At 46.0% G+C, this 48,883-nt stretch carries 53 protein-coding genes and 1 tRNA gene; 27 read left to right on the forward strand and 27 right to left on the reverse strand.

Annotated features, from left to right (window positions below):
- Positions 1-97: 97 nt before the first annotated feature.
- The 3 genes from QUA78_RS19225 to QUA78_RS19235 all read left to right on the forward strand — a co-directional run bounded on the left by QUA78_RS19225 (position 98) and on the right by QUA78_RS19235 (position 2,159).
- A complete protein-coding gene (locus QUA78_RS19225) occupies positions 98-1,420 on the forward strand; it encodes a dihydroorotase (RefSeq protein WP_333307258.1) in 1,323 nt (440 codons plus the stop codon).
- Between the two features lie 61 nt (positions 1,421-1,481).
- Positions 1,482-1,823 (forward strand): DUF433 domain-containing protein, encoded by a 342-nt coding sequence (locus QUA78_RS19230; protein ID WP_333307260.1) that lies wholly within the window; start codon positions 1,482-1,484, stop codon positions 1,821-1,823.
- Positions 1,824-1,826: 3 nt separating this feature from the next.
- A complete protein-coding gene (locus tag QUA78_RS19235; RefSeq protein ID WP_333307262.1) occupies positions 1,827-2,159 on the forward strand; it encodes a DUF5615 family PIN-like protein in 333 nt (110 codons plus the stop codon).
- Between the two features lie 149 nt (positions 2,160-2,308).
- Here QUA78_RS19235 and tsaE read toward each other — a convergent pair whose 3' ends face one another.
- Positions 2,309-2,758, reverse strand: coding sequence for a tRNA (adenosine(37)-N6)-threonylcarbamoyltransferase complex ATPase subunit type 1 TsaE (gene tsaE, locus QUA78_RS19240; protein ID WP_333398970.1), 450 nt, complete (start codon positions 2,756-2,758; stop codon positions 2,309-2,311).
- A gap of 240 nt (positions 2,759-2,998) precedes the next feature.
- Positions 2,999-4,399, reverse strand: coding sequence for a gluconeogenesis factor YvcK family protein (locus tag QUA78_RS19245; protein WP_333398971.1), 1,401 nt, complete (start codon positions 4,397-4,399; stop codon positions 2,999-3,001).
- 164 nt (positions 4,400-4,563) lie between these two features.
- On the opposite strand from QUA78_RS19245, the gene QUA78_RS19250 reads away from it, so the two are divergent.
- The 5 genes from QUA78_RS19250 to QUA78_RS19270 all read left to right on the forward strand — a co-directional run bounded on the left by QUA78_RS19250 (position 4,564) and on the right by QUA78_RS19270 (position 9,121).
- The gene (locus tag QUA78_RS19250) at positions 4,564-5,346 is read left to right on the forward strand and encodes an ATP-binding cassette domain-containing protein (RefSeq protein WP_333306738.1); all 783 of its coding nucleotides are present in this window, start codon (positions 4,564-4,566) and stop codon (positions 5,344-5,346) included.
- Positions 5,347-5,415: 69 nt separating this feature from the next.
- Positions 5,416-5,796: a four helix bundle protein gene (locus tag QUA78_RS19255; protein ID WP_333306740.1), complete on the forward strand. Its 381-nt coding sequence runs from the start codon at positions 5,416-5,418 to the stop codon at positions 5,794-5,796.
- Between the two features lie 111 nt (positions 5,797-5,907).
- Positions 5,908-7,431, forward strand: coding sequence for an MlaD family protein (locus QUA78_RS19260; protein ID WP_333306742.1), 1,524 nt, complete (start codon positions 5,908-5,910; stop codon positions 7,429-7,431).
- A 231-nt stretch (positions 7,432-7,662) separates the two neighbouring features.
- On the forward strand, positions 7,663-8,418 hold the full coding sequence (locus tag QUA78_RS19265) for a Uma2 family endonuclease (RefSeq protein ID WP_333306744.1): 756 nt from the start codon (positions 7,663-7,665) through the stop codon (positions 8,416-8,418).
- Positions 8,419-8,533: 115 nt separating this feature from the next.
- Positions 8,534-9,121 carry a Uma2 family endonuclease gene (locus QUA78_RS19270; RefSeq protein WP_333398972.1) on the forward strand — a complete coding sequence of 196 codons (588 nt, stop codon included), beginning with the start codon at positions 8,534-8,536 and terminating at the stop codon, positions 9,119-9,121.
- Between the two features lie 142 nt (positions 9,122-9,263).
- Here QUA78_RS19270 and QUA78_RS19275 read toward each other — a convergent pair whose 3' ends face one another.
- Both QUA78_RS19275 and QUA78_RS19280 read right to left on the reverse strand, forming a co-directional pair.
- Complete coding sequence (locus QUA78_RS19275; protein WP_333304280.1) at positions 9,264-9,698, reverse strand: hypothetical protein; 435 nt, start codon at positions 9,696-9,698, stop codon at positions 9,264-9,266.
- Positions 9,691-9,918, reverse strand: coding sequence for a hypothetical protein (locus QUA78_RS19280; RefSeq protein WP_333056238.1), 228 nt, complete (start codon positions 9,916-9,918; stop codon positions 9,691-9,693). Before QUA78_RS19280 ends, QUA78_RS19275 begins: the two co-directional genes overlap by 8 nt.
- 294 nt (positions 9,919-10,212) lie before the next feature.
- Between QUA78_RS19280 and QUA78_RS19285 the strand changes: the two genes are divergently transcribed.
- Both QUA78_RS19285 and QUA78_RS19290 read left to right on the forward strand, forming a co-directional pair.
- Positions 10,213-10,620: a tetratricopeptide repeat protein gene (locus QUA78_RS19285; protein WP_333304281.1), complete on the forward strand. Its 408-nt coding sequence runs from the start codon at positions 10,213-10,215 to the stop codon at positions 10,618-10,620.
- A 99-nt stretch (positions 10,621-10,719) separates the two neighbouring features.
- A complete protein-coding gene (locus QUA78_RS19290; RefSeq protein ID WP_333398973.1) occupies positions 10,720-12,966 on the forward strand; it encodes a methyltransferase domain-containing protein in 2,247 nt (748 codons plus the stop codon).
- Positions 12,967-13,023: 57 nt separating this feature from the next.
- Here QUA78_RS19290 and QUA78_RS19295 read toward each other — a convergent pair whose 3' ends face one another.
- The 4 genes from QUA78_RS19295 to QUA78_RS19310 all read right to left on the reverse strand — a co-directional run bounded on the left by QUA78_RS19295 (position 13,024) and on the right by QUA78_RS19310 (position 17,529).
- Positions 13,024-15,258: an O-linked N-acetylglucosamine transferase family protein gene (locus QUA78_RS19295; RefSeq protein ID WP_333304283.1), complete on the reverse strand. Its 2,235-nt coding sequence runs from the start codon at positions 15,256-15,258 to the stop codon at positions 13,024-13,026.
- 103 nt (positions 15,259-15,361) lie between these two features.
- Positions 15,362-15,880: a type IV pilin-like G/H family protein gene (locus QUA78_RS19300; protein WP_333304284.1), complete on the reverse strand. Its 519-nt coding sequence runs from the start codon at positions 15,878-15,880 to the stop codon at positions 15,362-15,364.
- Positions 15,881-15,994: 114 nt separating this feature from the next.
- A complete protein-coding gene (locus QUA78_RS19305; protein WP_333304285.1) occupies positions 15,995-17,311 on the reverse strand; it encodes a class I SAM-dependent methyltransferase in 1,317 nt (438 codons plus the stop codon).
- Positions 17,312-17,337: 26 nt separating this feature from the next.
- Entirely contained in the window at positions 17,338-17,529 is a 192-nt protein-coding gene (locus tag QUA78_RS19310) for a hypothetical protein (protein ID WP_333304286.1), read from the reverse strand.
- Positions 17,530-17,769: 240 nt separating this feature from the next.
- Here QUA78_RS19310 and QUA78_RS19315 point away from each other — a divergent pair, with 240 nt between their 5' ends.
- The 6 genes from QUA78_RS19315 to QUA78_RS19340 all read left to right on the forward strand — a co-directional run bounded on the left by QUA78_RS19315 (position 17,770) and on the right by QUA78_RS19340 (position 24,666).
- Complete coding sequence (locus tag QUA78_RS19315) at positions 17,770-18,387, forward strand: Uma2 family endonuclease (RefSeq protein ID WP_333304287.1); 618 nt, start codon at positions 17,770-17,772, stop codon at positions 18,385-18,387.
- Between the two features lie 172 nt (positions 18,388-18,559).
- Complete coding sequence (locus QUA78_RS19320; protein WP_333304288.1) at positions 18,560-19,732, forward strand: AI-2E family transporter; 1,173 nt, start codon at positions 18,560-18,562, stop codon at positions 19,730-19,732.
- A gap of 777 nt (positions 19,733-20,509) precedes the next feature.
- Positions 20,510-21,685: a homocysteine biosynthesis protein gene (locus QUA78_RS19325; protein WP_333036886.1), complete on the forward strand. Its 1,176-nt coding sequence runs from the start codon at positions 20,510-20,512 to the stop codon at positions 21,683-21,685.
- 61 nt (positions 21,686-21,746) lie between these two features.
- Positions 21,747-22,817 (forward strand): DUF262 domain-containing protein, encoded by a 1,071-nt coding sequence (locus QUA78_RS19330; RefSeq protein WP_333304289.1) that lies wholly within the window; start codon positions 21,747-21,749, stop codon positions 22,815-22,817.
- Between the two features lie 2 nt (positions 22,818-22,819).
- Positions 22,820-23,545 carry an MAE_28990/MAE_18760 family HEPN-like nuclease gene (locus QUA78_RS19335; protein ID WP_333304290.1) on the forward strand — a complete coding sequence of 242 codons (726 nt, stop codon included), beginning with the start codon at positions 22,820-22,822 and terminating at the stop codon, positions 23,543-23,545.
- A gap of 8 nt (positions 23,546-23,553) precedes the next feature.
- Positions 23,554-24,666 carry a DNA cytosine methyltransferase gene (locus tag QUA78_RS19340; protein ID WP_333304291.1) on the forward strand — a complete coding sequence of 371 codons (1,113 nt, stop codon included), beginning with the start codon at positions 23,554-23,556 and terminating at the stop codon, positions 24,664-24,666.
- A 59-nt stretch (positions 24,667-24,725) separates the two neighbouring features.
- On the opposite strand, the gene QUA78_RS19345 is transcribed toward QUA78_RS19340, so the two are convergent.
- Complete coding sequence (locus QUA78_RS19345) at positions 24,726-25,973, reverse strand: hypothetical protein (RefSeq protein WP_333304292.1); 1,248 nt, start codon at positions 25,971-25,973, stop codon at positions 24,726-24,728.
- A gap of 582 nt (positions 25,974-26,555) precedes the next feature.
- On the opposite strand from QUA78_RS19345, the gene QUA78_RS19350 reads away from it, so the two are divergent.
- Together QUA78_RS19350 and QUA78_RS19355 are read left to right on the forward strand one after the other, a co-directional pair.
- Positions 26,556-27,464 (forward strand): tetratricopeptide repeat protein, encoded by a 909-nt coding sequence (locus QUA78_RS19350; protein WP_333398974.1) that lies wholly within the window; start codon positions 26,556-26,558, stop codon positions 27,462-27,464.
- Between the two features lie 257 nt (positions 27,465-27,721).
- Positions 27,722-28,591, forward strand: coding sequence for a Uma2 family endonuclease (locus QUA78_RS19355; RefSeq protein WP_333398975.1), 870 nt, complete (start codon positions 27,722-27,724; stop codon positions 28,589-28,591).
- 37 nt (positions 28,592-28,628) lie between these two features.
- Here the strand turns inward: QUA78_RS19355 and QUA78_RS19360 are convergent, their stop codons facing one another.
- The 6 genes from QUA78_RS19360 to QUA78_RS19385 form a co-directional block, all read right to left on the reverse strand.
- Positions 28,629-28,910 (reverse strand): type II toxin-antitoxin system mRNA interferase toxin, RelE/StbE family, encoded by a 282-nt coding sequence (locus tag QUA78_RS19360; RefSeq protein WP_333357201.1) that lies wholly within the window; start codon positions 28,908-28,910, stop codon positions 28,629-28,631.
- On the reverse strand, positions 28,907-29,134 hold the full coding sequence (locus QUA78_RS19365; RefSeq protein WP_333304043.1) for a hypothetical protein: 228 nt from the start codon (positions 29,132-29,134) through the stop codon (positions 28,907-28,909). Before QUA78_RS19365 ends, QUA78_RS19360 begins: the two co-directional genes overlap by 4 nt.
- A 3-nt stretch (positions 29,135-29,137) precedes the next feature.
- Positions 29,138-29,476 carry a helix-turn-helix transcriptional regulator gene (locus QUA78_RS19370; protein ID WP_333304042.1) on the reverse strand — a complete coding sequence of 113 codons (339 nt, stop codon included), beginning with the start codon at positions 29,474-29,476 and terminating at the stop codon, positions 29,138-29,140.
- 1,004 nt (positions 29,477-30,480) lie between these two features.
- On the reverse strand, positions 30,481-32,208 hold the full coding sequence (locus QUA78_RS19375; RefSeq protein ID WP_333304041.1) for a succinate dehydrogenase/fumarate reductase flavoprotein subunit: 1,728 nt from the start codon (positions 32,206-32,208) through the stop codon (positions 30,481-30,483).
- 129 nt (positions 32,209-32,337) lie between these two features.
- Positions 32,338-32,652, reverse strand: a complete 315-nt coding sequence (locus tag QUA78_RS19380) for a hypothetical protein (RefSeq protein ID WP_333304040.1) — start codon at positions 32,650-32,652, stop codon at positions 32,338-32,340.
- Entirely contained in the window at positions 32,649-32,966 is a 318-nt protein-coding gene (locus tag QUA78_RS19385) for a hypothetical protein (RefSeq protein ID WP_333304039.1), read from the reverse strand. The genes QUA78_RS19380 and QUA78_RS19385 overlap by 4 nt, the downstream gene beginning before the upstream one ends.
- Positions 32,967-33,070: 104 nt before the next feature.
- On the opposite strand from QUA78_RS19385, the gene QUA78_RS19390 reads away from it, so the two are divergent.
- Positions 33,071-33,796 (forward strand): lysophospholipid acyltransferase family protein, encoded by a 726-nt coding sequence (locus QUA78_RS19390; protein WP_333304038.1) that lies wholly within the window; start codon positions 33,071-33,073, stop codon positions 33,794-33,796.
- A 106-nt stretch (positions 33,797-33,902) separates the two neighbouring features.
- Positions 33,903-34,724, forward strand: a complete 822-nt coding sequence (locus QUA78_RS19395) for an alpha/beta hydrolase (RefSeq protein ID WP_333304037.1) — start codon at positions 33,903-33,905, stop codon at positions 34,722-34,724.
- Positions 34,725-34,966: 242 nt separating this feature from the next.
- Here the strand turns inward: QUA78_RS19395 and QUA78_RS19400 are convergent, their stop codons facing one another.
- The 8 genes from QUA78_RS19400 to nadA form a co-directional block, all read right to left on the reverse strand.
- On the reverse strand, positions 34,967-35,683 hold the full coding sequence (locus QUA78_RS19400) for a DUF2996 domain-containing protein (RefSeq protein WP_333304036.1): 717 nt from the start codon (positions 35,681-35,683) through the stop codon (positions 34,967-34,969).
- 179 nt (positions 35,684-35,862) lie between these two features.
- Positions 35,863-36,750: a hypothetical protein gene (locus tag QUA78_RS19405; RefSeq protein WP_333304035.1), complete on the reverse strand. Its 888-nt coding sequence runs from the start codon at positions 36,748-36,750 to the stop codon at positions 35,863-35,865.
- A 138-nt stretch (positions 36,751-36,888) separates the two neighbouring features.
- Positions 36,889-37,443 carry a hypothetical protein gene (locus QUA78_RS19410; RefSeq protein ID WP_333304034.1) on the reverse strand — a complete coding sequence of 185 codons (555 nt, stop codon included), beginning with the start codon at positions 37,441-37,443 and terminating at the stop codon, positions 36,889-36,891.
- Between the two features lie 338 nt (positions 37,444-37,781).
- Positions 37,782-37,898 carry a photosystem I reaction center subunit VIII gene (locus QUA78_RS19415; RefSeq protein WP_333304033.1) on the reverse strand — a complete coding sequence of 39 codons (117 nt, stop codon included), beginning with the start codon at positions 37,896-37,898 and terminating at the stop codon, positions 37,782-37,784.
- A 57-nt stretch (positions 37,899-37,955) separates the two neighbouring features.
- Positions 37,956-38,465, reverse strand: coding sequence for a photosystem I reaction center protein subunit XI (locus QUA78_RS19420; RefSeq protein WP_333304032.1), 510 nt, complete (start codon positions 38,463-38,465; stop codon positions 37,956-37,958).
- A 113-nt stretch (positions 38,466-38,578) separates the two neighbouring features.
- Positions 38,579-39,295 (reverse strand): TIGR04283 family arsenosugar biosynthesis glycosyltransferase, encoded by a 717-nt coding sequence (locus tag QUA78_RS19425; RefSeq protein WP_333304031.1) that lies wholly within the window; start codon positions 39,293-39,295, stop codon positions 38,579-38,581.
- Between the two features lie 322 nt (positions 39,296-39,617).
- Complete coding sequence (locus QUA78_RS19430) at positions 39,618-40,235, reverse strand: TIGR04282 family arsenosugar biosynthesis glycosyltransferase (protein ID WP_333304030.1); 618 nt, start codon at positions 40,233-40,235, stop codon at positions 39,618-39,620.
- Between the two features lie 171 nt (positions 40,236-40,406).
- Positions 40,407-41,375: a quinolinate synthase NadA gene (gene nadA, locus QUA78_RS19435; RefSeq protein WP_172191045.1), complete on the reverse strand. Its 969-nt coding sequence runs from the start codon at positions 41,373-41,375 to the stop codon at positions 40,407-40,409.
- Positions 41,376-41,586: 211 nt separating this feature from the next.
- Here nadA and QUA78_RS19440 point away from each other — a divergent pair, with 211 nt between their 5' ends.
- Both QUA78_RS19440 and QUA78_RS19445 read left to right on the forward strand, forming a co-directional pair.
- Positions 41,587-42,504, forward strand: a complete 918-nt coding sequence (locus QUA78_RS19440; protein ID WP_333304029.1) for a TIGR04168 family protein — start codon at positions 41,587-41,589, stop codon at positions 42,502-42,504.
- Positions 42,505-42,538: 34 nt separating this feature from the next.
- A tRNA-Ser gene (locus QUA78_RS19445) sits at positions 42,539-42,625 on the forward strand.
- A 156-nt stretch (positions 42,626-42,781) separates the two neighbouring features.
- Here the strand turns inward: QUA78_RS19445 and QUA78_RS19450 are convergent.
- On the reverse strand, positions 42,782-43,087 hold the full coding sequence (locus QUA78_RS19450) for a translation initiation factor (protein WP_333304028.1): 306 nt from the start codon (positions 43,085-43,087) through the stop codon (positions 42,782-42,784).
- Positions 43,088-43,195: 108 nt separating this feature from the next.
- A complete protein-coding gene (locus QUA78_RS19455; RefSeq protein ID WP_333304027.1) occupies positions 43,196-43,699 on the reverse strand; it encodes a hypothetical protein in 504 nt (167 codons plus the stop codon).
- A gap of 295 nt (positions 43,700-43,994) precedes the next feature.
- Between QUA78_RS19455 and QUA78_RS19460 the strand changes: the two genes are divergently transcribed.
- Together QUA78_RS19460 and QUA78_RS19465 are read left to right on the forward strand one after the other, a co-directional pair.
- A complete protein-coding gene (locus QUA78_RS19460) occupies positions 43,995-44,177 on the forward strand; it encodes a hypothetical protein (RefSeq protein WP_333304026.1) in 183 nt (60 codons plus the stop codon).
- Between the two features lie 47 nt (positions 44,178-44,224).
- On the forward strand, positions 44,225-44,743 hold the full coding sequence (locus tag QUA78_RS19465; protein ID WP_333304025.1) for a pentapeptide repeat-containing protein: 519 nt from the start codon (positions 44,225-44,227) through the stop codon (positions 44,741-44,743).
- A 173-nt stretch (positions 44,744-44,916) separates the two neighbouring features.
- On the opposite strand, the gene QUA78_RS19470 is transcribed toward QUA78_RS19465, so the two are convergent.
- On the reverse strand, positions 44,917-45,039 hold the full coding sequence (locus tag QUA78_RS19470; protein ID WP_006633228.1) for a hypothetical protein: 123 nt from the start codon (positions 45,037-45,039) through the stop codon (positions 44,917-44,919).
- A gap of 20 nt (positions 45,040-45,059) precedes the next feature.
- Between QUA78_RS19470 and QUA78_RS19475 the strand changes: the two genes are divergently transcribed.
- Positions 45,060-45,671, forward strand: coding sequence for a DNA-3-methyladenine glycosylase (locus QUA78_RS19475; RefSeq protein WP_333304024.1), 612 nt, complete (start codon positions 45,060-45,062; stop codon positions 45,669-45,671).
- Between the two features lie 49 nt (positions 45,672-45,720).
- Complete coding sequence (locus QUA78_RS19480) at positions 45,721-46,020, forward strand: hypothetical protein (RefSeq protein ID WP_333027404.1); 300 nt, start codon at positions 45,721-45,723, stop codon at positions 46,018-46,020.
- Between the two features lie 104 nt (positions 46,021-46,124).
- Here QUA78_RS19480 and QUA78_RS19485 read toward each other — a convergent pair whose 3' ends face one another.
- Positions 46,125-48,473, reverse strand: coding sequence for an NACHT C-terminal helical domain 2-containing protein (locus QUA78_RS19485; RefSeq protein WP_333304023.1), 2,349 nt, complete (start codon positions 48,471-48,473; stop codon positions 46,125-46,127).
- A gap of 139 nt (positions 48,474-48,612) precedes the next feature.
- On the opposite strand from QUA78_RS19485, the gene QUA78_RS19490 reads away from it, so the two are divergent.
- Positions 48,613-48,834 carry a plasmid mobilization protein gene (locus tag QUA78_RS19490; RefSeq protein WP_333304022.1) on the forward strand — a complete coding sequence of 74 codons (222 nt, stop codon included), beginning with the start codon at positions 48,613-48,615 and terminating at the stop codon, positions 48,832-48,834.
- The last annotated feature ends 49 nt before the right edge of the window (positions 48,835-48,883 follow it).

Here is a 48,883-nt window from a genome sequence, read left to right on the forward strand (position 1 = left end):
TATTTAGTTATACTAACCAGTGGGTTAGGTTAACCGTCCCTGGATATTTCTATCCATTTAGATTAAACGAATCGCACCACTCATTTAATTATAGCTTATGCCGACCACATCAAGTTTGTTAATCCGCCGCGCTCGCATTTTGTTACCCGACGGCGAGTTTTTGGTAGGGGACGTGCAAATCTGCGATGGCAAAATTGTTCGGGTTGCTCCTGAAATTGCCGCATCGGGCGATCGAGAAATAGATGCGATGGGCTTAACTCTGTTACCCGGAGTAATTGATCCCCAGGTACACTTCCGGGAACCGGGTTTAGAACACAAGGAAGACTTGTTTACCGCTAGCTGTGCTTGCGCTAAAGGCGGCGTGACATCGTTTCTGGAAATGCCGAATACGCGACCCCTGACCACAACCCAAGCTGCCTTAGATGATAAACTAAGTCGCGCTGCCGAGAAGTGTTTGGTGAACTACGGCTTTTTTATTGGTGCAACGCCCGAGAATTTGCCGGATTTGTTGACTGCGAATCCGACTCCGGGAATTAAGGTATTTATGGGCTCGATGCACGGGCAGCTTTTGGTCGATGGAGAAGCAACTTTAGAGGCGATTTTTGCGAAGGGCGATCGACTAATTGCCGTGCACGCAGAAGACCAAGCTAGAATCAACCAGAGGCGTCAGGAATTTGCCGGGATTTCCGATGTTGCCGTGCACTCGCAAATTCAAGACAACCAAGCAGCTTTATTAGCAACTCAGCTAGCATTAAAACTTTCTCATAAATATCAGCGCCGTCTGCACATTTTGCACCTTTCAACTGGGGATGAAGCTGAGTTGTTGCGCCAGGAAAAACCGAGTTGGGTGACAGCAGAAGTTACGCCGCAGCATTTGTTGTTAAATACCAGCGCCTATCAAAAAATTGGCAGTTTAGCTCAAATGAATCCGCCTTTGCGCGAGCCCCGCGATAACCAAATACTTTGGCAAGCTTTACTCGACGGCGTAATTGATTTTATCGCCACCGACCATGCGCCGCATACATTAGCAGAAAAAGCTCAAGATTATCCGAATACGCCGTCTGGAATGCCGGGAGTCGAAACTTCTTTGCCTTTGATGCTGACGCAAGCAGTAGAGGGAAGGTGTACGGTTGCTCAAGTTGCTAATTGGATGTCGGCGGCAGTTGCTAAGGCTTATAAGATTCCAAAAAAAGGGGCGATTTCTCCGGGTTTTGATGCCGATTTGGTATTAGTAGATTTGGACAATTACCGCCCGGTGGTGCGAGAAGAAATGGTGACCAAGTGCGGCTGGAGTCCTTTTGAAGGTTGGAGTTTGACTGGGTGGCCTGCGATCACGGTTGTGGGAGGAAAAGTTGTTTTTGAGAATGGTAAATTGGATACAAATATGAGGGGAGAAGCCTTGACATTTGACGCTGAGTAAGCATTGATTTAACTCAAGTGTTATAATTGGGTATTCCTGCATCGCAAAGGCGATATTACCCATGCTCCTCGAAGAACTAGAAACACAACTCCTGGCCTTAACTCCGACTGAGAAAGCTGAAGTCATCAGACTGTTAGCCCAAAGTTTAAGTAATAGCTGGCCGGGAATTACCAAGACTCCCGACGTGTGTGGCGGCGATGCTTGCATTGCCAAAACTAGACTTCCAGTTTGGCTGTTCGTGAGTTTGCGCCGTCAAGGTTCAAGCGATGCTGAACTTCTACAATTTTATCCTCATTTGAATGCTGCGAACTTAGTAAATGTCTGGACTTATGCTGAGGCTAACTCAGAAGAAATTGAAACAGCACTCCGAGAAGAAGCAGCAGCAATGATGCAGGAAGTATAATTTATGGCACGTCTCTATGCAGATGAACAGTTCCCGTTTCCTGTTGTGGCATTGCTGCGAAATTTAGGTCACGATGCCCTGACTATTCAAGAGGCAGGAAATGCCGGAGATGATGACCCCGAAGTATTAGCCTTTGCTGTGAATAACGATCGGGCGGTTATGACGCAAAATCGTCGGCATTTCATTCGCTTGCACACTCAACAACCAAATCATGCTGGTATTATCGTGTGTACAGACGATAAAAATCTAGAAAGGTTGGCAACACGCATCAATGATGCTATTGCTGGTGAGGAAAATTTGAGAGGTAAATTGATTCGTGTTAACCGTCCGCAGTAAGTTCGCGCTGAGATGTTACACCATTCTCTCTTAACAGGCAAGATGCCTGTTCCACAAAGAGTGAATTTTCTTCTTGTGGAACAGGCATCTTGCCTGTTCAGAAAAGGCTGAGTGAGAATGGTGCAACATCTAAGTTCGATCGGCTTTTCTCAAATTTCCCATTGCCAATCCAATAAGTCGCCATTACCAATTACTTCTATTTGCCGCCCGTTATCTAGATAACTCAAACAAATTTGCAAATGAGTCTCGGGTTTGTACTGCAATCTTTCCGCCCATTCGATCGCCACAATTCCCAAATCCATTTCTAACCCGTCCCAATAACTTTCTAAGTGCAAAGCCTCCGCTTCTTCGGGTTCCAGTCGATACAAATCTAGATGATACAGCGGAACTCGCCCTGTAAAATACTCGTTAATTAGCGTGAAAGTAGGACTTTCGATCGAGTCTAAGATTCCTAAACCTTCAGCGATGCCTTGAACCAAGGTAGTTTTGCCCGCACCTAAATCTCCTTGTAATAAGATTATAGTGCCTGGGGGGAGCGATCGACCTAACGCAACACCAAACTTGCGCGTAGCCTCAGAATCTGGAAGCAAAGTTTTCATTTCAATAATTAGTCATTAGTCCTTAATCATTTGTTAAGTAGGTAAGCGGGATTAAACCGAGCTATGTAACAATATGTAAACAGGGCTAACTTAGCCACGCTTAGGGAATGTGGATACTTTACAATCCTTAACATAATTGTGTTTTACAGCGCCTACCTACTTATTTGTTACTCGCTTGCGGCTGCTAATAACCAATAACCAATAAAATTAGTCAACACTCAACTGTCAGCATTCACCAGCTTAAATGTTCTGGGCGCGGCCGTACCAACGCAGCAACATTCCCGCCAACCTTTGAGAATTGTGGCGAATTAAACCCGTATTTTGATCTTCATCCATGACATTGGCGATGACAACTCGCCGCCCCAATTGCGTTACGGCTTCTCGATCGAGCACAACCGGATAAGAATTCTCCTGAGAATAGCGGATCAAAGCCTTTGCAGAAGGGACTTTGCCTTGAACTACTACAGCATCGAACAGCGGCCTGCCGCAAGCGCGGTCGATCGCCCGAATGTGGTCTGCAACACTGTATCCGTCAGTTTCCCCCGGCTGAGTCATAATATTGCAAACATAAATGCGCGGAACTTCGCTGTTGGCGATCGCATCAGCAATTTCCGGCACCAACAAATTCGGAATAACACTCGTATAAAGACTCCCCGGCCCAATAATGATAAAATCCGCTTCCCGAAGTGCTTGGGCCACCTTGGGCAACGCCGGAGGATTAGCAGGAGTGCAGCCAATTTTGATGATTTTTCCGTTAGCTTTTGTAATGCTGGACTCCCCCTCAATCCTCCGGCCGTCCGCCAGTTCTGCCCACAAAGAAACGTCGCTCAGGGTAGCCGGCAGCACCTCTCCCCTCACTGCTAAAACTTTAGAACTCGCGGCGATCGCCTGTTCCAAATCTCCAGCAATGTCGCTCATCGCCGTCAAAAACAAATTCCCAAAACTGTGACCCATCAAACCGTCACCGGCCTGAAAGCGATATTGAAATAACTCAGTCAATAACTTTTCCTCATCTGCCAAAGCCGCCAAACAATTGCGAATGTCTCCCGGCGGCAATACCCCAATTTCCCGCCGCAGCCGCCCGGAAGACCCCCCATCATCGGCCACCGTGACAATAGCAGTGATTTTGGCACTGTAATCCTTCAATCCCCTGAGCAAATTAGAAAGACCCGTACCGCCTCCAATTGCCACAATTTTCGGGCCGCGGTGCAAGCGGCGGTGGTTGAGGAGTCGATCGACCAATTCCTCATTCCCTTCGGGCATCAGCACTTGAGTAATAGAGTTCAAACTGCGAGTTTGCCCCCACAGAATTAACAAAATCCCGCCAACAATGATGAGCGGCCCCGACACGTAATTGGGAACAACTTCCGCAATCCACGCCAAAAAATTTCTCAACAATTGCAACAGGAAAAAAATGGGAGTCATCCCAGTCCAAATCGCTAAACCCAAAGTGGCAAGTACCACACCGCTGGCACTGATCAGCAGCCACCGTTTCACTAAAAGTCCGGGGGCTAACCACTTAAACCACTGGTGAACTCGCCCGTTCCGCAAAGAAGGGGGGTAAGGATTTCTGGAACTGGCAAAAACCTGCTTGGCTTTAGCCAAGACGCGGAGGGCTTTAGGAAGTGAACTAATTGACATGGTTAATTAGTCTTAAGGGTATTGGAACAGCTCAAGCTGACAAATTTACAATACAAGAGAGTTTTGATTCTGGCAGTCAATTTAAGTCGTTAGTTATTAGTCATGAGTCATGAGTCATTAGCTAGACTGATGACTGGGGACTGATAACTTATTGATAACATCCTATGGCTGAGCCGCTAATCGAACTCAAGGGGGTAAGTAAGTCCTTCGGGCAGAACCCGATCCTCGATCGAGTCGATCTGAGGATTTATCGGGGAGAAGCCCTGGCAATTATTGGCCCTTCCGGGACGGGGAAATCTACGATTTTGCGGATAATTGCGGGTTTGTTGGCCCCGGATGCCGGGGAGGTTTTCGTTCAGGGACAGCGCAGGGTCGGATGGGTGGACGACGTGGCAGATCCGATCGGAATTGGGATGGTGTTTCAGCAAGCGGCTTTGTTTGATTCGCTGACGGTGGAGGAGAATGTCGGTTTTTTACTGTACCAGCATTCTAAGCTGCCGCGCCGCCGCATTCGGGAATTGGTGGAGGAGAAGTTAGAGATGGTGGGTTTGCCGCGAATTGGCGAACGCTATCCGGCGCAGTTGTCTGGGGGAATGAGGAAGCGGGTAAGTTTTGCCCGCGCCATCATGGCGAATCCCGATAATGACAGAGATAATCCAGAGGTTTTGCTGTACGACGAACCGACGGCGGGTTTAGATCCGATCGCTTCGACGGTAATTGAAGATTTAATCCGCGACTTGCAGGCTGCTAACGGTGTTTGCAGCACTTATGCGATCGTCACTCACCAAGACAGTACCATCCGCCGCACTGCCGATCGCATCGTGTTTCTCTATCGAGGCAAAGTGCAGTGGGAGGGAACTGTCAGCGATATTGCATCAACAGATAATTTACTGATCCGACAATTTTTTAGCGGCAGCGTTACTGGCCCAATTCAAGTGATTGGATAGTCAATTGTCATTAGTCATTAGTTATTAGTCATTAGTCAGCAGTCATTAGTTATTAAATTCGAGGGTAATATGGCTACAAAAAGTTTTCAGGAATTGCGGGTTTATAAATTATCAGAACGACTAGCTGATGAAATTTGGAAAGCTGTTAACACTTGGGAGCCATTTGCCAAAAATACGATCGACCAACAAATTGTCCGTTCAGCCGATAGCATCGGTGCTAACATAGCAGAAGGAGTCGGACGAGGCAGCTATCAAGACAATAAACGTTTTGTCAAGATAGCTAGAGGTTCTTTATATGAAACTCAACATTGGTTTAGACGAGCTTACACTCGAAACCTTTTAACTCTTGAACAAGTCAATATATTCACAGCAATCATTAATGACTTAGCTCCTCAATTAAACTCCTACATACACTCTATCGGAGCATGCCCTAAAAATCACGAGCAATAACTGAGTGCTAACAACTAACAACTAACAACTAATGACTAACAACTAGCAACTAATGACTGATGACTAATGACTGATGACTAATGACTGATGACTAATGACTAATGAGGTAATATGCGATCGCGAACTGTAAGAGAAGGTTCTGTCGGGTTCTTAATTTTAGTAGGAATCGGTTTATTTGGCGGCTTAGTGCTCTGGCTGCGGGGCGTGCAGGTAGGCAACCGCAGCTACAAATTTGCCGTAGAATTTGCCAGCGCCCAAGGAATGCAAATAGGCACGCCCATCAGGTATCGCGGAGTTGCAGTCGGTAAAATTACCGCCCTCAAACCGGGTTCCAACGGCGTAGACGTGACGCTAGAGATTGCCCCCGGTACTTTAGTGATTCCCCGGGATGTGGTGATCGAAGCGAATAAATCGGGTTTAATTGGCGAATCGTCGATCGACATTACCCCCAACTCGATTTTGCCAGAATCGTTACTTACCGCCAATCCCGTTAGTGCCGACTGTCCCCCAGAGATTATCTGCCAAAATTCGCGCTTAAAAGGTCAAGCAGGAGTCACTATCGACGAACTTATTCGATCCACAGTCCGCCTAGCTAATTTCTACACCGACCCCGCGCTGTTCAACAATATTAAATCCCTGGCAGAAAATACAGCCAACACAGCTAAAGGTGCAGCTAAACTCACTCAAGATTTATCGAATTTAACTCAAACTGCCAAAGTAGAAATCAAAAATTTAAATCAATCTGTCAGGGGAGACATTGGGACATTGAATCAATCGGTAAAAACCGAAATAGCAAGTTTAAATCAATCATTAAAGGGAGAAGCCAGCAGTTTAAATCAATCATTAAAGGGAGAAGTCATCAGTTTAAATCAATCATTAAAGGGAGAAGCCAGCAATTTAAATCAATCACTAAAAGGGGAAATTACAGGAGTCTCCGCTGATATTTCTAAAGTAGCAGCTACGGCGGACACTTCCACAAAAGCCGTATCTGCATCTGTGATAAATTCTGCTAATTCAGTAACTCAAGCAGCCAATCAAATTACATTAACAGCCAACCAAGTCAATTCTTTAGTAGCTACCAACCGCGCCAGTTTAGTTTCAACTCTGAATAACATCAATCAAAGCAGTCAGGAACTGCGGGTAGCTGTCAGCAGTTTGAGTCCAACAATTAATCGCATCAACCAAGGACAATTGCTGAACAATTTAGAAGTTTTATCAGCGAATGCTGCCCAAGCTTCTGGTAATTTGCGAGATTTATCCAGCCAGGTAAACAATCCAGCCACTTTGCTATTATTGCAGCAAACTCTAGATTCTGCACGAGCTACATTTCAGAACGTGCAGAAAATTACTTCCGACGTGGATGATTTGACAGGAGATCCGGCTTTCCGCAACAATATTCGCAGGTTGTTCAACGGATTGGGAGGCTTGTTGGGTTCGACAGAACAACTGCGACAGCAAGTTAAAGTCACTCAAACATTAGCTCCCCTTTCTGAGAAAGTAAATGCGAGTAAAACTGCCAGAAATCCATCAGTAGAGCCTGGATTTCCTCGCTTGGAAAAACTGCCCAAATTTCATGTTATACCTTCTCAAACTGCAAGGTCAGTAGAACAAGTTGAGTCAGAAAATACCCCTTAAAACATGGTATAATTCAATAAACGAAATTATTGCCCGGTTCGGATTTTTTTCTATTTACTAAGTTATTGTAGTTATTTTAGGGTGCGTTTACTGTCAGAATGTGGCGACCACAGACTCAGAATTTTCCCCCGAAGCACACCCTACGATTAGTTAGCAGTGCGCACCGGGCATTAAAGTTATTGTCCAAATCCTATTAACAAAAAACTCTTTCAATCAAAACAAGGAAAACCAATGACGCAAACATTATCGAAATCGACAGAAACCAAAACTCTGTATACTGTAACTTGGGAAAAATTGCCAGATGACTTTAAATTACCCGACGATCCTGTGGAAAACATCGACCAACCACTTTTAGCCGCGGCCCTCCGAGAAGCCTTGGATCTCGCAGGATTTATCCTAGCTTCAATGCTAATAGCTTCCAATTTTGGACTCTGTGCCAAAGTTAACGACAAAACAGTAGTAAAAGCACCGGATTGGGTGTACGTTCCCTCGGTATTGCCAGCAGAACCAGGAGAAGTTCGCCGCAGTTATACGCGCAATGCTGAGGGAGAAGTACCTGCTGTAGTGATGGAATTTTTATCGGATACTGACGGTAGTGAATATTCAAATAAACCGACATATCCTTACGGAAAATGGCGGTTTTATGAGCGAATTTTGCAAATACCGATTTATGTAATTTTTGAACCTAAATCGGGAGTGTTGGAAGTGTACAGACTCTCGACTTCTGGAGAATACGAATTGCAAGAACCGGATGCTAATCAGCGATTCTGGATAGAATCAATGGGTTTATTTCTGGGGGTTTGGGAAGGTAAAAAATCTCAGAGAACGGGTTATTGGTTGCGTTGGTGGGATGAGAATGGCAATTTGCTGCTGTGGGGTGCGGAACGGGTGGAACAGGAACGCCAGCGCGCCGAAGAGGAACGCCAGCGCGCCGATCGACTAATGGCATACTTGAGAAGTCAGGGTATCGATCCTGATGGCATTTGAAGGTGTGGGAGGTCGATAGACCTTTAATCCCTTAATCCAATCCCATTTTGATTGCACAATCGAGTCAGCAAGGACGTTTGAGATTAAAAATAACCACAATTAAGGAGCGATGGGGATGACTGCAACAACATTAGAAGAGAAATTAGATCGGCCGTTGCTATTTCCAGGGTTAACCTGGGAACAATTCAAAACCTTAGAACCGATGCTGGATATTCCAGGGGTTCGGCTGTCATTTTTAGATGGGATACTGGAGATTCAGAAAATGCCTGGAAGAAAACACGAAACAGCCAAGGGACGTATCGGTGCGTTGGTAGAAACTTACATGATGGCGGCAGGAATCGATTTCACCCCTACGGAGTCTCTGACTTTAGAAAATGAATCACGACTGGTGAAGTGTGAAGCAGACAAATCTTACGAATTGGGTGCTGACAGAGAACGTCCAGATTTAGCGATCGAAGTAGTCGTCACTAGCGGCGGAATTGATAAGCTAGAGGCTTACAAACGGCTGCAAATCCCTGAAGTCTGGTTTTGGGAAAACAGCCGACTGTCTCTGTATGCTCTCAGACAGCAAGCATACGAAGAGATTGCAAGTTCCCAATTGCTCCCAGAACTCGATATTGGTTTACTCGTCAGGTGTGTTAATATGCCGAGTCATGTTGAGGCCATTAAGGAATTCAAAAGGGCGATCGATGGGGATTTGTAGCCAAAAATAGATAATAAGTATCCCGGACTTCTTAAAGAAGTCGGGTATCTAGCAACGATTCAACGTTGTTGATGAAGTACACCCCGATCGCGCTCCCCGTAGGCAGTTACCCTGGGCCGTGTCCCTATAAGAGCTGGAACTCCTAAACTTCAGTGTATTCTTTGCCTTTTTGAGACTCTAACCAACGTTGATAAGCTTCCTTATCACCTCTAAAGGAATCGACAGAAACTTGACGTTCGGGCATGGGTTTGAGGGGAGCATCAATAGGGGAATATTGGCAATAGCAGATTACTACCATATCAAATTCACCGATCGGAATATCGGGAGTATAAGTCTCAACCCGCGCAACTTCCCAATCGCTTGTGCGGTAATGAGTGCTGTAACCGTGCCGAGTTGGATCGTGTTCTGCTTCCACACGAACAAACTCTGGGGGACGATAGCCAACTTCAGGAATAGGCCCATCAGAAGAGTCAAAGTGTTCGGTTAAAATGCGAGTTAATGATTGAGTGTGCTGGAATTTTCTATCTTTCCACCCAGGAGTTCTCGGTTCGGCTCGGAAAATAATGTATTTATGCATCGTCGTCCTCTCTTTCTGTGTCGTAGAATGATTTGGGAAATTCTGTTTGACCTCGAAAAACACAATCAACTTCTAGACCGTTTGTATCAATTTCCTCTATGTCAAGTAGTTTCCAACCATATTTTCTTTGCATCTCATAGCAACAAGCTTCGTCGGCTGCTGCGTGTCGAGATTTGTCTTCGTCTGGATCGTAACGCAACCAGTTTGGATTATTTGGCATAATTGTATTGCTCCCTGTGTTGGGTTGACAACATTGGAGAAGTCGTCTGGACGCAGTACCGCAAATACTGCGTCCAAGCGCGTCTTTGCAAAATTATAGGATAATTGTGACAATATCGGCCCGCTTGTGAACCAGACAATTGGTTGAATTTGCTTGACAAATATCGGTTGATGTGTAAGTGGTTTTAGCGAAAATTTTAAATTGGGAGGGGCGATCGTTTTGCGATCGAACTTGGGCAATCTAGATATAGGCGCTTATTGAGTACCGGGAAAACAGCGAGGCCAAGAGTTAGCAATGGAAAGTATACAGAAAAAATCTAGCCCTCGTCCAGTTAATAAGGGCGATCGAATTAAGCAGATTTTTGCGTTAGTATCAATGGTTTCGTTTGGTGGTTCTGCGATTTTTGGTATTTTTAGTCTGTTCAGCAGCGGTTTGAGCAGCCAGCACCAACAAAAGCCGACGCCTGTGGCTGTTTCTCAGGAATCTTTGCTGGCGGCGCAGGAACGGGGATATGAGACGGTTTTGCAGCGAGAACCGCAGAATCAGACGGCTCTGGAGGGCTTGGCAAATGTGCGCTTGCAGATGAATAATAAGGTGGGGGCGATCGAGCCTTTGGAAAAGTTGGTGAAGCTAAATCCCGATCGGGCGGATTATAAGGAGCTTTTAGGACAAGCGCGACAGCAAATGGAAGGGAAAAAATAGATCTAATAGTTACAATAAGTTAAAAATTTACTATGTTATATGCCGCTTAAATGCAAAGTTTGCGAATCCAATTCCCATCATTTTGCCCTAGGTAAAGTTATGGGTAAATATGATGTAGATTATTTTCAATGTTCAAACTGCGGATTTGTTCAGACTGAGGAACCATACTGGTTAGAGGAAGCTTATTCTCAGCCAATAGCGAGCAGTGATGTTGGCTTAGCGTTCAGAAATTTGTCATTTTCACAAATAACCCAACATTTATTATTTAACTTCTTTAATCATCAGTCAAGATTTCTCGACTACGGTGGCGGCTACGGTCTATTTGTCAGGCTGATGAGAGATGCGGGATTTGACTTTTACTGGCTAGACAAATTTTGTCAAAATATATTTGCTCAAGGATTTGAGATTGATGCAGCCGCCAATAACCAATTTGAATTAGTGACGGCTTTTGAAGTATTTGAGCATCTGGTTCACCCCATAGATGAGCTGGAAGAATTGTTGAAAATTTCCCGAAATATTTTACTGAGCACAGAATTGCTGCCAGAAAGCAATCCTAAACCTGATGAGTGGTGGTACTACGTCCTTCATGAAGGTCAGCACGTTTCTCTTTACACAGCTAAAGCTCTTTCCATAATTGCTACTAAATTCAATCTCAATTTCTACTCAAATGGTTCGTCTCTGCACTTACTGACAGAAAAAAAATTGCCGGAAGATTTATTTCAACAATTAGCAAAAGGAGAATTAACCGCCGTTAATAAGGTGTCACTTTTACAGAATGACTTCTTAAAAGCTGTTAGCAAAATTACTAATATTCAACAGGCAGCAAAGATACAACTTGCTCAAATAGAAGAGGACGGCGACTCGCGAAGCGGGTTAACAATACTGGTTGACGGTGTATTCTTTCAAATGTACAAAACAGGAATTTCCCGTGTTTGGAGGTCGCTACTGGAAGAATGGGCAGAAAATGGTTTTGCCAAGCACATAATTGTATTGGATAGGGTGGGGACATCGCCAAAAGTTCCGGGAATTATGTATTGCACCGTGCCTGCTTATGATTATAGTAAAACTGAGGCTGACCGGGAAATGTTACAGCAAATCTGCGATGAAGAAGGTGCAGATTTATTTATCTCGACTTACTATACAACGCCACTATCAACCCCTTCTGTCTTCATTGCTTATGACATGATTCCTGAAGTTTTAGGGGCAAATTTTAATGAACCTATGTGGCAAGAAAAGCACTATGCTATTCGCCACGCATCTGCATACATTTCAATTTCAGAAAATACGGCTCGTGACCTGATAGAGTTCTTTCCTGATATTTCTTCAGAGTTGGTAACAGTTGCTCATTGTGGAGTTTCAAAGATTTTTTCACCAGCCAGCCAAGAAGATATTAATGATTTTAAAACCAAGTATGGGATATCCAAACCATACTTTATTTCTGTCGGAAGTGGGTCTGACTATAAAAATATTAGATTATTCTTTCAAGCTTTTGGTCAACTTGCCAGCAAACAAGGCTTTGAAATTGTGTGTACAGGGAGTGGAGTGTTATTAGAACCAGAATTTAGAGCTTATACTTCAGGTACTGTAATTCACAAGCTGCAACTTAATGATGAGGAGTTGAGACTAGCTTATTCAGGTGCGCTCGCCTTAGTTTACCCATCAAAGTATGAAGGTTTTGGCTTACCTATTCTTGAAGCGATAACTTGCGGTTGTCCAGTGATTACCTGTCCTAATTCTTCTCTTCCAGAAGTCGCAGGCGAAGCTGCATTATATGTGAAGGATGATGATGTTGATGGATTGGCTAATGCACTTTGCGAGGTACAAAAACCGAAGATTCGCAACTCATTAATTGCGGCTGGGTTGGAACAAGCTAAAAAGTTCTCTTGGTCAAAAATGGCGAAAACGATTAGTTCAGCACTGATTGACGCAACTCTAGTGCGTTTAAACTTGAAAGATATTAATCTAATTGTTTTTCCAGATTGGACGCAGCCAGAAGAGTCTCTGGGTTTAGAATTGGAACGAGTGGTGAGATCGATCGCAACTCACCCAGACAAAAGCAAAATGACTCTCGTGGTAGACAATAGTAACATTTCTGACGAAGATGCTAATCTCGCTTTATCTAGCGTTGCGATGAGTCTTTTAATGGAAGAAGATTTAGATGTTTCCGACGGGCCAGAAATTTCACTGATTGGACAGTTGACCGAAATTCAGTGGTCAGCTTTGATACCTCAACTTTACGGTCGAATTTTATTGGAGGATGAGAATAAAAAAGCTATCGCTCACGCAAAAGCCGACAAGATTCCCTCATTAGAATTAGACCTTTTTATGAAGGAGAGTTACTCATGAATGTAGCGAATTTGTGCAGCGAGTTGCTGCACAAACTACTCACTGGAATCAGCACCATCAATGATTTTTGTCCAGATATATCTGCCACATTTGCTCGTATGCTTTTTCCATCTCTCGCGTAAATTGCTTGCCATTCCATAGCGGAGCCGTTTGTCGTGACTGCCGCAGTTTCCAGGATATTTGCTGGCGCAGAGCTGCGTCTTTCCCCAAGCGAATACCCCATTCTACATACTCTTCATCAGTCCAAGCAATCCCTTCCGAAATACCAGCATTCATCATCATCGTATAGCTGTTGCGGGCAGCAAACTGCTTTCCAACTCGCGTTACTATAGGAACACCCATCCACAGCGTTTCCATTGTTGTTGTAGCTCCGTTATAGGGATAGGTATCTAGTACCACATCTGCAATGCCCAAATTAGCTCGGTGCTCTGCCTCCGCGCCTGCAAATCCTAAAAATCGCAGGCGCTCGGCTCCCACTCCCTCTGATTCAGCTACTTCGACAAAAAACTTTTTGATTGATTCTTGATCCGCCAAACCTTTAATTAAAAAGTAACTATTTGGTACTTCTTTAAGAATTTGCATTTGCAGACGTGCGGTATTGGGGTGATACTTATATCCCCTCTGAGCACTAAGATAAATCACAGAATCACTGCCGATATCCAAGTGATCGCGTCGCAGGGTTGGAACCCCAACCTCAAAACCATCGACTGCTATGTAAGTTTGAGGCAAACGCCAGATTTTTTCCGTATAGTAGTCTTGAGCCGATTCTGGTAAAACGTAAGGATCGGCAATATAGTAATCAATAGTTGGCACACTCGACGCATCCCAACCCAACCAAGTCACCTGAACAGGTGCTGGTTTAATGGCCATAATTTCACAAGAATTACTCAGCGTTATACTATCGAGATCCACTAAAATATCAATTTTATCTTCATAAATTTTATCAGCAGCTTCATGACTATCTAATCCTAATTTATAAGCTTTGTCAACTTTGCTAATGTACCAATCTTCTAACTTGTCGTGGCTCATTTCAGAGCCAAGCAGGTAAGCATTTACTTCAAAGCGATCTCGATCTCGGTACTCAAACACCCACCGGGCTAACCACCCCACAGAATGGCTGCGCAAGCAATGAGAGAGATATCCAATCTTCAAACGTTTACTAGGAGGATCAATCTTGAGAAGGGGCGATCGCTTCTGGCGACATTTCTCCACCTTCTCCTTTGCATAATTTTCAACATTTAACTGAGCAAGCTGAGCTAATTGACGGCGAATTTGTATATTTTCCTGTGGGATATCCTGAAAGTATGGGAAAAAAAATACACAAATAAATAAACGGATAGTAGCACTCTGAATCAGGGATGTCGGTTGCTCTTTTATCAAAGACGCTAATAGGGATTTCTGTGTGTCTAAGGCTAAACAAAATTCATCCCAATAGCCACCAGCTCCCATCAAACCGCGCATTATCAAAAAATTAGCATAAACTTTATCTGCTAATCCTCCCATGAATGAATAGCACAACTTAGCAGTTTCTATTCCTTTAGAATGTTCGCTAAAATCTTGATAAAAAGAAGATAAAGTACCTAGTATTTCTGGATCTTGAGGAGACACACGCAAGGCTAACTCAGTAAAGCGTGCTGCCAACTCAACTTGCTTTGCCGAGTAAGAAATTTTATAAACAAAGGGTATTAAAATCCTTAAAAAAGTTAGGGGGTCTTTGACATGGGCTGTACTAGCTTCCGTCAAGTCAAAGGATGACGGATAAAAAGGAGCTCTGTCTAGAACATTCTTCAACACTTGCATCAATAGCTCAAAGTCTACGCTGTTAGCTTGTTCAGACTTAAGCAGCTCAATGACGCCAATATCTATCAATTCCTCTCCTGTATATGTCTCAAGCATGGTGGACAGCCCGATCGAATGCAACAGGTTGTTGATATCTGTAGGATTAATTTCCCTGATGTGCTGCCGAATTGCCCAAGCCACCCTATAGTCACCCAGATCCCGCTGTCTATCCGCCTCGGTTTGCAGAACCTCTATTAGTTCCTCACTCCACCGATCTATTTCTTGAGATTCTCCATCCGCCACAGCCAACAGCCAAGTAGTCTGAGCTTCTACCTCTTGTCCCTGCAACAGCAACATCAATCCTAACTGCCAGTAATAGGACTTGACACTTGGTTCGTCTTCAATTGCTTGTTCATAAAGCTTCGCAGCCTGAACGTAATTGCCTTGAAGCAGCAATTGATCCGTTTTTTGCTGCCAATCTGATTCTACAGCCGATAAATCACTAGAAACCATAGACCAAGATGTTTAAAACAGTTTTTACACAATAGACAAAAGCAGGTAGCACACAGAGTCCTACCCGCTCCCGTTAAGAAACAATGCTTATTAGGCTCGGCAATTACTTGGTAACTTGTGTCATGCTGCCATTTGCACAGTTGACCTGACTCGCAGTATAAGTAGCGGCAGTAGGAGCACCAACACCAGTTGTCTCGCAAAGTATGCTCTGCGTGGTTTTTGCCTCGCCTGCATCAACTAAACCTACTCCCCCGGCATATCCTTTGAGAGCCGCAGGATTAGTGGGGCTTGCAGTGGCGTCAGCTGTGCTTGACGCACCTGTTACAGCGTAGCTATAGTTAGTGGTTAAAGTTTTGAGGCCTAGACCCAAAGTGGTAACGTCAGTCCCAAACTTAGTATTCTCTGCGTAGTAAGCCTGCTGACCCTTGTTAATTGAACTGATATACTGTTTGCCTTCAGACTGCTTGGCTTTGTTTGCTTGGTTGAGGAACGCGGGCAAAGCGATAGCCGAAAGAATACCGATAATGATGATAACAACCAGCAGTTCAATCAGTGTAAAACCTTTATCCTGTCTTCTTTTGTTGATGTGTTGCAGGAACTTGGCTTTAAATTCAGTCTTCATAATTTGTTTCTCCTTGAGGGGTGAAATGCTCGATTTCTAACTCTTATATGTAACTTACCCAGTTATTGGCGCTTTAATATCACCCCACACATTTTTTTTTCTCAACTCCTGGCTCTAAGGCTCCAAAAGCAAATACAGAAAGACTTCCAGCCTAATCAACAGTTTCTTGACTTCCTCAAAGGCAGTCTCATCACTAACAGACTCTAGGTTAACACCGATCTGCGAGCGGATTTGGAGCCACTGTTCCACCAGGGACACCACAGACTGCGGCCCATCCCAAAGAGGTAGCAAGCAAGCTGCCATTGCAGTATCGATCGCCACCGGCGCTAGAGTTGGCACAATAATATAACGGCTAATCTCAAACGGCGTCTGGCTGTCAATGCAATTACTCAAGTCTTCCCTAATCTGGGAAGTCCTCAGTTGAGGGTGCAGGTGTATCCGTGCTTCCCGCCATTGAGCTTCCGTCCATTCCGCAACGGGAACAAAAGCCTGAGTTTGATCGGGATTGCCGCACCAGAAATCAAATAAACGGTGCAGGGGATGTAACAAGTCAAATAAATGCAGTCGCTCTTCCAGAGAAGCTTCTGGCAGACTCATCGCCAAAAACGGAGGTAAATCATCTGGATCTTTGAACAAATCCATCAACTCCCACCTGCGCCAAGCCACCATACTGATAAACTCTAAATCCGCACCTCTCAACATTGCAAACACTTCAGGAATGGTACAACCTTTATCACCCACTAATAAATAGTTAACCATAATCCATGCCTCATCCGCGCGATCGGCCTTCCAGGTGAATGCCTTAAGCCCTACTTCATCTTGTAAAGCTTCCATTGTTTCTCGGACTATTTCTATCTCCACTTCTCCCGGAGATCCATTCATTAATCCCATTGTTTTGAAAGCAGCTTGAGCGCGAAATACTCCGGCCCTACCATTTGAACTGTGAAGGTTTGTGCGGATGATGCCATCAGGTTTGAGAACTGACTTCATCGCTTGCAATCCAGCAATAGTATCGGGCAAGAGATACAGAACTTCGTCAGCATTGATATAGTCAAACTGTAACCCTAAAGTTGGCAAATCTTCTATTTTCAAAGCATAAAACTCTGCATTAGCAACCCCATGATAATGTAAACGTTTCTCAGCTAGTTTCACAGATTCTTCTGATAAATCGATGCCTACTATTTTCGCTCCCGGATTTGCTATAGCTAAAACCAAGGATTTATAACCGGTGCCGCATCCGGCATCGAGGATAACTTTACCTTCTGTATTAATAACTCTTCTATTTCTGAAGTAGTAAGCAGTTACAAGATTATGAAGGTAGAGCCATTCACTGTTGTCTTTTGGAGATTGTTCCAGCGGGATTCTGGGATAAGGAGTATTATCAAATTGCTGGCGAATGTTTTCTATTAACTCTAAATTTTGGTGATCCATTTTCAATTACACTCAACGCTGGCAAATTACCTTAGTATCTCAGAAAATAACCGATCGCCCGCCCACCGGCAACACATACTTGCAATAATAGTCTGAAAACCGATCGCCCAACCAACTACCACGTCCATGAACACCAACATCAGCCCCATCCTCAAAGTATTCACCCTTTCCGCCGCACTTTCCCTGGCCATCAAGTACGCAGGGCCTAGCTTATCCATACCCTCTACCGACCTCAACGCCCTAATCGCCGTCTTTACCCCCAGTATCATCCTAGCTGCGATCCTCGGCTGGCGAGCACGGCAACAGCAGTATTAGAGACACAATTAAGACAGAATCAAGATGTGGGATCGATCTAGACGTGCCTGGAGATAATATTATTCTGCTCGACCCAAAAGGCTATTACTCACCACAAATCCCAGCCCTGTACAGCTATCGCAACCAAACTAAAGCCACTCACCATGATTCAAATCATACCTGAATTAGTAACATTCGATGAATTCATTGACTGGTATCCTGAAAATTCAGAACACCACTACGAACTGCACAATGGAGAAATTGTTGAGATGCCAAAAGCAACAGGTAAACATTCTAAAGTGGCCGGTTTTACCGCACTGAAAGTCGGAATAGAGATTGAGCGTCTCAATTTGCCCTACTTCATCCCCAAAGAATGCGTCATCAAACCCATGCGCGAGGAATCCGGATATGAACCAGATATTATTGTACTCAACGAACAAACCATTGGAAACGAGCCGCGATGGGAGAAATCATCAATTATCACAATGGGTTCATCAGTCCCGCTAATCGTCGAGGTAACTAACACTAATTGGGGTGATGATTATGCCCTAAAGCTTGAGGCATATGAGTCAATGGGTATTCAGGAATATTGGATTATAGACTATCTAGGATTGGGCGGCAGACGGTTCATCGGCAACCCCAAGCAACCAACTTTTTCGGTTTACCAACTAATTGACGGCGAGTACCAAGTAAAACTGTTCAGAGAAAGCGATTCTATTGAGTCCCCAACTTTCCCAGAATTGAAGCTGACAGCGCAGCAGGTGTTCGCAAAAGGGAATTGAGGAGGCTGCTTATGCTGATGTCCGAGTAGGGGTATCTGATTAAAGATACGATCGCCCGCATCTAAGGTATCTTGTAGAGATGCGATTCATCGCTTCGGGGCTGCAAAGCAATTAGCCAGCAGCAATTCCCAATACCCTATTCCTCAATCTAAAATCTAAAATCTAAAATCTAATGAAGCTAGGACAGTGGATGGGCTTATTAGCCCTCATCGCATCTTGTTACATCCTGTGGCAAATCAGGCAGGCCCTACTGCTGCTGTTTGCCGCCGTCGTCTTAGCCACAGCCTTAAACAGACTAGCACGCTACTTGCAAAAATTCGGACTCAAAAGATCGATCGCCGTACTCTTATCAGTTAGCTTCCTAGTCCTGATCTTCGTAGGATTATTCCTAATCATTGTACCACCCTTTGCCCAACAGTTTCAACAACTTACCCAAAGAGCCCCTCAAGGAATAGCAAGGTTAAATGAGTGGATCGATCAGATTGAAGCTCGCTTTTCTGGACAAATTGGTCAGCGACTACCGAATCTTGATATTAACGACATTATCCAACAACTGCAACCCCTATTCAATCAACTCGTCGGCGGCGCAGGAGCTTTTGTAGGCAACACCTTAGGCGTTATTCTCAGCTTTTTGCTAGTCATAGTTTTGACCTTAATGACATTAGCAGATCCTTTATCTTACCGCAAAGGATTTATCCAACTATTTCCCTCTTTTTATCGGCGGCGAATCGAGGGAATCTTAGATGAATGCGAAATAGCCCTCGGCAGATGGGTAATCGGTGCTTTAATTAGCATGAGCGTCATCACTTTTCTCAGCCTAATTGGTTTGTCAGTATTACAAGTTCCCCTAGCTCTAGCTCACGCTGTTTTAGCTGGTTTGCTGAACTTAATACCCAATATAGGACCCGGTTTGAGTGTCATTCCCCCAGTGACGATCGCACTTTTAGACTCTCCCTTAAAATCCGGTTTTGTGCTTATCCTCTACTTTCTAATTCAACAATTTGAAAGCAACCTCCTCACCCCTTACGTTATGGCGCAGCAAGTAGCGCTACTGCCGGCTGTTACCTTAATAGCTCAAGTATTCTTTGCCACTTTCTTTGGGTTTTTAGGACTATTACTTGCCCTTCCTCTCACCGTTGTCGCTCAAGTTTGGGTTAGAGAAGTTTTGATTAAAGACATTCTCAACCAGTGGGACACTCATCCCAGAAAGTTAGCAGCGATCGATACCGCTATTCACCAGGAGTACGAATCTTTAGGAGTAACACATAACAAGCCAGAAAGCCTGCCAGAACAAAAATTAGAAATCCCAAATAATACAGAAAGCCACACTCCTGAAAATCAATAATTGAATTCGAGCGAGGATGACTGTTGCACTTCTTGATAATCCACGTTTAAACACTACTCACAGAGTGGTTTTACCAAATATCAGTTGGCAAACTGATCGGACATTATTGGCAGCATCTAGAGACCGCAGATCCTCTAACTTTGCTTACAGTAGAGAATTGCTAGAAATCATGATACCGTCCGAGTTGCACGAAAACATAAATTGCGTGCTGAAACGCAGAGTTACCGCTTTAACTTAAGAGTTAGACTTGAGAGTTAAAGGATTTAGTTCGACGAGTTGAAATCGCTCCGATTAACAACAAGCTGCAGAACAAGATTCATGTTTTTCTCTTCAAAATATTGAGAGTATTATCGGTAAAAAATTGGGAATTTCAAACGAGGCGCCGCCCGCCTTAGTCATTAAAGTCGATCTTACCAGTGTATCCTTGAATCGATTATCAATTTATCAGCAGTTAGGAATTAGTGAAATTGGGCGATCTAGGGGAGGAACTGTCCAATTTACCAGATTCAAAATCCCGGATATATTTTTTGCGAATACAGTCTCGCATTTCCAATTATGCCTGCAACCTTGCTGAATTATTTAGTACAAATCTCAGAAACTAAGGACGATAATGCTATTGTCCGGTATTGGTGGCTGTGGGTGAGGCAGCAATTGCAAACACAGAGTTTGTAGCTAATTTATAGCAAAGACCAATAAGGAGGTCGATCGCCAAAACTGCATTCGGTCGATCGACATTCCATCACACTAAAATCTAAATCTAAAATCTAAAATAGTCTTATGCGATCGATCGACGAAATCAACGATAAAATCAGCCAGGGCAAAGCTACAGTCTGGACAATCGAAGAACTCAAAACTAGAGTTCAAGAAACCAGCATTACCCAAGCAGCCAAAGAAGTCGATGTGATTACCACCGGCACCTTCGAGCCCATGGAATCCTCCGGTGCAATCATCAACCTCGGCCATACCGACCCGCCGATAAAAATCCGCCAGTGCTGGCTAGACGGCGTTTTAGCCTACTCCGGCTTCGGGGCAGTAGACCTGTATCTGGGAGCCACCCAAGTAGCCGAAGACGGCGAAGAATCCCGCGAACGGGGCGGCGGACACGTCATCGAAGACTTAATAGCCGGCAAACCCGTGCAGTTGCGCGCCCTCGGACAAGTAACAGACTGCTACCCCCGCGCCTCCTTTGAAACCACGATTACCCGCGATACCATCAACCAGTTTTATTTATTCAATCCCCGCAACGCATATCAAAACTTTATTGTTGGCGTCAATGGGGGCGATCGCCCGCTGTTCACCTACCTCGGCCCCCTGCAACCAAACCTCGGCAACGCGGTCTACTCGAACCTTGGAGCCATGTCTCCCCTGCTCAACGACCCCGACCTCGAAATCATCGGCATCGGCACCCGCATCTTCCTAGGAGGCGCTCAGGGCTACATCACCTGGGAAGGAACCCAGCACTTCCCGCTGCAAAAACGCCAGCCCAACCGCACCCCCATCGGCCCGGCCGCCACCCTCGCACTAATCGGCGACGCCAAACAGATGAACTCCAAATGGGTGCGCGGCTGCTACTTCAAAAACTACGGCCCATCCCTGATGCTGGGAGTCGGCATCCCCTTTCCCGTCTTAAACGAAACAGTCGTCGCCCACTGTGCAGTATCCGACAAAAAAATAGTAGCGCCGGTGGTAGATTTCTCTATCCCCCGGCGCGTTCGTCCCACCTTCGGTTTAGTCAGCTATGCTCAATTAAAGACTGGCCGCATCCTGATAGAGGGCAAACCAGTGCGGGCCGCCCCCCTTGCGAGTATGTTTCTCTCCCGGCAAGTAGCATTGGAATTGAAGCAGCAAATTGAAGCGGGTCAATTTACCCTCACGGCCCCAGTTGCTCCCCTACCCACCGACAGAGTATTTCTCCCGCAAGATTTGTGGGGCGCCCAAGTGAGGCTGGAATAGACAGTCCCTAGACTAAAGTCACGGATTATAACTTGAATGAACCACAAGAGGATATTCAAAGATGATCGACGAAAACCATTGTAAGTTTACTGATGAGGATGTTGCTAATGCTGAGGTACAGATTTTTGAACACACAAAGAGAATTGAGTTCTATCTGACGGAATATTCCATTGAGCTTCTGGCCCAAAAGATGCAGAATGGAGATTTCGAGATTCCGACCTACCAGCGCGAGTTCACATGGGAACCAGAGCGCAAATCCCGGTTCATTGAGTCGGTATTGATGGGGCTTCCGATCCCTTTCCTGTTCTTTTGGGAAAGCCCGTCAACAGGTAAGCTTGAAATTGTTGATGGTTCACAGCGCCTTAGAACGATTGAGGAGTTCGTTCTTGGGGACTTTCCCCTAGGTGACTTGGAAGAATTGTCGCTACTGACCGGATTTCGATTCAAAGATCTCCCCGAATCTCGGCAACGAAAAATCAAGAACCGTTCCATTAGGGGGATCGTGCTCAATGAACACGCCGATGAGCAAGCACGATTCGATCTTTTTGATCGAATTAACACAGGAAGCAAGGTCGCGAACAAGGCTGAGGTGCGTCGAGGTGCGTTAGGAGGTGCTTTCCTCGACCTTGTGATTTCACTAGCCAAAGAGCCCACCTTTGTCAAACTTGCGCCGCTATCCAAGAAACTGTTATTGGAGCGCGAGAGAGAAGAGCTCGTTACACGATTCTTCGCCTACGGTGATGGACTGGAGACATACAAAGACAGAGTGTCGGCATTTCTTTTCACCTACACGAAGAAGATGAACGATCGCTTTAAACAGAACCCAGCGGACATTGAGTCCTACCGGCAACGCTTCATGGACATGATAAACTTTGTATCGCGCAACTTCCCGTCGGGCTTCGGCAAAACACCTAAAGGTAAGGCGACACCCCGATCGCGTTTTGAAGCTATAGCCATTGGAAGCTATCTAGCACTTCAGCAACGGCCTGAGATAGCTAACCAATCGCTCAAAGTTGAAGAATGGTTGAACAGCAAGGACTTTACAAAAGTGACCGGCGCCGACGGTGCGAACGCAATACGCAGACTCAGGGCTCGTATACATTTCGTTCGCGATCGTTTACTTGGAGATTGAGGATGGAGGATTTGAGCCAAGCTTTTGAAGAGCGTTTACAGGAAATTGAAACTTACCTTGACCTGCTTGAGTCCATACAGAAACAAGTGCAGGAAGGATTTCCACAAATCGGGGAAGCTCCGATCACTCCGCAACAGCAGAAAATCCTCTATTCGAGTGTTTACTTACAGCTCTACAATCTTGTCGAGTCAACTATTACTCGGTGCGTAGATGCCGTATCTAAGGCAGTGGTTAATAAGAGATCGCAGCCCAACGACTTGTCCATTGAGTTGCGCCGCGAGTGGGTGCGATGCACCGCACGTACCCATAATAATCTCAACTACGAGAAGCGCCTGGAATCTGCATGGAACCTCTGCGATCACTTAGTGCAGGCGCTTCCGATATCGACTTTTGAAGTTGAAAAGGGTGGGGGTGGTAGTTGGGACGATAATGGGATTGAAACCATCAGCAAACGTCTGGGCTTATCGTTGCACATCAGCTCCGACGTCTACAAGAGTGTCAAACGACCATTCCGAAATGATCAAGGTGCGCTTACGTTTATCAAAGACCTTCGGAACGGTTTGGCGCACGGTAGTATGTCATTTGCAGAGAGTAGCGAGGGTATTACTGTTAGCGAACTCCGTGACCTCACTAAACGAACAGCATTGTATCTAACAGAGGTTGTAAATTGCTTCAAGTTATTCATAGATGCACATGAGTTCCTAATGCCGGAGAAGCGACCTACATGAGCACAGGCATGAATCCAGATGAGACTATGGTCGGCGCTCACAGTGGCAAAGAGCCTCAGATCGATCGCGGGAGTACAGCCATTAGCTGCATCGATCTGTTTTGCGGTTTGGGCGGTCTTACGCATGGACTGATCAAAGGAGGTATTCAGGTTGTTGCGGGCATCGACATCGAGCCACAATGTCGCTTCCCATATGAGAGCAACAACGATGCCCTTTTCGTCCAGCAGGATGTCAGTGATCTATCTGGTTCCCAACTTGCAGATATTTTTGGCGATGGGACATTGCGTTTGCTGGCCGGCTGCGCGCCCTGCCAACCATTCTCGACTTACAGCCGTAAGGGACGCCAGGAACGCCAGGACACTAAGTGGGTTCTCGTATCCGACTTCGGTCGGTTGGTACGGGAGACTCAACCCGACTTCGTAACGATGGAGAATGTGCCACAGCTTTTAGAGCATGAAGTTTTCAAGGATTTTTTGAAGGACCTCAAAGGCTATGCGACCAGTTGCAGTATTGTAGATTGTGTTCAATATGGAGTTCCACAGACTCGTAAACGGCTTGTGCTGCTAGCGTCCCGATTCGGGCCAGTAGAATTAGTACCTCCAATCTTTTCTAGACGATCGTGCACAACTGTGCGTGAGGCCATTTCCCATCTACCCGCCTTAGCCGCCGGATGCTCCGATCCAAATGACGCACTTCATACCGCATCCTCACTAAGTGACCTGAACCTCCGCCGAATCAGAGCCTCAAAACCCGGAGGCACATGGCATGACTGGGATGATTCACTGCTGGCACCATGTCATCGTAAGAAATCCGGACAAACTTATGCTAGCGTGTATGGTCGTATGAAGTGGGACGCCCCGGCTCCAACGATCACAACCCAATGCTTCGGCTACGGAAATGGTCGGTTCGGACATCCGGAACAGGATCGTGCAATCTCTCTGAGAGAGGCCGCTATCCTTCAGACTTTTCCCGAAAACTACCGCTTCCTAGCTCCTGGCGAGCGTGTCTGTTTCAGCAAACTGGGTCGTTTAATCGGAAACGCTGTTCCTGTCAAAATTGGCGAGGTGGTAGCGCAGAGCCTACAGGCTCATGTACAGAAGTACCACAAGCCGCTAAAGTAAAAATGCAAGATTAAAAGTTTTTTTAACCTTAAATCTTGCATTTTTACTTTGACTATTTTTTATTCCTCGATCGGCTTAGGCTTCTTAACCGGCTTAGGAAGAGGTTCCTTCGGGACAGGCGGTGGTGCTGCTGCTGCGGACTTGATGGTAGGACGCCCTACAGGAGCACCGTCACCGCTGGGCCTAGGAGTAAACGGACGCTTCCCTCCTTTTTTGAAACCACCGGGCGGCTTGCTGCCAGGGGGGAATTTCCGCTTTTTAATCGGCAGGGCGCCAATATTATTAGCCTGCTCAATCATCAGACTGTCAGCTTTCAATTTGACGTGGAAATCCCAAAAAAACCCGATCGCTTTTGTTGCTAAATCTCCCTTGAGTTTCAGTTTAAAAAACTTCATCTTGTCGTCATTCTTGCGGGGAGCTTGCTTGATTTTGACGATGACATACTTTTCTTCGTCTTGGGATTGATAAATCACCTCACCTCTAATCGAAAAATAGCCATCTTCAACATCAGGTTCCGAGGGCGGCAAAGATCCGGTCGATGCTTCGCCGCTAGCCTCAATCTCCGCTGCTTCCTGATTTTCCTCATCAGAGGACGGTTCGGGAGGTTTCTTGAGCGTTTCCGGCTCCCAAACTCCCATAATCTGGGCGTGCAAGTTACCGTCTTCTTGCCTGGTGCGGGGATATACCACCCACAGGTGTTCTTGTTCGAGGTCGAGGTGATTTTTGACTAAACTCATGACTCTACCCAGCAAAACTGCGTCGATGGCAGTTCCGTCGGCAGCTATCAGCATACCCCGGGTGAATTGCTCTTCTGATTGCGTGTAGCGGCCCCGCACCAAACCAACAGCTCGGTACTGTCTGGGTTCGCTGGGCGGGGGAATGGGATGTTGGCGCATGACCGAGGGTATGTCCTCAGCGGCCTGACTTTCGTTAGCCACAGGCTCGGCGTTTGCCGGCGGTGCGACTGCGAGCGCTGGAGTATCGCTCACAGCTTCCGAAGGCGCTGCTTGCTCCGAGGGTTCAGGAGCATTACTGGGCGGGTCTTGTGGCTTTGTTTTGTCCTTGTCGAGGGCAGAACTGTAGCGTGGTCGTTGCAGCTTATCCTTGGACGCTGGGGCGTCTGTTGGCGCTGGCGGTTGATTTTGGTCAACAGGTGCAGCCAACGCCGAAGGCACCGGACTTTCGTCTGGTGTCTCAGGAATAGAATCTGTATCTTTAGGCGGATTGACGGCCAGTTCGCTGGGCTGAGCCTTGCGAGTTGAAGTAGATTTGGACGATTTGGAAGACCGGTTGGGAGAGGGGTTCATAAAAACTCCTTGCAGCGGAGACACATCCCTTAAGGGAAATTAGGAATAAACTGAAGAAACTGCTTTAAAAACTACTAGCACCTGACTTGGGGCTTGCGCCCGGAGGTCTGGTTGTGACCCGTCAACGCCAACTTTCAACGCTACCAGTGCCGATCGGTTCTCTGGCTGCTAAAATCCTTGCGAGCAAGAACTTTGGCAGTTGTTGACCGATCGATCCAGCGATAGCGCTGAGTTGGAGTTGCTGGCTAATAGCATTTAGGATATTCAGCTTGCCTATTTTACTTAATCCAATTACCTAACGGGCTGATCCGCCATATTTTCGGTAATTTTTAGCTTGACCAGACTAAATTGGACAGACACCGCAGTCCTTGGGGCTGCGGGTCTGAGTGTCCAAAATTGTTTAGCTAGCATGGAGTTGTGGGTCTGTTACCATATTAGCTGCAAGTAAAAGGCTGCTTTATCAGTTGGGACTTTGAAGTTAAGAACTTTTATGGTTGCATGGATCTAGTTAAATGGCAGACGCCCCCGGGCGATGCGTTAATTCTTAGAAAATAGTAGATTTTAAGCTGGGATAGTTGAATTATGGAAAAAGCAAACAAGCGTCGTGGGTTGATTACTGTGGTGGTGGTGCTGTCGCTCATCGCTTTTTTGGGATTTTCTCTCGTTCCAATTTTGGACAGTATTCTCAAGGCCAGCCAAGCGCAAAGTCGGTCAACTCCAACGCCTACTCAGACGGCGCAGTCTGGGGAGAAGCAATCAGAGTTGCTGCAAGCTCAGGCTAGGGGGTACGAATTGGTTTTGCAGCGGGAACCTGACAACGTAACGGCTTTGCGGGGATTGTTGCAGGTGCGGCTGGAGTTGATCGGACAAGGAGTGGGGGACATTAAGGATGCGATCGGTCCTTTGGAAAAGTTGGCTTCGCTGAATCCCGAGACTACTGAATACGGGATTTTGCTGGCTCAGGCTAAGGAACGCACGGGCGATCGCGAAGGGGCTGCTCAAGCTTACAGGTCAATTTTAGCGTCTAAGCCTGGGGAAATTAAGGCTTTGCAGGGGTTGGTGAATTTGTTGTTAGTGCAGCAGCGGCCGGAAGCTGCGATCGGACTGCTGCAAGATACGCTGAAGGCGGCTCCGGCTGCCAATCAGGCGAAACCGGAAAGTGTGGATGTAACTTCGGTGCAGTTGATTTTGGGACAGGTTTATGCTGTGCAGAAGCGGTTTGATGAGGCGATCGCAATTTACGACGAATCTGCTAAGGCTAATCCCAAAGATTTTCGCCCGACTTTAGGAAAGGCGATCGTGCTGAAGGAACAGGGCAAAACAGATGAAGCAAAAACGCTGTTCGATCGAGCTACTGAGTTAGCTCCTCCTAACTATAAAGACCAAATTAATCAGTTAGCTAGTGGCACTCCTTCGCCTTCTCCTGCGGCTACGACGACTCCCGAACCGGCTGCTTCTCCTAGTCCTGAAGGTGCGCTACCGAAACCTTAAGGAAAGTTTTAAGTAAAAGAGTTTTGAGTGGTCAGTGAAAGAGTTTGAAGTTAAAAACTTAATCGTTTAAAATCAAAACTATTCGCTTTCTTCTTCATTACGCAGGACTTAGGAAAAGAAACCCGGTTTCTACGATAAATCTTGGTTTAACGACGACAGATACATGAAGAAACCGGGTTTCTAAGCCCTCGCGCCCAGCGTCCTGTTACCGACTACCAATTACTAATTACCAATTATGTAAGACCTCGGAGGGAATTATGACCCAAAGCGTTGACCGCGTTGTTCTACCTCCTGCTTTTCCAGACCACACTCAATTACCAGAGTCAGACGGTACTTTTGTGAAAAATTTTCAGGAGCATCCGCAAAGTTTAATTTTAACAGATTCGATCGGCCCGATTTTGCAGCAGCGGCATCCTGACGGACAATATGCGATCGGTCAAGACTGCGGCATTTACTGGCGAGAAACCGAGCCTCCGGAAAAAGGTGCAGAAGCTCCAGATTGGTTTTATGTTCCCAATGTACCTCCTAATTTAGACGGTCAAATTCGCCGTTCCTACGTGCTGTGGCGGGAACACATAGCACCATTAATTGCTTTGGAATTTGCTAGCGGGAACGGTGATGAAGAGCGCGAACGCACTCCTTTATCTCGCACTGATGAAGGGGTAATAACGAAACCGGGCAAGTTTTGGGTGTACGAACAGGTGATGCGAATTCCCTATTACGGTATCTATGAAATTAACAGCGGTCGATTAGAAGTTTATCGGTTGATGGAGGGGTATTATCAACTGTTAGAACTCAATCAACGCGGTCATTTTCCCATTGCATCTTTAGGCGTAGAATTGGGACTTTGGCAAGGCAGTTATCAAAATCAAACCATGCTTTGGCTGCGCTGGTGGGACGAGGAAGGTAATTTGCTGTTAATTGGCGATGAAAGGGCCCAATTGGAGAGATTGCGAGGGGAACAACAGCGGGAAAGGGCCGAGAGTGCAGAACAGGCACGACAAGCTGAATTTCAGGCAAGAAGGGATGCAATTCCCCGGTTGTTGGGAATGGGTTTGAGTATCGAACAAGTGGCGCAGGCGTTAAGTTTATCTGTGGAGGAAGTGACGGAGAATACTGGAGAGTGAGATAGTGAGAGAGAATTGGGGAAAAGGGCGATCGCTCTTAATAGACTTCATCATGAGAACCCATTTTGAGCAATAAAATAGCTTCCTCCTCATCTTCTGGATCGGTCACAAACTCAAACAAAATCCGATAATAATAATCTATTGAACACGACCAGATACCCGATAAATCTCCTGTCAGTTTGTGAGTTCGCAAGCTGGGGTTAAAGCAGTCTTCAGACAAAAGTTCAAGCGTAGCTTCAATTAAAAGGCGAAGCTGAGGATTTTTACGAACTAACTTTTTGAAAGTACGAATAGATTTGGGAGTCCAACCAATTTTCATCCATCATCCAACACCGCCATAACATCGGCTACCGACCCAAATTTAACATTCCCCTCTGCATACTCTTGACGAACTTGTGCCACTTCCTTGAGTAATTCATTTCGTCGCTGTTGTCGCAGACGATTCTGAAGAATATCTAGAAGCATAGCTTGATCTTCTAATGATAAAACTTCTACAGCTTCAAGAGCTTGCTGGAATTGAGATGTGTGTGTCGTTTTACTCATATATTATTTTGAGCTACTTAGAACCACGTTGGGAGAAGCAATGACCAGCGCCACATCCTCGCGTGTTGCTCCGATTGCTAACAAAGTCCTTACCATCAAATCAAGAGAAACAGACGGATCGCCAGCTTCAATTTTAGCTACCCGTGACTGACTTGACTTGATTTTCTTAGCTAAACTCTCTTGAGAAAGGTTTTGATCGATCCGAAGCTGCTTCAAGCGTTTACTCAGAGACAGCTTCATCTCAATAAAAGCAACTTCTTCGGTAGAAAGTTCCAGAAAGTCGGCGGCATCTCCCACGCACCAACCTGCTGCTTCTAAACGTTGACGTTTAACGGGATCCATTGTAAATTTTACCTCATTTAATTATGTGAATTGCACAGAAATCGGCTAACAAAAACAAAAACCAGTCACTTCAGCTAGGGGACTATTCCCAGAAACCCGGTTGCGCCACAAAGAGTGCAAGTCCTAAAAAATTGAATACGGTTCAGTTAACAGTGTTTGTTTCCGGAGAGCCCCCTCGCATCCCCTCTTCAGAATGGGGACGAAAGAGAATACTCTTGCTCCCCCTTTTTTAGGGAGTAGGAGGGTTCTTCCTGCGGGGGCTCAGTCTTAACTGAACCGCATTACTGAAAATTTAGGTTCCTCCTGAGATTTTATCGTACGAGCTCAGTCGTCTCTGACACTTTTCAATTACGGGCTTAGGCGTTTTCTGAGTGTTTTTTTTAAACACATCTGCGATGACAATAGCATCGAAGTCTATTCGGTAAATAATTCACCACTGTTTATCGGCTTTACTATCACCGATCCGCAATTCGTGGCAGTGAGGGCCGATGCTTGGCATAGGTCGAGAAACAGGCATCGCTAAAATTTCTCCATTTTGTAACCTCCTTAATAATATCCCTGCCTCACTTCGCGCTGAGGTTGAAAAAGGGGGAGTTTTTACTTCGCCACTCAACCAAACAACATTTTTATTCTCGCCTTGGGATTCCATCAGTTAACGACTTTATAGTCATAGAGCGCATCGATTTAGTGATATGTCATATCTGACATAATTATAGCAAAACATAACTAAAAGTGGTACAAGAGACTAAAGATTGTCTAATTTAGTCTCAGGCAGAGCGATCGGCCGATTGGTTTTTTTTGTGTACGAACGTACACAATTCCTCACTCGAATAAAATCTTTTTAGGTCTTGTCACTGACCTAGGAAGGTTGCGAATAGGTCTAGGAACTATATCAGATAAGGGTTGCAGCCCGTATACTCTGTTGATAAAATGGTACGATCTCAATTCCGAAGGTTTTCCTTGTTCCCAAATTCAGCACGGGAACAAGGATTTCAAACTAACTTTTAATACTTACGTTCCTGCGGCTCAAACATCGTAATCGCCACTGGCATATAAGCCAAATCAATCCCCGCAGGCGAATAATACGCCATTGTATGCTTCAAGAAATTGCTGTCATCGCGCTCAGTAAAATCTTCCCGCGAATGAGCTCCCCGACTTTCCTGCCGGTTCAAAGCAGAAGTTAAAATCATTTTCCCGACAATTATCAAACTACGCAACTCCAAAGCTTCCACAATTTCCGTATTCCACAACTTGCCTTTATCGTCTAAGTAAACCTCCTGATATTGTCGCTCTAAATCCTCCAATTTCTTTAAACCTTCCTGCATCAATTCGGCGCTACGAAATACGCCACAATACTCAGTCATAGTATCTTGATAATGCTGCCGAATTTGATTGATGCGGTATTTTCCCGGACGTTCTAAAAGTGCCTGAATTTGCTCTTTTGCTTCCGTAATATAACGCTGTTCGTCTACGGCAGGCAACTTGCGATTTTGTACGAATTGTGCTATGGTTGCGCCAGTAACTTTGCCGTAAACTACGCATTCCAATAGCGAATTACTGCCCAAACGGTTGGCGCCGTGAACCGACACGCAAGCTGCTTCGCCGGCTGCAAAGAAACCGTCTACCAAACTGTCAGGACTGCTGCGAACTTGCCCGCTAACATTAGTAGGAATTCCCCCCATTGAATAGTGAACGGTAGGGCGGACGGGCATCGGCTGATTTACGGCATCAATTCCTAACAAACGGTGGGCTTCTTCCCAAGCAAAAGGAATCTTGCTCATAATTTTTTCGCGTCCCATGTGCCGCAAATCGAGGTAGATAAAGGGGCCGCCTGCACTACCATCAACATTAATTCCTCGACCGGCGCGAATTTCTATGGAAATTGACCGCGAGGTGATATCTCTGGGCGCTAATTCCATCCGCGACGGGGCATAATTCGCCATAAATCGATCGCCCTCTGAATTAATCAAATAAGCGCCTTCGCCCCTCACAGCCTCCGAAATCAGCACTCCCACGGGATACAAACCCGTCGGGTGAAACTGCACGAATTCCATATCTTCCAGCGGCAATCCAGCTAAAGCCGTCATCGCCAAACCGTCTCCCGTCGAGGCGTAATCGTTCGACGTGGTATTGTAAACTCGGCCGTAACCGCCCGTGGCAAACATCACCGCCTTAGCACGGACAACCTCAATTTGACCGTCGTGAAGCCGGTACATAACTACGCCCTTGGCTTGGCCTTCTTCCAAAATCAGGCGCGTGACATACCACTCCTGATAGATGTGAACTCCGCAGCGGCGCAGATTATTTACCAATTCGTGGAGGATGGCGTGACCGGTTTTGTCGGCGGCGTAGCAGGTGCGGCGGTGAGAATGCCCGCCGAAAGCGCGCTGGGCAATTCGGCCGTCTGGGAGGCGGGAGAAGAGGACTCCCATGTGTTCTAAATCTATGACTACACCGGGTGCTTCCCGGGTGAGGATTTCTACCGCGTCTTGGTCGGCTAAATAGTCTGAACCTTTTACCGTGTCGAAGGCGTGGGCTTTCCAACTGTCTTCGGGATCGACATTTTGCAGGCTGGATGCCATGCCGCCTTGGGCTGCGACGGAGTGCGATCGAATCGGGTGAGTTTTGGCAACTACAGCTACCTTTAAACTGGGGTCAGTCCGGGCAATTTCTACTGCGGCGCGACAACCTGCTAAACCGCCGCCTACAATGATTACGTCGTGTTCTAGCATTTCTTTTAATTATTTTGAGTGTTCTGCTCAACTTATGGTGACGCAAAAAAAAACTTCCTACCAAAAGAGCAGGAAGTTTTTTAACTTTTGATTTGAATGGAAAATCAAAAGTTAAAATTTCAAATTGGACTAGCCGGCGCTTTCGACAGACTGCTGAATCGACTGATTTCCCGTTGCAGAAGGTTGAGGTTCCGTACCGGGTTCTACAGCAAGCACTTCAATGTTATTTAGCAGAGTTGTAACGAAAGCAAACAGCAAGAAGGGCAGAGACAGCACTAAAATCAAGCCGACGGTAGCCAAGGCGTAGATTTGGCGGGCGCTACTCCACAAGGCGAGTGCCGACGCTAGACTTAGGAAGATGACTATCAGCCAAACAATGATTTGACCGTAAATGTCGCCAAAGGTGAGGGTACATTTAAGGCGATAGTTTTGGATGTTATTCATTTGATGCCTCGCGAGATTGCTATTACGACTTGTCCAAAAATACTTTGACAGTGCGTCAGTGCCCACTGTAAATTTCTAAGTTTAGCTGCCGCAACTTGGTTTTGGGGCTGTTTTAAACATTCTTTATATAAGTTGCCACAACACTTGATAAATTTTTGCTTCTGACTGGGAATTTCTGCCGAAACAGTTGGCGATCGCACTCCGACGCCTAGAAACCCGGTTTTGTACTGTTTTGGCGGGCTGACTAGAAGTAAACGCGCCAAAAAACCAAGGTGATGACCGCCCGTGCGTCCAGGATTACGAAACAAAGGCATAAGGGGAAAGTCTACTTTTTGAGGGAGCCCCGACTTGGTAAAGTAATGTTAAGCTTCATGAGAATAGAATCCACCTTTATAGCGTCCCACCTGTCTTTTGGCCCATGTCTTCAGAGAGCAAATTGCTGATTTCGCGCTGTTTCCTGGCTAGTTTGGGAACGCAGACCTTTGTGTACCGCGAAGACCGGATTCCCCAGGAGAGTCCGGTGCTGGTGGTGAGCAATCACCGCAGTTTCTTAGATCCTGTGCTGCTGACGGCGGCTTTGGGTCGATCGATCCGCTTTGCTTGTCATCATTACATGGGTCAAGTCCCGGTGATTCGGGAAGTTGTCACGAGTTTCGGCGCTTTCCCCTTAGAAGCACCGGAGCACCGACAGCAGCATTTTTTCTCTCAAGCGACAGCGCTGCTGCAAGGCGGGGAGATGGTGGGGGTGTTTCCAGAGGGTGCAGAACCGATGGTGAAGCTTACTGGGCCCAATACTGTGGGGAAGTTTCAGCGGGGATTTGCTCATTTGGCTTTGCGGGCGCCGGTGCGGGATTTGGCGGTTTTGCCGGTGGCGATTAGTTCTTTTGAGGAACAGTCGGTACGATCGGGTGTACCGCTCAAGTTGTTGAGTTTGTTCGATCCCTCGGAACCGCTGTTCGATCGAGCTGGGTGGCATCCTGTGATAATTTATCAGCGAGTTAATGTTTTAATCGGCCGGCCTTACTGGATTACTGTCGATCGACAGCAGCAATATCGAGGCAAAAAAGCCAAAGCAGTTGTTGCTGAACTCACAGACCACTGTCAGGGGGAAATTGCAGAATTACTCCAACGAGGTTGTTTGTAAGTTTGTTGACTGTTGGCTGTTGGCTGTTGACTGCTGACTGTTGGCTGGTGTCAGATTTCCAATCTAAAATCTAAAATCTAAAATCTAAAATCGATTGACTTGAATCATGGCAAATGCTAACAACAAGGTTCGTTTCCTAACCCCCAAACCGCCGAAACCCGATCGCCCTTTATTTGTATTTCTGCCCGGTATGGATGGCAGCGGTTTGCTGCTGCGGCCGCAAATTTCTAAATTAGCAAATCATTTCGACATTCGCTGCTTAACGGTACCGGCTGACGACATGGCTAGTTGGGATGTACTTGTTAGCGAAACAATTGCCTTAATTGAAGCAGAAAAGCAAGCCGGAAAGCCGCAGCGGCCTGTTTATCTGTGTGGGGAGTCATTTGGGGGCTGTTTAGCGATGAAAACTGTTTTAGAAGCTCCTCAATTGTGCGATCGATTAATGTTAGTCAATCCAGCTTCTTCGTTTCGACAGCAGCCTTGGGTCCAGTGGGGATCGTACCTGACTCAGTGGCTGCCGGCCAACCTTTATCCGCTGTCGGTAATCGGTCTATTGCCGATATTAGCATCCTTAGGAAAGATTGGGCGCGACGATCGCCGCGCTTTGCTAGAAGCGATGCAAGCGGTACCGCAAAACACCTCTGTGTGGAGATTGGCGTTAGTGCGATCGTTTAATGTTGACGAAAATCAGTTGCGCGGCATCAAACAGCCGACGCTAGTAATTGCTAGCGGTGCAGATCGGCTGCTGCCTTCCCTAGTAGAAGCGAAGCTTTTAGTCAAGGTAATTCCGAATGCTGAAATGGTGCTGCTGGCTAACAGCGGTCATGCTTGTTTGTTAGAAACAGATGTTAACCTTTACGGCATTATGCAAGCTCGCAATTTTTTGACAAAATCCGAAGAAAACCTTTCATTAGTCAACAGTCATTAGTCATTAGTCATTGGGCATTGGGCATTGGGCATTGGGCATTGGGCATCTCCGAAAAACAATCTTATCGGCATCAGCAATTACCAATTATATTATGTCCGGTCAATCGATTACGGCTACAGTGCGAGCTTCTAGCTCGCGAGCGGGACGCTCGCACTTGACAATAATTATCAGGATTACCCGGACATGATGTTATCAATTACCAATGCCCAATTCCCGATTCGCAATTCCCAATTCCCAATTAACTAATTAAGATTTAGCCATTTTTGAGCGTTAAGCCGCTGGACTACGCCAAAAACCATGAGGTCTAGAGTAACCTTGCGCTCGTCTATCAAAAAAGGCTCTAAAGTGCTGGTTTTGGTATTATTTTCTGCGCAGGAAAATGCTCTTTGACTTTGAATATTTTCTTGAGGAAAATACAGGTTAAATTGGCGCTGACCTTCTTGGAATTTACCAATTACCTGCCAGCAATCCCCGGCGGAACTCATGCCAGCAACGGGAAGTTTTTGCTTGATCAAACTCACCTCTAAATCCTTAACCCCCTGCTTAGTTAAAGCAGTTTGCAAGGCGGGCAAATAATCTTGTTGAATAAAATCCGCAAAGGGTTTGTCTTCAACAGCAGGTGCTTTTTCCTTTTTGGCTTTAGCTGGGGGCTTGTCGCCTTCGGCCTTGGCTGCGGGCTTTTTAGCAGTCGCCTGAGGCTTGTCAGTGCTGGGCAAGTCAGTTGTCTCGGGTGCGTCGGAACTCGGAGCGTCCTCCACCGCAGCATTGGGAGTTTCGGATTCGCCAGCGGTAGGATTTTTCGGTTCTTTCTTGGCTGCGGGCTTTTTAGCAGTCGCCTGAGGCTTGTCAGTGCTGGGCAAGTCAGTTGTCTCGGGTGCGTCGGAACTCGGAGCGTCCTCGATCGCAGCACTGGGAGTTTCCGATTCTCCAGCAGTAGGATTTTTCGGTTCTTCTGGCATTAACGCTTCCTTTTAAAAGTGATCGGTAAGGAGTTGTGAGTGCAGGTGCGGGCGATCGACTTTCTCGATCGCGCACACTTTTTATCGAAAACCAACCTGAGAAAATTGCGATTCAAAAAAATTTGAACTCAACAAACTCAGGGCGATCGCCCGCAAAGATCGCAACTCCTTTGGTTATTCTAAATCTCAGCGACAGCTCGTTCAATCAAACGGCGGGCGAGAGTTTGAACACCGGTGTGTTCGTAGTAGTTGGTAGTAATGTCGAGGAATGCGCCCACGTAGTCCACCTTATCAGCAGAAATGTCTACAAAATTCTGCAAGTGGCCGAGTACGTTTTGGGGAGTCAAACCTCGATCGCTCACAAAAGAGCTCATCCAGCCAGAAACCGAGTTAAAGCTTTCGCCAATAAAGCCGAGTTTGCCTGCAGGAGAACCTCCTGGAATCTGGTCGCCGATCGACTTAAAGGCCTGATTATCTTGCAAATCGTTCGGGGAGAGCTTTTGAATCCAAGACTGAGTTGCCATGATAAAGTCCGGGCCCAGGGGAATCAAACCGTCGAAACAAACCAAAGCAGCCATCCGCATCAGGGATTCGCCGCCGTAGTCGCCCAAAGCCCCGGCAAAATCGCCGATGCTGTCGCCCGGAAGGCCGTTAATTTGGCAAAAAGCGAGCAACTCAGTGACTAACTTCAGAGAAAGGTCGATCGTTTGAGCTTTTTCAGCCTTGGGAGTGATATTGCCGAGGAACGACAAAAACGAGACATTTTCCGCAACCTTATTAGCGAGGGCGGCACTGCCCAAAGCCTTGTCGGCACTGTCAATAGTTTGGTATAGCCAGAGAGCGCGTTGGTAGCCCTGAGACTTATCGTTGTAGAGGTAGATCGCCCGCTCGCCAATTTGCTGAATCTGATCTTCCTCAGTTTCGCCAGTAACGGTGCGAATGGTATTTTCAAAGCCAACTAAATTGTTCCACTCGCCGGGAACCACAAAGTCAAGCGCTCGCAGGGCTTTGACAGTCATGTTGTCTTGAGGCAGTTGATCGACTAATTCAAAGACTGTTTTGCTCACAAAAAACTCCTTTTGCTGGAACTGGAATCAAAGGTATTACTTTTGGCAGATGGCAAGAACTTCACAGTCTCATTTTGAGAGACTTAGTTCTAATAGCGCCAGACTGGAGTCGGGCGCGGAGTGTGACAAGAGACATTGCTACTTGACGCGAGCGAGGCCACCGAGGTTAAATTTTGACAGCCAAGCTTCGCGATCGCTAGCGGTAAAAGAGGGATCGCGGGATTGAACTTTCACCTGATAGCGATTTGCGACTAAAACAGCGGTGCCATTAGCACCCTGATTAACGGCGGGATAGCCGCTGATTTGCTTGGTACTTTGCTTAAATTTTGCACCTGCGCTGGGGTTGCCGGCGATGTCGTTAATCGAGAGCATCGCGACATTTTTACCGCCTTTGTTCAATTTAGCTTCAGAAAAACCGGATTTTTCTTGAGCAAAAACGCGATCGAATCCGCCACCGGAGGACGGGAAGTATTTATTTAATTGGCCGCCTGCAACTGCCTTTTTGGGCAGGTTTTGATTTTGAGCACTTGATTTATCAGCAGTTGTCTGCTGTGCTTTACCAGGTTTTTGGGTACTTTCCTGCTGGGCTTTGTCCCAGCGAGAGGGCGCCTGAGTTTGACCGCAAGCGGTGACTAACAAGAGTACCGAGATCAGGAATGGAGCTAAGATTTTGCGCGCGGAGGGAAATGGCATCGCTGTCTCCTCATAAGATAGTTTCCATAACAATTGTGGCTCAGGAATTCGCAATTTGTCGTGTACGAGCCGATGATTTGTGCCTGCGGGAAAAAAATCTTTGTAAAAAAATCCTCTGCCGTGTAGGCAGAGGATTTTTCGCGTTCGCGAATTTAGATGGAAGAAGATAGAAGGATTGCTCCACACAGTCAAGTCTGGGGGTTGGGGTAAAGAAACCAAATTTCCTAATTACCAGCAATCTCAAAACAAATTTTTCTGATTTTCCCTAGATTTATTTAGAGATTTCAGAGCATTTGTCTGTCTGTCTTCCAACTTAGGTCTTGCTCTGCGCGTAAAGCTCAGGCGTCGCTTTCAATGTGAATAAACAACAAACCCATTACCACAACTGGCATCAGCCAGCAAACTACCGGAATCATGATCCAAGGCAAAAAAGAAGCGGCGTATGAACCTGTCATATCAAATTCTCCCAGCTAAAGTTAGTGTGTTCCAACAGAGATATTTCCGAGTGGAGTCTAATTATTGACTAAACCCCGGAAAATGGCGTCAACGCCGTTAAAGTTTTCGAGTAAGAAATAGGCAGCAAAGACGCCGCTCATCCCGCCAATGAAGAAACCAGCGGTAAACTGGCTCCACCCTTCAGCATTTCTGAGGGAATCGGGAGTCATGGGATTAGCACTAGGGTAGCTGGTGTTGTCTTGCTTGAAAGACACCAAACCGTAGGCAGACATACCTGCTGTGCCGAGCAGAACTAAAACGAGGGCTGTAATTAATCCGCCGAGATTAGCTGCTTCTGGATAATCCCGCAGGGGCCCGAAGACGATTTCGGGGCCGACGAGGAAATAACCGTGGGCCAAACCGATTTCCAGACCTCGAACTAGGGGCGAGAGTCCTTTGCGGTAGGCGGGCAAGTTCCCAATGAATGCTTTTGTGAAATCAGAAGCACTGATAGGAGTTGCTAGATGACCCGTGAAGGGGTCACCGTTAAAGGGTTTAATAAGCTCTGCATCTCTGGGATCGGCCATATTCTGTTTGTCCTCGCAGTTTAAAAAGTTGAGGCGTTCAAGTCATATTTTACGCAGGGACGTGTTTCCTATTTACATAATTAAGGGCGAGCTTTAGAAAAGTTCACTATTCTTTAGTTTTCAGAAGAATTTTTCTTTTGCCTCTTATACCAGAAAGCGAGTCGATCGGGCGAGACTCCGAGGAAATAACCGATGATTACTATTTGATTGATGGCGGTGGTTTTGATGACCCCAAGCTGCTGCCAGCGGCGGGCAGATGTCAGCACTGGATGGGGTACTATTTCGATGCGGCCTTGTTTTTTCAACCGCCGCACGAATTCAAAGTCTTCCATGAGGGGCAAGTCGGGAAAACCGCCGATTTTGTCAAAGGTAGCTGCTTTGAGGAAAATGGCTTGATCGCCGTAGGGCATTTGCAGAAAGTTCGATCGCCAGTTTACCCCTGTTTCTACCAGACGCAGACAGAGCCTGCGGGCGTCAATCTTGAGTTGAAAGGCCCCCGCTACTGCGGACGGTTTAGCAAGTGCCTCACGCGCGCCAGAGTCGTACCCGCGAGGTAAATGAGTGTCGGCGTGGAGAAAGAGCAGGATGTCTCCAGTAGCTGCGGCTGCACCTGCATTCATTTGAACTGCGCGACCTGGGGCCGTGCAGATAACTCGGATGCCCAAAGATTTTGCTATATCTGCTGTACCGTCGCTGCTGCCGCCGTCGGCGACAATTATTTCGACATTTTTTGCGTCAAGGGCGGTGGAGATGACTGGGGCAATTGTAGGTGCTTCGTTTAAGACTGGAATTATAATAGAAATTTTGAGATTGCGATTTTCTGGCGGCATACTGAATTAAGCAGCCCGTGAGATAGAGGGCGGGTTTTGTACAAAGCTTATCTGTTATTTGCTAATTTTTTACGCCTGGCCAGCGCCTAGATTGGGCTTCGATCTGGGAGGGCGGGTTTTGTACAAAGCTTATCTGTTATTATTTGCTACTTTTTGGCTTTTTATCGCGCCTGGGAGTATTCTCCCAAGCGCTGTCTAACCGCTGCATTTGGTTAGACAAATACACTTAATATATTATGGCATTCTGGTTTCAGAATCGAGTAATTTTTTATAATTAACTAGGATAAATTATCACAGTTAATATAATTAAAATCGACTTTAGTTATTTCAATATATTAATATCTAAACCGAGGAGGTCTTCTGGTCGATCGATATCTGCAAGAGTGGGAAGATAAGCAATATTCAGGTCTAGCTTTTGGGCGATCGCCCGCGTACAAGCAAATACTTCGCTGGTTCCCCACTGAATGCCACCGAACAATTCCGGTATCGAGCGCCGCAGCCCGATCAGATAATAACCTCCGTCTTTGGCCGGACCCAAAACTAAATCGTGCTGGCTGAGTTCCTCAAAAGCTTGTGCCATGATTTCTGCTTTCAAACCAGGACAATCAGTGCCAATAATTGCAGTTTTCTCAACCCCTGAATTAAAAGACTTTTCAAATGCTGCTGTCATTCTTGCACCCAAATCGCCGTCTCTTTGATTTTGACAAATAATATCATTTCCCAACCACTCTTGCATCAGTTGTTGGCTGCCGCCGGCTCGGTGAATTTCTACGGATAATCGGCGGGATTTTTGGAGAGAGAGAGCGCAGGCGATCGTCCGTTGGGCCATCAAGCGGTGAAGGTTGGCAGCGCCTGTTTTTCCCAGCACCGGAATTAGTCGAGTTTTGGTTGTTCCCGGTTCGGGATAGCGAGTGAAAACAATCAGTTTTTCCGGCATCATTTATCGTTCATGAGTTTTAAAGGAACCTCAGAGGCGCAGAGGAACAGAAGAGAAAGAGTTTGACAACTGATTCACGGATTGCCGATCGATGTTTGTGGGTTAGGCAATGACTTAATTTAATCGCCGCGCCCAACCCAGCATACAATATATTTACTTAAAAATAGCGAGGGGTTAGCTCATTTCTAGCATTCGCTGGATGGGCTGCAAGGCTGCTAGTTGAATATCTAGGGGCATGGTAATTTCGGGGGTTTGATTCTTTAGGGAGAGATACAATTTTTCCAAGGTATTTAATCTCATGTGCGGGCATTCGTTGCAAGCGCAGTTATTATTGGTGGAAGGAGCGGGGATGAAGCGTTTGTGCGGAGCTTGCTTTTGCATTTGGTGAATGATTCCCGGTTCAGTCGCGACAATAAAAGCTTGGCTAGAACTGGACTGAGAATATTTGAGCAAGGCAGTGGTGGAGCCGATGTAATTGGCGTGGCGCAGCACGGGAGGTTCGCATTCTGGGTGAGCAATTATTTCGGCTTCGGGATTTTCGATTTTGAGTTGAACTATCTTTTTTTCTGAGAAGTTTTCGTGGACGATGCAAGCTCCTTGCCAAATCTCCATGTTTCTGCCTGTTTGTTCCATGACGTAGCGGCCGAGATTGCGATCTGGCCCAAAAATTATCGGCTGATTTTTGGGAATTTGGTTGACAATTTTAACAGCGTTAGAACTGGTGCAAATTATATCGCTCATTGCCTTAATTGCGGCGGTACAATTAATGTAGGAAATTACTAAATGTCCTGGTCGATCGGCTTTGAAAGCTGCAAAGGCTTCGGGAGGGCAACTGTCGGCGAGGGAACACCCAGCATTTAAGTCTGGCAGCAATACTAATTTGTCTGGATTGAGAATTTTTGCGGTTTCGGCCATGAAATGAACTCCGGCAAAAACTATGACATCGGCGCTGGTGTTGGCGGCTTTGCGGGCAAGTTCTAGGGAGTCGCCAATGAAGTCTGCGATGTCTTGAATATCGGAGTCTTGGTAATAGTGGGCGAGAATGACGGCGTTCAACTCTTGTTTGAGGGCGTTAATTGCAGCAAACAAGTCGTCGGGCAGTCGGGTTTGAGTAAAGTTCGGAGCAGGTGCGGTGGTAAACACAGTTAGAATATTCCGGTGAAGGTGGCGAAGACAGCTAAAGTGTATTTTGAATTATAGTTGAATTCACCAAAAAGTGCTGGCTGTTCAGTGGAGCCAATCTAAAATCTCAAATCTCAAATCCAAAATAGGCTGGGGGAGAGTGCAAAAATTGGTCGCTGTTTCTTATGCTGAGTAAGAAGGGGCTAGGGATCGATCGCACATGACAAATCACATGAATAAAGCTAAATCTATCAAAATTGCGGTGGTGGGGGACGTTCACGATCTGTGGGAACCTGAAGACGGCGAGGCCCTGAAGCATCTGGGCGTTGATTTGGTGCTGTTTGTGGGCGATTTTGGCAATGAGTCGGTGGAGGTGGTGCGGGCGATCGCCCAATTGGACATTGCGAAAGCAGCAGTTTTTGGGAACCACGACGCTTGGTACACTGCGACAGAGTGGGGCCGCAGTCAGTGTCCTTACGATCGCACTCAAGAAAATTGGGTAAAACAGCAGTTAGATTTAATGGGAGAAGCTCACGTCGGTTACGGGAAGCGTGATTTTCCCGAATTGGGCGTAACTGTGGTGGGAAGCCGCCCGTTTACTTGGGGGGGATCGGAGTGGAAGTACGGGGATTTTTACTCGGAGTGGTTTGGGGTAGAAAGTTTTGAGGAGTCGGCGCGGCGCATAGCAGCGGCTGCGGCGGATGCCGATTGCGAAAATGTGATTTTTTTGGGTCACACGGGTCCTACGGGGTTGGGAGAGGCTCCTGAAGACCCCTGCGGGCGAGATTGGAAGCCCCTGGGAGGGGATTGGGGCGACCCGGATTTTGCGGAGGCGATCGATCGAACTCGGAGTTCTGGGAAGCACATACCTCTGGTAACTTTTGGTCATATGCACCACAAACTGCGGCACACAAAGCAGGAGTTGCGGAAGTCGCTGGAGGTGAGTGCGGAAGGTACGGTGTATTTGAATGCGGCCAGCGTACCGCGAATTGTGGAGAGAGAGTGCTCGAAACTGCGCAATTTCTCGATCGTCCTGCTGGAAAATGGAGCAGTGTCGGAAGTGTCTCTGGTATGGGTAGGCGAAGATTTCGCGGTAGAAAGAGAACAAATTCTTTATCGGCGCACTGAATCTGCGGCTATTTGTAGTTAGAGACATTTGCTGGTATGATAAAATTTATGCGCCCGGAGAGGTGGCAGAGTGGTCGAATGCGCTCGACTTGAAATCGAGTGTGGCAGTGATGTCACCGTGGGTTCAAATCCCACCCTCTCCGTTTAATAATTCTCTTGTCAGTTAAGGGTTTCAGATTCTCTATTGCCTCAAGAGTTCCCTTTTCCGCTCATCTTTCGCTCACTCGTGGTATTTCCCCAAAAAAAACACCCCCGCAGGGGTGCTGTTGCTTACCAGGTAATTTTTCTAGTCAACTGACTCAACTAAACTCTTCCTCATCAGCCGGGTCGCCGTAGGGGTCTTCGCTGGCCGGACTCACGCTGCCGAACATTCCAGCATCCCCTTCGTTGTCAGCCGGGTCGCCGTAGGGGTCTTCGCTGGCCGGACTCACGTTGCCGAACTCTCCGTTGTCAGCCGGGTCGCCGTAGGGGTCTTCGCTGGCCGGACGCGCGTTGCCGAACTCTCCGGGATTTGAGGGATCTTCGTAATTGTCGTTAGGATCGACTTGCTCGCTGTCTGACCCGACGACCGCATCTTTTAACTTCCGGAAAAATCCATCTACCATGATAAAGTTCCTCTTTTTTATGTGTTGAAAAATGGGTGTTTTAGATTGGGAATCCCAGATTTAATTGAAAATCACGCAACCGGCAATCTAAAATCTCAAGTGGTGAGGCTACTGTGCTGGAATAGGACTTGTAGCTTCCGGCACGGTAGTAAGGTCTCGACCGGTAGTTTGGTTGTTGTACCCCTGGAATTCGCGGTAACGCGATGCCTCGGACTCCGGAACTGTAATTCCTTCAGGCGGGGGCGTTACCCAGTGAGCGCGATTCTGGGCATCGCGGTAGTAAACGCGACCGTTTTTGGAAAGGTAATATTTTCCCTGCGGCCCCTTTTCTTGCTTGTTTTGGTGCTGGCGGTAGAGGTAGTAAAGGGCTGCTGCTCCTACTAAAGTAATCCCTACTTTTTGAGCATTGCTCAATCCTTTTTTTGCTTGTGGCGAAGGACTCGGGCCGCGATTAGTTTGCACTCCTCCAGCGCGAGTGTCGTCAACAGGAGGCGGAGGAGCAGAACTTTGCTGGCTAGAACCGCAAGCACTCATAAACGGAAAGGTCAGCAGCGTTGTCAGCAGCAGAGCCATGAAGCGCGATCTTTTGGGTTCGGGTTTGATTGTGTTCATTGCCGCTCCGAATTGTCGGGATTATAGGTAGAGTGTGTTCTGGCGAGGTTGAGGAACCTGAGCTGCTGCCAACAGTTTTTAGGGTAAATTAATTTCTCAAAGCAATTGTGACAAAAAAAGTAGTTGCTGAGAACTTAACAGCGCAGCTACAGTATGGCGTTTATGGCGTTTCTATTTTAATTATCCTCAAGTCTCTCTAAAATTTCCTCTTTCCAGGGATATAAATAAAATTTCTTTTATTTCAGTCCGCAGGTATATGCCAATGCGCGCCTTCGGGTAATAATAAATTCCGTTTGTGGACTGCTCAAAGGAAAGTGAAGCAGACGGACGGGACGAGTCCGAAGCTCAAAGCAGCAATGGCGAGGGAAATGAGGCGGGATGTATAAGTCTGGCGGTGTTTAATTGCGCCGGACTTATTGACTCAGATGCAGACAATTTTGTTGTGGAAATTCTGGAGAGGTCGATCGCACTATTGTAGAAATCTATTAACCGCGATAGAAAGCCCCCGAAGCTTTTCGGATATTTATGAAATTAAAAAATTTATTTACTGCTGGATTGTCCATCGCAGTTGTATTTACTGCGGCAAAATATCTAACTTTTTCAAATCAACAAAGCCAAGTCAAGGAATTGCTGCAAACAAAACAGTGTCCCGAATGCAATTTCAGCAATGCCAACCTCAAAGGATTAGACTTGCAAGGAGTCAACTTGCAGGGAGCAAACCTAGAAGGTGCTAACTTATCAGGAGCAACATTGGCAAATGCCAACCTCAAAAATGCCAACTTAAATAGAGCCAACCTGACGGGAGCTGATTTGGGCTGTGCTGGTATCACTTTCAACCTTGAGGCTAATGAAAAAGAAGCAAATATGGATTTTAATGTCACGGCTGTTCCAGAACAGAATAACCCAGAAAATGCAGTAGTTGGTTTCAATATGAAAGCAACGGATCGAGGAGCGACAATGCGTTTCAACCTCATGGGATGCGCTGACTTCTCAAATGCTAGCTTGCAAGAAGCTAAAATGCCCGATGGCAAAATTCATCCTTAATTGCAGCCCATAAAGCAATCTGCTGTGTCATCATTTGTCAACTTCTTTTCATTCTTTCTGCACTCTCTTTTCTCTTTCTCTGTGTCCTCTGTGGCCTCTGTGGTTCATTAAAAAAAAACCGCCACCTGTCAGTCAGCCGGCGGTTTTTTTAAGCAACTAACTGCCGCCTAAAATTAGTGAGCAGAACCGTTACCGTGATACTTGTCAGTATCGTAGAATCCGTTTTTTGTACCGAAGAACAGACAGCAAACGGTGAAAACTGCTGTCAAGACTGCTAAAACTAACTTAACGTCCATAATTTACCTGCTGTGGTTGAGTGAGTGCAAATACTCAGATTGTAGAATCTTTTTGGCTGGCGCGGCCATCTACCAGCGTAGCGCCAGATTTGCTGGGATGTTCGCTGGTGCGGCAGTTTCCTGACGGCGAGACGATGCGGGGAATTATCGTGGAAACCGAAGCTTACGGCCCGGGAGACCCCGCTTGTCACGCTTACCGGCTGCGAACTCCTCGCAATGAGGTGATGTTCGGGCCTGCGGGTATGAGCTACGTTTACCTAATCTACGGGATGTATCACTGTTTTAACGTGGTGACGGATGCAGATGGAGTTGCTAGTGCTGTGCTGATTCGAGCTTTGCAGGTAGATGCGGTTCCCCAAGAATTCGCTGGACTTCCCGAGAAGAAGCGATCGCGCCTCGCCGCCGGGCCTGGGAAACTGTGTAAGGTACTGGAGATAGATCGAACTTTAAGCGGTTTTCCCTTGGGTGCAGGCCAACCGCTGCGGTTAGAACATCGGAGCGAGCACTTTCAGCAAGCTGTGGAGGAGGGTACAATAAATTTTGTGCAAACTACGCGGATCGGGATTTCTCAAGGAATTGATTTGCCTTGGCGGTGGTATGTAGGGAACTCTACGGCTGTGTCACAACTCTAGTAATGTCAAAGGTATCAGCGTAAATTTTGTAGCTTATCTTAGTGAAATTATGGCTTACTCTTCTGAAAATCCGATCGTACAACTCAAGAAATGCCTAACCCTGGTTCAGGATGTTAGCACTCACACCGAAGCCAACCGCGCCTTCGAGCAATTGTGCGGGATTATCGATGCTGAAAACCCAATGGCGGCGCAACTTTTGGAGATGCTGTGGGAAGAAGCAATTATGGCGAGGCGATCGGCTTTATTTTGGCAACAAATGAGCGATGTTGAGAAAGATATGGCTAATAGAATGATGGAAAATATGACGCAAATGCGGCAGAATTATTTGCGGCTGATGCAGGAAATGTAAGATTTTGGGAATGGGGAATTGGGCATCGGGCATGGGGAAATTGAGACTCAACTCTGACGGAGTGACAATCCCGTTCAGCTTGAGCATCTTTTCCCCTGTTTTTTCTAGCTGAGCGAGGAATCAAGGGGTAAAAATAGGTTGTCTTCGATGTGCGATCGGACTTCAGGTGAGACGTTACAACCACTGTTTAGGCATTCCATCAAAAATTTATTAGCCTGATAATACTGAACAAGCAATTTTTTTTGCGCTTCTGTGAACTGCCAATCCTGACCAATATTACGATAATAAATTATCACATCTCTTAAGTTTTTAGTCCACTCTAAACCATGATTTAGCCACCATTCCCTAAATACATCTCTATTTGAAACAGGTAAGTAATTTTTCAATTGTTCAATTGTTTCCTTAAACTCAGAATTAGTATTTTCTTTGAGGAGCTCGTCGAGAGTTCTAGTGATAGCATTGAGAATAAGATTAGGATTAATATTATTATTAATCGCTGTATTAGTAGCAATTGTTCTACTAATAGCAAGAGCACTTATATAGTCGATAGCAATATCTATGTCAGTTTTGGTGTTGATATCAATATCTAAGCCAGTGGCAATAGTGTTAGTGGTAGTAACCTCAATAAGGCTACCAATAGCGCTGCCAGCACAGTCTGGGTCACTGGCGATAGCAATAGCGCGAGCACGGGTAATGTAAAAAAGACGAACGGCTGCTGGTTTGTAAGAAACATTCACTGAATTCGATTTCTTACTTACCCACTTGAGAAATTCCTGGAGTTTTTTATCAGTAATTATGAGCATATCAACTTGTTGCTTCATTAGTTGCAATAAGCTATCTGCTGCGGACAACATCTCAAGAGCCTGCAAAAATATCTCTCGCCAACGTGATTCAGTTATGTGAAGGACAAGTTGCTGACAACCCTGTTGAGAGCTTAGCAATTCCTCGGCCGCTAAATATTCTTGAAAAGTTTGATGGGAAAAAGCATATATGTCCCCTCCTTTATTCACCAATAACCCCGATGAAACTTCAATGTCAGATAACTTAATGGGACAATGATCAATAGACCGCAAAACTTCCCCTTCTTCAAAAAAAGACTTACCATTTTCAAATGTAATAGCCGCTATTCCTCTTAAAGCTTTTCTCAACTCTTCTACATTTACCTGAGTACGGTAATTGAATTGATTCCATTTCTCTAGCAGCAGATTTATTCCTTGTTTGTAAATATCAACTTTTTTCGATGGTAAATCACGATTTTCTTGAAAAATTAAGCAAATCAGATGCAGCAAAAGTGGCGTATCAGCTAACTCTCGGATGCGTTTATTTTGTTGGTCTTTCAACTTTGTATCTAATTTATTTGCTAAAGCTTCTCTCTCTTGTGAAGTACCTACACGACTCTGAGAAAACCAATTATTAATAAATTCAGTTATTTGCGGTTCTTCAAAATTCGCAACTTTACATAAAAAAAACTTAAAAAGTTTGTTAGAGATATACGCCCGAGACTCTTTGCGACAACTAACTATAAATCGCTTGTCTACAAGCCGAGGAATTAAGCTATTAATTTTTTCGATTAATGTACCAACTTTTTCGTCGGAAACTTCGTCTAAACCATCGAGCAATAATAATATCCTGCCGCGATCGAGTAAATACTTAATTTCTTGTTCTGAAATATTACTACCGCAGTATTCTTTTTGAATATAGCGTAATATATCAATTTCATCTGGATGCTTGACATTTTCAGCCAAAGTTTTCAGACTGATAAAAACAGGTACTAACTTGGGGTTAAACTCGATTTCATCACAATGAAGCGCAATGTAATGTAGTAATGTAGTTTTACCTGCTCCCGGTTTACCCAAGACCATTAACTGGGGCTTTTCTAACACTACCTTTTTCCATGATTGCCGTTCCTGACTGAACCCACTCGAATCATAATCGTCGGATTCATTAAGCTCGGTCTGAACGTACATAGTGCTGAGCTTCCCCAGCCGCATAGGTCTATTAAATCGCGGGTTGAATGTGCATAAGTTTGCATACTCGTCTTGGATCGTTTCGTTGAAATGTGACCGTACCTTCTGCACCAGCGCCTCTATATCCTCTGAAGGAGAGGATGCGATCGCACAATCACTACTCAGAAACTCTGGACTCTCGAAAGCTGCTTTTGCTTCAATATCTGCTTGTGGTAATAGTAAATTTTCTGCTGGCAGCGACGAGTGCGATCGCACAGTAGGCTGAGTAATTATTTTAATTAATTCAGTTAAATCAACTCCTAATACACTCGCTATTTTTTGAAACGTTGTTGTTTTAGGTTCGGCAGTCTCTCCAGTTGCAATCTTACTAATCGAACCCCGGTCTAAACCAGTTTCTTTCACCAGCCTATACTGCGAGAAGCCTTTTTCTTTCAATAATTTTTTAAATGCGTCTCCCCCTGGCTTGTTTTTTTTACGTCTTGGCACTTCAGAATCCCCTCGCAATTTTGTTCAACTCTTGTTCAACCGTTGCACGTTCAACCAGTTGAACACTTACAACTTTGCAAACTTCAAACAGCAGATCACACTGGTGACATAAGCCAAATATCGAACTATCAAACAACCCATGAACACTTCATATATCCAAACAACACTCTTTGACCTAGAATCCTACTCAGTCAACCCTCAACCGGAATCTCATAACGCCACCACTAAACGGACTGCATCAATCACAGTTTATCTGACTCCAGTGGAGAAGGCACAACTAGAAAAATACGCCACCAGCGCAGGCAAAACTCTGAGCGACACGATGCGCGAAGTCATTAAGAGTAATCCAAGGAAAAAATGATCCAAAATCAGGGATACTAAGAGAATAATTAATGTGCAATCTGCTGTAT

This window comes from Microcoleus sp. K4-B3, assembly GCF_036704615.1.
Lineage (GTDB): Bacteria > Cyanobacteriota > Cyanobacteriia > Cyanobacteriales > Microcoleaceae > Microcoleus.

What these genes read in the sequence shown, in the direction of transcription:
- QUA78_RS19410 (WP_333304034.1), bottom strand. Translation starts at nt 37,443, where the DNA reads ATGCCATTTCCCTCCGCGCGCAAAATCTTAGCTCCATTCCTGATCTCG.
- QUA78_RS19370 (WP_333304042.1), bottom strand. Translation starts at nt 29,476, where the DNA reads ATGGATCCCGTTAAACGTCAACGTTTAGAAGCAGCAGGTTGGTGCGTG.
- QUA78_RS19425 (WP_333304031.1), bottom strand. Translation starts at nt 39,295, where the DNA reads ATGCCGCCAGAAAATCGCAATCTCAAAATTTCTATTATAATTCCAGTC.
- QUA78_RS19450 (WP_333304028.1), bottom strand. Translation starts at nt 43,087, where the DNA reads ATGGTAGATGGATTTTTCCGGAAGTTAAAAGATGCGGTCGTCGGGTCA.
- QUA78_RS19340 (WP_333304291.1), top strand. Translation starts at nt 23,554, where the DNA reads ATGAATCCAGATGAGACTATGGTCGGCGCTCACAGTGGCAAAGAGCCT.
- QUA78_RS19415 (WP_333304033.1), bottom strand. Translation starts at nt 37,898, where the DNA reads ATGACAGGTTCATACGCCGCTTCTTTTTTGCCTTGGATCATGATTCCG.
- QUA78_RS19345 (WP_333304292.1), bottom strand. Translation starts at nt 25,973, where the DNA reads ATGAACCCCTCTCCCAACCGGTCTTCCAAATCGTCCAAATCTACTTCA.
- QUA78_RS19335 (WP_333304290.1), top strand. Translation starts at nt 22,820, where the DNA reads ATGGAGGATTTGAGCCAAGCTTTTGAAGAGCGTTTACAGGAAATTGAA.
- QUA78_RS19380 (WP_333304040.1), bottom strand. Translation starts at nt 32,652, where the DNA reads ATGAATAACATCCAAAACTATCGCCTTAAATGTACCCTCACCTTTGGC.
- QUA78_RS19320 (WP_333304288.1), top strand. Translation starts at nt 18,560, where the DNA reads ATGAAGCTAGGACAGTGGATGGGCTTATTAGCCCTCATCGCATCTTGT.
- QUA78_RS19355 (WP_333398975.1), top strand. Translation starts at nt 27,722, where the DNA reads ATGACCCAAAGCGTTGACCGCGTTGTTCTACCTCCTGCTTTTCCAGAC.
- QUA78_RS19290 (WP_333398973.1), top strand. Translation starts at nt 10,720, where the DNA reads ATGGGTAAATATGATGTAGATTATTTTCAATGTTCAAACTGCGGATTT.
- QUA78_RS19365 (WP_333304043.1), bottom strand. Translation starts at nt 29,134, where the DNA reads ATGAGTAAAACGACACACACATCTCAATTCCAGCAAGCTCTTGAAGCT.
- QUA78_RS19480 (WP_333027404.1), top strand. Translation starts at nt 45,721, where the DNA reads ATGGCTTACTCTTCTGAAAATCCGATCGTACAACTCAAGAAATGCCTA.
- tsaE (WP_333398970.1), bottom strand. Translation starts at nt 2,758, where the DNA reads ATGAAAACTTTGCTTCCAGATTCTGAGGCTACGCGCAAGTTTGGTGTT.
- QUA78_RS19360 (WP_333357201.1), bottom strand. Translation starts at nt 28,910, where the DNA reads ATGAAAATTGGTTGGACTCCCAAATCTATTCGTACTTTCAAAAAGTTA.
- QUA78_RS19440 (WP_333304029.1), top strand. Translation starts at nt 41,587, where the DNA reads ATGAATAAAGCTAAATCTATCAAAATTGCGGTGGTGGGGGACGTTCAC.
- QUA78_RS19285 (WP_333304281.1), top strand. Translation starts at nt 10,213, where the DNA reads ATGGAAAGTATACAGAAAAAATCTAGCCCTCGTCCAGTTAATAAGGGC.
- QUA78_RS19305 (WP_333304285.1), bottom strand. Translation starts at nt 17,311, where the DNA reads ATGGATCACCAAAATTTAGAGTTAATAGAAAACATTCGCCAGCAATTT.
- QUA78_RS19420 (WP_333304032.1), bottom strand. Translation starts at nt 38,465, where the DNA reads ATGGCCGATCCCAGAGATGCAGAGCTTATTAAACCCTTTAACGGTGAC.
- QUA78_RS19230 (WP_333307260.1), top strand. Translation starts at nt 1,482, where the DNA reads ATGCTCCTCGAAGAACTAGAAACACAACTCCTGGCCTTAACTCCGACT.
- QUA78_RS19280 (WP_333056238.1), bottom strand. Translation starts at nt 9,918, where the DNA reads ATGCCAAATAATCCAAACTGGTTGCGTTACGATCCAGACGAAGACAAA.
- QUA78_RS19455 (WP_333304027.1), bottom strand. Translation starts at nt 43,699, where the DNA reads ATGAACACAATCAAACCCGAACCCAAAAGATCGCGCTTCATGGCTCTG.
- QUA78_RS19255 (WP_333306740.1), top strand. Translation starts at nt 5,416, where the DNA reads ATGGCTACAAAAAGTTTTCAGGAATTGCGGGTTTATAAATTATCAGAA.
- QUA78_RS19330 (WP_333304289.1), top strand. Translation starts at nt 21,747, where the DNA reads ATGATCGACGAAAACCATTGTAAGTTTACTGATGAGGATGTTGCTAAT.
- QUA78_RS19385 (WP_333304039.1), bottom strand. Translation starts at nt 32,966, where the DNA reads ATGCCTTTGTTTCGTAATCCTGGACGCACGGGCGGTCATCACCTTGGT.
- QUA78_RS19325 (WP_333036886.1), top strand. Translation starts at nt 20,510, where the DNA reads ATGCGATCGATCGACGAAATCAACGATAAAATCAGCCAGGGCAAAGCT.
- QUA78_RS19295 (WP_333304283.1), bottom strand. Translation starts at nt 15,258, where the DNA reads ATGGTTTCTAGTGATTTATCGGCTGTAGAATCAGATTGGCAGCAAAAA.
- QUA78_RS19235 (WP_333307262.1), top strand. Translation starts at nt 1,827, where the DNA reads ATGGCACGTCTCTATGCAGATGAACAGTTCCCGTTTCCTGTTGTGGCA.
- QUA78_RS19375 (WP_333304041.1), bottom strand. Translation starts at nt 32,208, where the DNA reads ATGCTAGAACACGACGTAATCATTGTAGGCGGCGGTTTAGCAGGTTGT.
- QUA78_RS19390 (WP_333304038.1), top strand. Translation starts at nt 33,071, where the DNA reads ATGTCTTCAGAGAGCAAATTGCTGATTTCGCGCTGTTTCCTGGCTAGT.
- QUA78_RS19250 (WP_333306738.1), top strand. Translation starts at nt 4,564, where the DNA reads ATGGCTGAGCCGCTAATCGAACTCAAGGGGGTAAGTAAGTCCTTCGGG.
- QUA78_RS19400 (WP_333304036.1), bottom strand. Translation starts at nt 35,683, where the DNA reads ATGCCAGAAGAACCGAAAAATCCTACTGCTGGAGAATCGGAAACTCCC.
- QUA78_RS19395 (WP_333304037.1), top strand. Translation starts at nt 33,903, where the DNA reads ATGGCAAATGCTAACAACAAGGTTCGTTTCCTAACCCCCAAACCGCCG.
- QUA78_RS19300 (WP_333304284.1), bottom strand. Translation starts at nt 15,880, where the DNA reads ATGAAGACTGAATTTAAAGCCAAGTTCCTGCAACACATCAACAAAAGA.
- QUA78_RS19225 (WP_333307258.1), top strand. Translation starts at nt 98, where the DNA reads ATGCCGACCACATCAAGTTTGTTAATCCGCCGCGCTCGCATTTTGTTA.
- QUA78_RS19490 (WP_333304022.1), top strand. Translation starts at nt 48,613, where the DNA reads ATGAACACTTCATATATCCAAACAACACTCTTTGACCTAGAATCCTAC.
- QUA78_RS19270 (WP_333398972.1), top strand. Translation starts at nt 8,534, where the DNA reads ATGACTGCAACAACATTAGAAGAGAAATTAGATCGGCCGTTGCTATTT.
- QUA78_RS19265 (WP_333306744.1), top strand. Translation starts at nt 7,663, where the DNA reads ATGACGCAAACATTATCGAAATCGACAGAAACCAAAACTCTGTATACT.
- QUA78_RS19430 (WP_333304030.1), bottom strand. Translation starts at nt 40,235, where the DNA reads ATGATGCCGGAAAAACTGATTGTTTTCACTCGCTATCCCGAACCGGGA.
- QUA78_RS19275 (WP_333304280.1), bottom strand. Translation starts at nt 9,698, where the DNA reads ATGCATAAATACATTATTTTCCGAGCCGAACCGAGAACTCCTGGGTGG.
- QUA78_RS19310 (WP_333304286.1), bottom strand. Translation starts at nt 17,529, where the DNA reads ATGGATAAGCTAGGCCCTGCGTACTTGATGGCCAGGGAAAGTGCGGCG.
- QUA78_RS19260 (WP_333306742.1), top strand. Translation starts at nt 5,908, where the DNA reads ATGCGATCGCGAACTGTAAGAGAAGGTTCTGTCGGGTTCTTAATTTTA.
- QUA78_RS19470 (WP_006633228.1), bottom strand. Translation starts at nt 45,039, where the DNA reads ATGGACGTTAAGTTAGTTTTAGCAGTCTTGACAGCAGTTTTCACCGTT.
- QUA78_RS19465 (WP_333304025.1), top strand. Translation starts at nt 44,225, where the DNA reads ATGAAATTAAAAAATTTATTTACTGCTGGATTGTCCATCGCAGTTGTA.
- QUA78_RS19350 (WP_333398974.1), top strand. Translation starts at nt 26,556, where the DNA reads ATGGAAAAAGCAAACAAGCGTCGTGGGTTGATTACTGTGGTGGTGGTG.
- QUA78_RS19245 (WP_333398971.1), bottom strand. Translation starts at nt 4,399, where the DNA reads ATGTCAATTAGTTCACTTCCTAAAGCCCTCCGCGTCTTGGCTAAAGCC.
- QUA78_RS19315 (WP_333304287.1), top strand. Translation starts at nt 17,770, where the DNA reads ATGATTCAAATCATACCTGAATTAGTAACATTCGATGAATTCATTGAC.